Origin of the sequence: Mesorhizobium sp. M0018 (assembly GCF_040323955.1) — a bacterium.
In the GTDB taxonomy this organism is placed as follows: Bacteria; Pseudomonadota; Alphaproteobacteria; order Rhizobiales; family Rhizobiaceae; genus Mesorhizobium.
Map to the genome: position 1 here is coordinate 225,382 of NZ_JAMYVL010000001.1, position 57,671 is coordinate 283,052.

Genomic DNA, 57,671 nt, shown 5'->3' on the forward strand with positions numbered 1-57,671 from the left:
TCGGCGAGTTCAAGGTCGTGTTCGACGACAACGGCGTCGTCAAGGAGGCCAGCGGCGATCCCATCCATCTCGACAAATCGATCACGCCCGACCCCGCCGTGCTTGCCCGCATCAAGGAACTCGGCGCGCCGATCGAGGCCTTGAAGAACAAGGAAGTCGCCGAGACCACCAAGGCGATCGACGGCAGTCGCGAAAACTGCCGCGCCCGCGAATGCGAGATGGGCAATCTGGTCTCCGACGCCGTCCTCGACCGGGTCAAGGGCCAAGGTGTCGAGATCGTCATCTCGAATGGCGGCGGCTTGCGCGCCTCCATCGACCAGGGCACCGTCACCATGGGCGAGGTTCTCACCGTCCTGCCGTTTCAGAACACGCTGGCGACCTTCCAGATCTCCGGCAAGGATTTGCTTGCCGGCCTCGAAAGCGGCCTCAGCCAGGTCGAGGACGGCGCCGGGCGCTTCCCGCAGGTTGCCGGCCTGAAATATGCGTTCGACAAATCGGCGCCGCCTAACGGACGCGTCAAATCGGTCGAGGTCATGGAAGGCGGCGCCTGGACGCCAATTAAGCCGGACAAGGATTACCTGGTCGCCACCAACAACTATGTCCGCCAGGGCGGCGACGGCTACAAGGTGTTCGCCGAGAAGGCCAAGAACGCCTATGATTACGGCCCGGGGCTGGAACAGGTCGTCGCCGACTACCTAGGCGCGCACCGGCCCTATACGCCGAAGCTCGACGGCCGCATCACCGAGATCGCCGCGACCGTGGCCCCGGCCGCAGAACCTGCCAACCCTGCCGAACCGCCAAAACCTGCTGAGGCTGCGCCGGCAAAGCCCGTTGAGCCGGCAATGCCCGAAATGCCGGCCGGCTCCGGCGACATTTCCAAGACGCCGCCGGCCGTCCCGGCTGAAACAGCGCCGGCACCCGCACCCGCCGAGCCGGCCCAGCCGGCGGCACCTGCGGCTCCGGCCACACCGGCTCCGGCGACCCCTGCTCCGGCCGAGCCGGCACCGGCCGAAAGCAGCCATGTAATCGTCGCCGGCGATACCTATTGGGATCTCGCGGTGAAGGCTTATGGCGACGGCACCAAATGGAAAATAATCTCCGATGCCAACAAAGCCTACGAGCCACGCCGCCTTCCGGTCGGCGCAACCTTGACGATCCCGGCGGCCTCGAAGTAATCCGGCCGCAGGAACGCAATGCACCCGCCCGGCAGACCGGGCGGGTGTTGCATTTCTGGGATAAGGTGCGGCCAGACGCAGCATTTGAAAACCGGCGCGGCATCGCTACTTTCGCCGCGGCACCGTTGGTTCGCGGTGTTGGAGAACCTCATGACGCTTGCCAACCCTGCTGAAATCAAAGCCGAGAAGACTGCCGCCTCGCCGTCGGCAGGGCGCCCTCTGGTCAGGACCGGCAAGGTCGGTGTCATGCTGATCAATCTCGGCACCCCGGACGGCACCGGCTTCAAGCCGATGTGGCGCTACCTCCGGGAGTTCCTGTCCGATCCGCGCGTCATCGAGCTCAACAAGGCGATCTGGTATCCGATCCTCTACGGCGTGGTCCTCACCACCCGGCCGAAGAAATCAGGGGCCAACTATGCCAGGATATGGAACTGGGAGCGCAACGAGTCGCCGCTGCGAACCTACACCCGCGCCCAGGCCGAGAAGCTCGGGCTCGCGCTCGGCGAGCTACCCAATGTCGTCGTCGACTGGGCGATGCGCTACGGCAACCCTTCGACCGAGAGCGTGGCCGAGAGACTGGTCGAGCAAGGCTGCGACCGCATCCTGTCTTTCCCGCTCTATCCGCAATATTCGGCGACGACGACTGCGACTGCCAACGACCAGCTGTTTCGCGCGCTGATGAAGATGCGCCGCGCTCCGGCCATTCGCAGCGTGCCACCCTATTACAACGAGCCGGCCTATATCGAGGCGCTCGCCCGTTCGATCGAAAAGCATCTGGCGAGCCTCGGATTCGAACCGGAAATTGTCATTGCTTCCTATCACGGCATTCCGAAACCCTATTCCGACAAGGGCGACCCCTACCAGGCCCATTGCCTCGAGACGACCCGACTGCTGCGCGAAAAGCTCGGCTGGGATGAAAACAAGCTGATTACCACCTTCCAGTCGCGCTTCGGCGCGCAGGAGTGGCTGCAACCCTACACCGACAAGACGGTCGAAAGACTAGGGCGCGAAGGCGTGAAATCGGTCGCCGTCGTCAATCCAGGATTTTCCGTCGACTGCATCGAGACGCTGGACGAGATCGGCAGGGAAGCGTCCGAGACCTTCTATCATGCCGGCGGCGAAAAGTTCGCACATATCCCTTGCCTCAACGACAGTGCCGAGGGCATGGCGGTGATCGAGGCGATGGTGCGGCGCGAGCTGTCCGGCTGGGCCTGAACAGATCACCCGTCTATGCACCCGCAATCCGTGATCACCTGATTGTAACATTGCTGAAACACACTTAAGTGTTTGGTGGAATCGGTCGCGTGGAATATCCAACATAGCCGGCCTTTGAGGGGAGAGCCAAATGGGTTTCAGTGGTTTTGATATCGCGCTTCTAGTTCTTGTCGCCCTTGTCGTGCTGGTGCTTATCAAGGGCATCCGAACAATTCCGCAAGGCTATAATTATACCGTCGAACGTTTTGGCCGTTACACCAAGACATTGAACCCAGGCCTCAACCTGATCGTGCCTTTCGTCGACCGTGTCGGCGCCAAGATGAACATGATGGAGCAGGTGCTCGACGTACCGACGCAGGAGATCATCACCCGCGACAATGCCACCGTTGCCGTCGATGGCATCGCCTTCTATCAGGTGCTTAACGCGGCGCAGGCCGCCTACCAGGTCTCCGGCCTGCAGAATGCGATTCTCAATCTCACGATGACCAACATCCGCACCGTGATGGGCTCGATGGACCTCGACGAACTTTTGTCGAACCGCGACGCCATCAACGAGCGCCTGCTGCGCGTCGTTGACGAGGCGGCGCATCCCTGGGGCATCAAGATCACTCGTGTCGAGATCAAGGACATCAACCCGCCGGCCAATCTCGTCGAATCGATGGGCCGACAGATGATGGCCGAGCGCAATAAGCGCGCGCAGATCCTCGCCGCCGAAGGCCTCAAGCAATCGCAGATCCTGGAGGCCGAAGGCCGCAAGGAAGCCGCCTTCCGCGATGCCGAGGCGCGCGAGCGCTCGGCCGAGGCTGAAGCACGCGCCACGCAGGTGGTGTCGGAGGCGATTTCCAAAGGCGACGTGCAGGCGCTCAACTACTTCGTCGCGCTGAAATACACCGAAGCGCTGACCAGGATCGGCTCGGCGACAAACAGCAAGCTCGTGCTGATGCCGATGGAGGCCTCATCGCTGATCGGCACGCTCGGCGGTATTGGCGAAATCGCCAAGGAAGTTTTCCGAAGCGAAGGCACCGCCGGTGCCGCACGACAGGCCGCCCGCCCGCCGGTCGTTCGTCCGAGCGAAACCTGAGGCCACAGCCATGCTCGGCCGCATTGTTTCCGAACTCGGCCCGTGGAGCTGGATGGTCCTCGGCTTCGTCCTGCTGGTAATGGAGGTCATCGCGCCGGGCATTTTCATGCTGTGGATCGGCATTGCCGCGCTGTTGATCGGCGTCGTCTCACTGCTCGTCTGGGATGCCGGTTTCTGGACCTGGCAGATCCAGGTCCTCGCCTTCCTCGCGCTGTCGCTGGTCTCGGCCTATGTCGGAAAGCGGCTGGTGGGCGGGCGCCATGATGAAACCGACCAGCCCCTGCTCAACCGTCGCGGCGCACAGATGGTCGGCCGGACGGCGACCCTTGCCGAGCCGATCAAGGACGGGCGCGGCCGCATAAAGCTGGGCGACACGTTGTGGCGCGTCTCCGGCCCTGACCTGCCGGCCGGCACGCAAGTGCGCGTGACGGGCGCCGCTGATACCGACCTGGAACTGACGGTCGAGGCGGTCTAGGAACCCGCTAGGCAGCACCGATGCGCAGCAGGTCGTGTAGATGGACGAGCCCGATCGGCCGCCTGCCTTCGACCACCATCAGGCTGGTGATAGCCGAGTCGTTGATTGTCTGCAGCGCCGTCGCAACAAGCGTGTCGGGCGAAGCCATTTTCGGCTCTCTGGTCATCACCTGATCGACGCTCATTGCCAGGAGATCGCTGCCGATATGGCGCCTGATGTCGCCATCGGTGATGATGCCGATCAGCTTGCCGTCCGCGGCAGTCACGGCCACGCAGCCAAACCCCTTGCGCGACAATTCGAGGATTGCCTCGCGCATGCCGGTACCTGACGACACCAGCGGCAGCCTGTCGCCGACATGCATGATCTCGCGGATCTGCGTCAGGTTGGCTCCGAGCTGGCCGCCGGGATGGAACGTGCGGAAATGGTCCGGGGTGAAGCCGCGTGCCTCGAGGAGCGCGATGGCCAGCGCATCGCCCATCACCATTTGCAATAGTGTCGAGGTCGTCGGCGCAAGCCCGTGCGGGCAGGCTTCCGGTGCTCGCGGCAGCAGAAGCACAACGTCGGCCGCGCGCGCCAGAGCCGATTTTTCACCCGCGGTGACCGCGACCAGCGGGATCGAGAAGCGCCTCGAATAGGCGATGATGCCCTTGAGCTCAAGGCTTTCGCCCGACCACGAAAGCGCGATTATGGCGTCGTTTCTGGCGATCATGCCAAGGTCGCCGTGATTGGCTTCGGCAGGGTGGACGAAGAAGGCCGGCGTGCCGGTCGAGGCGAGCGTTGCGGCGATCTTCGAGCCGATATGGCCGCTTTTGCCGACCCCGGTGACGATGACGCGGCCATCGATCTGCGACACCATGCCGACGGCTCGTGCGAACGGCTCGGCCAGCCCGTTTTCGAGAGCGTCTGCCAGTGCCGCGACGCCGGCCTGCTCCGTCGCCACGGTTCTCAGCGCCGAGGCAATCGCGGCCTGCCCGTCATGCCGCTTCCTGTCTGGGGATTTCACGTCCATGGACGATGCGATTAGCGCTTCGGCGCGCGCCTGTCCAACGGAATTGCCGTCCCGAACCTCCTGACGGGCCATGCCTCAACGCTCCGTTAACCATCCCCATTTACGGTTTCGTAAGTATGGCGCGCGTGCGCCGCGCAAGCAGTGGTGCCGATGTCCGGGTTTCAGCCTCAAAACAAAATGGGACGAAAGGGCAAGGCGGTCTGCGCTTTGCTGCTGGCAACCAGTGTCTTTGCGTTGTCGCGGCCGGCACTGCTTTGCGCCCAGGAAACCGAGCTGCGCGGCGAGGTTTCGGAATCGACAATCCTGGACGAACAGCAGTACAAGATCAGGCAATCGAGCATAGCCGGAACCCAAGCCGCGCAGGCTGCTGCAACCGCCAACGACAATACGCCGCTGCCTACCTATCGCCCGGCCAGCCAAGGGGCGTTGCCTGACGACGGCACGGGCGAGGCGGCCACAACCGGCGGCACTTTCGATCAACCAGCGGCCAGCGGCGACCCATTTCCCGACAACCCTGCTCCGCCACCCCGACGGCGGCCAAGCGCGACGCCACGCGCCGCCAATGCGGCCAACGCCGAAGACGAGACCGCTGACAGCCAGAAGCGCATGAGAGCCGCGACTGCAGCCGCGGCGGCGACCGATGACACCGATACCGCCGCTATAGACGAGCAGGATACGGTCAACCGCCGTGCCGTCACCATCGATTCCGCCGAGAGGCTCAGGCTCGACCCCGGCGCCGAGCGCACCGAAGCCATCGACGGCCAGAACAAAAAGAACGAGGACGACCCGTTCGCCGCCACCGGCATCAAGCTCGGCTCTTTCGTAATCCGGCCGACGCTCGAGCAAGGCCTGACGTCTTCGACAAACGCCGATTCGAGCAGCCTCGGCAAGCCGGCCTTGCTGTCGGAAACGACTCTGCGCTTCAACGCCGTCTCCGACTGGCGGGAGAATTCGGCGACGGTTGAGGGCTATGGCATCTTCCGCGAAACCTTGTCCGGCTATGACATTCACGAGGCGCAAGGCCGCGTCGACGGCACACTCAACATCGATCTCGACAATGATCTGCGCGCCATCGCCAAGCTGGGCTATGAGGCCGTGCCCGAATCGGCCTCGGCGCCGGACGCGGTCGTCGGCGCCGTTGGCCAGCCGGTGCGCCAGACCATGAACGGCAGTCTCGCCGTCGAGAAGGATGCCGGCAAGATGCGCTTCGCGCTGACCGGCGCGATCGAGCACGACATCTTTGGCGACGCCAAGCTTTCGTCGGGCGGATCGCTGTCGCAGAAGGGCCGCGACTCGACGCTCTACACGGCCATTTTGCGTACCGGTTACGAGATCTCGCCTGCCATCACCCCGTTCACCGAAATCGAGATCGGCCGGCGCGCTTATGATTTGCGCGTCGATCCAAACGGCTTCCAGCGCTCCTCGACCAGGCTTGGCGCACGGGCCGGCGTCGAGCTCGATCTCCGCGAGAAGCTTACCGGCGAGTTCTCGGTCGGCTGGCTGCGCGAAGCTATCGACGACGATGCCCTGCCGGCTATTTCGGGCGCGACGGTCAATGCCGATCTCAAATGGTCGCCGGAACGCGGCACCACGATCGGGCTCACCGCACAGACGACCGCCGAGAACACGACGAATGCGGGCGAAAGCGGCGACATGCTCTATTCCGGCAGCCTCACCGGCGAGCGGCAGATCCGCGCCAACCTGACCGGAAATGCCGCTCTCGGCCTCGAATGGCGCGACTATACCGGCTCCGACGATCATGATTTGACGCTGAGCGCCGAGGCTGGGCTGACGTGGTGGCTGAACCGCTACACCGGGCTCACCACCCGCGCCAGGACTGAAAAACTGACCAGCAACCTGATTGGGCGCGACTACACGGCCAACAGTATCTTCGTCGGCTTGAAGTTGCAGCGCTAAATGCATGTCGCGCAAAAGTGTGCAGCGGTTTTGCGATAACGACTTGCCTAAAACAAGAACCTAAAGCGCGTCGCATGAGGCCGGTCGAACGCGGCGCGCTTTAGCCGATCAGCGCGGCAACCGGTGTTGAAACTACAAGGCTATGCCGCGGCGTTCTGACGGCGCGAGTTCGTCGAGAAGCGTGCGAATGACACCGGCCATGCTGGCATTCATGTCTCTGCGCCACAGTGCGAAGGCAACGTTGGCCTCGACGAAGCCTTCGGGCGAGCCGCAGTCGAACGTCCGCCCGCGGTAGTGGTAGCCGTAGAAGGGCTGTTGCTTCTGCAGCTTCAGCATTGCATCGGTGAGCTGGATCTCGTTGCCGGCGCCTTTTTCCTGACCTTCGAGTATCTTGAATATCTCCGGCTGCAGGATATAGCGCCCGTTGATGTAGAGGTTCGACGGCTCCGTGCCGGTCTTCGGCTTTTCCACCATGCCGGTGATGCGGAAACCGTGATGCGCGTCCTCGCCGCGGCCGACAATGCCGTATTTGTGCGCCTCGGCCGGATCGCATTCCTGCACGGCGACGATGTTGTTGCCGGTCTCGGCGTAAAGCTCGACCATGTCCTTCATGCAGCTTTTTTCCGACTGCATGATCATGTCGGGCAATAGCAGCGCAAAGGGCTCGTCGCCGACGAGCTCGCGCGCGCACCAGACGGCGTGGCCAAGGCCGAGCGGTACCTGCTGGCGGGTGAAGCTGGTCTGCCCCGGCGCCGGTTGCAGCCGCTGCAGGCGGGCGAGCTGGTCGTCCTTGCCGCGCTGCGCAAGCGTGTCGTAGAGCTCGAACTGGACATCGAAGTGATCCTCGATGACCGCCTTGTTGCGGCCGGTCACGAAGATGAAATGCTCGATCCCGGCATCGCGCGCCTCATCGACCACATACTGGATGACCGGCCTGTCGACGACCGTCAGCATTTCCTTGGGAATGGCCTTGGTAGCAGGGAGAAAGCGCGTGCCGAGACCGGCAACCGGGAACACTGCCTTGCGAACTCTCTTCATGTGCCAATTATCCATTTGCATGCCTGTTCGGCAATCCCGATTCGAGACATTTTCATGCCGAAATCGAGGATTACTGAACGGCGGGTCATAAATCTCAGCTGGTAAAGCATTGACGCATCTTTTCACCCCGCACGGCACCTATGGTAAACCAAATGCTAACCGGGTTCGGCGATGAATAGTCTTCCTGAGATGAAGAAGGAGGAAAAGATGTCCGTTCGCAACGCCGCAAGGCGCTTCACCAGCGTCCTGACGGCCGCCAGCCTCTCGCTTGCTTTGCTCATGCCCAGCGGGCCGGCTTTTGCCAATGCCGGCTTCCGCCAATGGGTCGCCAGCTTCCGTGCTACCGCCGTGGCGAGCGGCGTTTCCGGCTCCGTCTACGACCAGGCATTCAAGGGCATCAACGATGCTGACCCGGTGGTACTGGAAAAGGCCCGTACTCAACCCGAATTCACCGCACCCGCCTGGGATTATTTCGACAACCGCGTCCATGACCAGTCGGTCGCCGTCGGCCAGCAGATGGCAAGGAAATGGAAGCCTTGGCTGGACAGGATCGAGGCAAGATACGGCGTCGACCGCTACATCCTGCTGGCCATCTGGTCTATGGAATCGAACTACGGCGAAACCCTCAAGCGCGATGATATCATGCGCAATGTCGTGCGCTCGCTGGCGACGCTTGGTTATGCCGATCCGAAGCGAGCGAAATTTGCCCGCACCCAGCTGATCGCGGCGCTGAAGATCCTGCAGACCGGCGACATCGACGAAAGCCATCTCAGCGGCTCATGGGCCGGCGCGATGGGCCATACCCAGTTCATCCCCACCAGCTACCAGTCCTATGCGGTCGATATGGACGGCAACGGCAAGCGCGACATCTGGAATTCGATTCCCGACGCACTGGCGACAGCCGCCAATTTGCTGAGGAAGAACGGCTGGCAGGCAGGCAAGACCTGGGGTTATGAGGTCAGCCTTCCGGACGGCAAGAAGCTGCCCGGAGGCTCGAAGTCGCTGTCGCAATGGCAGGCGCTGGGGGTCAGCCGTGCCAACGGCAAGCCGTTCAAGAACGGTGCGGACAAAGCGACGTTGAAGCTGCCCGGCGGCAGCGGCGGGCCGGCTTTCCTGATGATCAAGAATTTCTCGGTCATCAAGCGTTACAACAATGCCGACAAATATGCGCTCGCCGTGGGCCTTCTTGCCGACGAAATTGCCGGCTATGGCGGGCTTGTGCAGGACTGGAAGCGACCGTTTACCAAGCTCTCCTTCGAGGAAAGGCAGGAGCTTCAGAAGCGACTTTCCGAGCACGGCTATTACGACGGCAAGTTCGACGGCAAGATCGGTGACGGATCGAAAACCGCCATCATGGCCTTCCAAGCAAAGGCTGGCTTGACCCAGGACGGGTATCCGAGCAAGGAAGTGCTCAAATGGCTCAGGCAGAACTAGAGCCGGTTGCGGGATGGAGAGGGTGATTGGTTTCGGCTGCGCGCATCCGGTTAATCGTTCGTCGCGTGCCGATCCTCGTTCTGGCGATCGCCGTTCTGGCGGTCGGCGGCGCCAGTGCCTTTCATACCGCGGCCATGGCGCAGGAGCCGGAAAGTCGTGGCTGGTCGCTGCGCGACCTGTTGTTTCCGCGCAGAAGCGAGCGGTTTGAGCAGCCGCCGCCCGAATTCCAGAGAGAATTCCAGAGAACAAAGCCCAGGCCCAAGCTGAGAAAGCCCCGGTCAGTTAGCCGGCCGCCGCCGGCCGAGCCGACAACCCCAGTAGTCGAGAAGGCGCCGGATGCACGCGTCGTTCTGGTGGTCGGCGATTTCATGGCGTCTGGGCTGGCTGAGGGGCTCGACGCCGCCTTTGCCGAAAACACTGGCGTCAGGATCGTCGTCCGTGCCAACGGATCGTCCGGCTTCGTGCGTGACGATGTCTACAACTGGCCAGAACAGGTCAAGTCGCTGATCGCTGCCGAAAAACCGGCAGCCGTCGTCGTCATGCTCGGATCCAACGACCGGCAGCAGATGCGCGTCGGCGATGTACGCGAGCAGCCGCGATCCGAAAACTGGACCAAGGAATACGAGCGCCGGACCGATGCGTTCGGCAAGGCCATCGCCGCAACCAAGGTGCCGTATCTGTGGGTCGGCATGCCGGCCTTCCGGGTCTCGAAAATGACCTCCGACATGCTGGCCTTCAACGACATCTTCCGCTCGTCCGCCGAAAGCCACGGCGGCGAATTCGTCGACGTCTGGGACGGGTTCGTCGACGAGAACGGCGCCTTCATCACCAGCGGACCGGACATCAACGGCCAATCGGTGCGCCTGCGCTCCGACGACGGCATCAACATGTCGAAGGCCGGCAAGCGCAAGCTCGCCTTCTATACCGAAAAGCAGCTGATGAAGATCCTGGGGCTGGCCGCGCCAGGAAGCGTGGTGACGGCTTCTGCCCCGGCCGGCGCTCCCGTCGAGGCGCCGGCACCTGCCGCGGCACCGATAGCTGTCGATCGCACCGTGCCGATGCTGCTCAGCGATCCGGCGCTGGACGGCGGCTCGGAACTTCTCGGCGCCGCCCCGCCGGCAAAAGCTGACAAGAATTTGCCGGGCGAAAGGCTGATCGTCGAGGGCAAGGCGCCCGACGCCTCACCGGGCCGCGCCGACGATTTCTCCTGGCCGCCCAAGACACAGCCTGCGACGGCGGCCGCATCCGATACGACGACGGCGATCCGCCAGTAAACAGAACCTCTTCGGAACGGGCTCAGCGCGGCAGCACGCTCGATCCCATCAGCGCCTCGTCGATGGCGCGCGCCGCCTGGCGACCCTCGCGGATCGCCCAGACGACCAGCGACTGGCCGCGCCGCACGTCGCCCGCCGCATAGAGCCTTTCGACGCTGGTCCTGTAGTCCCGGTCATTGGCCTCGACATTCTTCGAACGGCGGCTGTCGGTGACGATCTTCATCTGCCCGTCGAGTTCCGAGATCGGCCCGCGAGCGGCTGGCCCGGCAAAGCCGATGGCGATGAACGCGAGATCGGCGCGGATGACGAATTCCGTGCCCGCGATCGGCTTGCGCTTTTCGTCGACCTCGCAGCATTTGACCCCGGTCAGCTGGCCGTCTTCGCCGATGAATTCAAGCGTCGCCACCTGGAATTCGCGCTCGGCGCCTTCGGCCTGCGACGATGACGTGCGCATCTTGGTCGCCCAGTAGGGCCAGACCGACAGCTTGTCCTCCTTTTCCGGCGGCTGCGGCCGGATGTCGAGCTGGGTGACGCGTACCGCGCCCTGGCGGAAGGCGGTGCCGACGCAGTCTGAGGCAGTGTCGCCGCCGCCGACGACGACGACGTGCTGGCCGCCGGCGACGATCGGGCGCGACGGCCATGCCACCGACTGGATCGGCTCGCCGCCGATACGCTTGTTCTGCTGCACCAGATACGGCATGGCGTCGTGCACGCCGTCGAGATCGTCGCCCGGGATGTTGGCCGGGCGCGGCGTTTCGGAGCCGCCGCAATAGAGCACGGCGTCATATTCGGCGAGCAGTTCGGCGACCGGCTTGTCGACGCCGACATTGACGCCGCAATGGAAGCTGACACCTTCGCCCTGCATCTGCTCGATGCGCCGGTCGATATAATGCTTCTCGATCTTGAAATCGGGGATGCCGTAGCGCATCAGCCCGCCCGGCCGGCTCTCGCGCTCATAGACGTGAACGTCATGGCCGGCGCGGCCGAGTTGCTGGGCAGCCGCCATGCCTGCCGGCCCCGAGCCGATGATCGCGACGCGCTTGCCGGTCTTCCGTTCCGGCGGATAGGGCCGGATATGGCCGGTTTCATAGGCTTTGTCGGCAATGGCCTGCTCGATGGTCTTGATGGCGACCGGAATATCCTCGAGGTTCAGCGTGCAGGCTTCCTCGCAAGGTGCGGGGCAGATGCGGCCGGTAAATTCCGGAAAATTGTTGGTCGAATGCAGGTTGCGGATCGCGTTTTCCCAGTCGCCATTGTAGACGAGGTCGTTCCAGTCCGGGATCTGGTTGTGGATCGGGCAGCCGGTCGGTCCATGGCAATAAGGAATGCCGCAATCCATGCATCGCGCGGCCTGTTTCTCGACCTCCTTGTCCGACATCGGCAGCGTGAACTCGCGGAAATGCCGGATGCGGTCGGAAGCCGGCTGGTACTTGTGCACCTGCCGGTCGATCTCGAGAAACCCTGTTACCTTGCCCATAGTCCAGTCCCTGCTGTCCGGAAGGCACGCCTGGCGACGCACCCGTTAACCTCATAAGGCAGCTGTGGCAACCTTCAGTCCGAGGTCAGGATTGTTGATGAAGATGGTTGCCGGGACGCATGGCCTCCCGGCAATTTCCAAATCTATTCCGCCGCCACGTTCATGCGCATCCGCTCCATCTCGATCAGCGCGCGGCGGTATTCGACCGGCATGATCTTCCGGAATTTCGGCCGGAAAGTCGCCCAGTCGTCGAGGATTTCGCGACCTCGTACCGAGCCGGTGTAGTGGACGTGGTTGGAGATCAGCTGGTAGAGCCGCTCCTCGTCATGGCTGGTCATATCGCCGGATACGTCGACACGGCCCTTATGGTCGAGATCGCCGCCATGGTGGAGCAGCTTTTCCATCAGGTCGTCCTCTTCCGGAACCGGCTCCAGCTCGACCATCGCCATGTTGCAGCGTTCGGCGAAATCACCCGCCTCGTCGAGCACATAGGCGACGCCGCCCGACATGCCGGCGGCGAAGTTGCGGCCGGTCTGGCCGATGACGACGACGATACCGCCAGTCATGTATTCGCAACCATGGTCGCCGACGCCTTCAACGACGGCGGCGACACCCGAATTGCGCACGGCAAAACGCTCGCCGGCAACGCCGCAGAAATAGGCCTCGCCCTCGGTTGCGCCGTAGAGCACGGTATTGCCGACAATAATGGATTCGGCAGCAACGATTTTCGTGTTCTCCGGCGGGCGGATGACAATGCGGCCACCCGACAGGCCCTTGCCGACATAGTCGTTGGCGGCGCCCACCAGTTCGAACGAGACACCGCGCGCCAGGAAGGCGCCAAAGGACTGGCCGGCCGTGCCGGTGAGCTTGACCGAGATCGTGTCCTCGCGCAGGCCCTTGTGCTTGAAGCGCTTTGCCACCTCGCCCGACAGCATGGCGCCGGTCGAACGGTCGACGTTGCGGATCGGCAGTTCGATACTGACCGGCTGCCTGGCTTCGAGCGCCGGCTTTGCGAGTTCGATCAGCTTGCGGTCGAGCACGTCGTCGATCGGATGCTTCTGCCGCTCGGTCCAGTGCACCGCCTCGTGCGGCGCATCGGGCTTGTAGAACATCTTGCTGAAGTCGAGCCCGCGTGCCTTCCAGTGCTGGATCAGCTCGCGCTTTTCCAGAAGGTCGGTGTCGCCGATGATCTGGTCGAGATGGGTGTAGCCCATCTCGGCAAGCAGCGCCCGCACCTCTTCCGCCACATAGAAGAAGAAGTTGATGACGTGCTCGGGCGTGCCCTTGAAGCGCTTGCGCAGCACCGGGTCCTGTGTCGCGACGCCGACGGGGCAGGTGTTGAGATGGCACTTGCGCATCATGATGCAGCCGGCCGCGATCAACGGCGCGGTCGAAAAGCCGAACTCGTCGGCGCCGAGCAGTGCGCCGATAATGACGTCACGCCCGGTGCGCAGGCCGCCATCGACCTGCAGCGCGACGCGCGACCTGAGGCCGTTGAGCACCAGCGTCTGGTGCGTCTCGGCAAGGCCCATCTCCCACGGGCTGCCGGCATGCTTGAGCGAGGTCAGCGGCGAGGCACCGGTGCCGCCGTCATAGCCTGATATGGTGATGTGGTCGGCACGCGCCTTGGCGACGCCGGCCGCAACCGTGCCGACGCCGACTTCCGAGACCAGCTTGACCGATACGTCGGCCGCCGGATTGACGTTCTTCAGGTCGTAGATGAGCTGCGCCAGATCCTCGATCGAATAGATGTCGTGATGCGGCGGCGGCGAGATCAGGCCGACGCCCGGCGTCGAGTGCCTGACCTTTGCTATGGTCGCATCGACCTTGTGACCCGGCAGCTGGCCGCCCTCGCCTGGCTTCGCCCCTTGCGCGACCTTGATCTGCATCATGTCGGAATTGACAAGATACTCCGCCGTGACGCCAAAGCGTCCCGAGGCGACCTGCTTGATCGCCGAGCGTTCGGGGTTCTTGCCGCCGCCCGGCAGTGGCAGATAGCGATCGGCCTCTTCGCCGCCCTCGCCGGTGTTCGACTTGCCGCCGATGGCGTTCATGGCGCGCGCCAGCGTCGTGTGCGCTTCCCTTGAGATCGAGCCGAAGGACATCGCCCCGGTCGAGAAGCGCTTGACGATATCGGCCGCCGGCATCACCTCGTCGAGCTTGACCTTCTTGCGCCCGGTCTCTTGCGCAAGCTTGATCTTGAACAGGCCGCGAATGGTCTGCGCCTGTGCCGTCTCGCTGTCGATCTGGGCGGAATAGTCCTTGAACGTCTCCCACGAGCCTTGGCGCACGGCGTGCTGCAAGGTCGCCACTGCGTCGGGCGACCAGATATGGGCCTCGCCGCGCATGCGGAACATGTATTCGCCGCCGACCTCGAGGCTGTTGCGCAGCACCGGGTCGTTGCCGAAGCCGTCGGTGTGGCGGCTGACCGTTTCGGCGGCGATCTCGTCCAGCCCGACGCCTTCGATCAGCGTCGCCGTGCCGGTGAAGTACTTCTGCACGAAATCCGACTTGAGCCCGATGGCGTCGAAGATCTGCGCGCCGCAATAGGACTGGTAGGTCGAGATGCCCATCTTGGACATCACCTTGAGGATGCCCTTGCCGATCGACTTGATGTAGCGGGAGACGACCTCGTAGGCATCGACCTCCGCTGGCAATTCGCCACGCTTGTGCATGTCGAGCAGCGTGTCGAAAGCGAGATAGGGATTGATCGCCTCGGCGCCGTAGCCGGCGAGACAGCAGAAATGATGCACCTCGCGCGGCTCGCCGGATTCCACGACGAGCCCAACCGAGGTGCGCAATCCCTTGCGGATCAAATGATGGTGCACGGCCGCCGTTGCCAGCAGCGCCGGAATGGCAATGCGATCCGGCCCGAGCTGACGGTCCGAAAGGATGATGATGTTGTAGCCGCCGGCGACCGCCGCCTCGGCGCGCTCGCACAGCCGGTCGATGGCGCCCTGCATGCCGGCCGCGCCTTCATTCGAACCGTAAGTGATGTCGATCGTCTTGGTGTCGAAACGGTCTTCGGTGTGGCCGACGGAGCGCAGCTTCTCCAGATCGCCGTTCGTCAGGATCGGTTGGCGCACTTCGAGCCGCTTGCGGCGCGAATTGCCGACAAGATCGAAGATGTTGGGCCGCGGCCCGATGAAGGACACCAGGCTCATCACCAGCTCCTCGCGGATCGGGTCGATCGGCGGATTGGTGACCTGTGCGAAGTTCTGCTTAAAATAGGTGTAGAGCAGCTTCGATCTGTCCGACATTGCCGAAATCGGCGTGTCGGTACCCATCGAGCCGACGGCTTCCTGGCCGGTGGTCGCCATCGGCGACATCAACAGCTTGGTGTCCTCCTGGGTGTAGCCAAACGCCTGCTGGCGGTCGAGCAGTGAGACATCCCTGCGCAGGGCGCGCGGCTCGACCGGGTTCAGATCCTCGAGGATGAGCTGTGTGTTGGCGAGCCAGCTCTTGTAGGGATGCCTGGTCGCGATCTCCGACTTGATCTCCTCGTCGGAAACGATGCGGCCCTTGTCCAGGTCGATCAGCAGCATGCGGCCGGGCTGCAGCCGCCACTTCTTGACGATCCTTTCCTCCGGCACCGGCAGCACGCCGGCTTCCGAAGCCATGATGACGCGGTCGTCATCGGTGACGATGTAGCGCGCCGGCCGCAGCCCGTTGCGGTCGAGCGTGGCACCGATCTGGCGGCCGTCGGTGAAGGCAACCGCCGCTGGCCCGTCCCACGGCTCCATCAGCGCTGCGTGATACTCGTAGAAGGCCTTGCGGTCCTGACCCATCAGCTTGTTGCCGGCCCAGGCTTCCGGGATCAGCATCATCATGGCGTGGGCGAGCGAATAGCCGCCCTGCGTCAGGAATTCGAGCGCGTTGTCGAAGCAGGCGGTGTCGGACTGCCCTTCATAGGAGATCGGCCACAGCTTCGAGATGTCGTTGCCGAACAGTTCGGAATCGACCGAAGCCTGCCGCGCCGCCATCCAGTTGACGTTGCCGCGCAGCGTGTTGATCTCGCCATTGTGGGCGACCATGCGGTAGGGATGCGCCAGCTTCCACGACGGGAACGTGTTGGTCGAGAAGCGCTGGTGGACAAGGATCAGCGCCGTCTCGAAACGCGGGTCGGTGAGGTCCTTGTAGTAGGCGCCGACCTGATAGGCCAGGAACATGCCCTTGTAGACGATGGTCCGCGACGACATCGAGACGACATAGAAGCCGTTATCGACGCCTTTGGTCTCCTCATGGATGCGACCGGAGATGACCTTGCGCAGGATGTAGAGCCGCCGCTCGTAATCGTCGTCGTTCTCGATCTCGGCGCCGCGGCCCAGGAACACCTGCCGGTGCACCGGCTCGGAAGCGGCGATGTCGGGCGCCTTCGACAGCGATGAATTGTCGACTGGCACGTCGCGAAAGCCGAGCAGCGGCTGGCCCTCGAGCTGCGCCACCTCGGCGATGATGCCTTCGATATGCGCCTGCAGCTCCGGGTCGCGCGGCATGAACACGTGGCCGACGGCGTAGTGGCCGGGCTTCGGCAGTTCGACCCCTTGCTTGGCCATCTCCTCGCGGAAGAAGCGGTCCGGCAGCTGCACCAGCACGCCGGCGCCGTCACCCATCAGCGGATCGGCGCCGACCGCGCCGCGATGCGTCAGGTTTTCGAGCACGGCAAGGCCGTCCTCGACGATCTGGTGCGACTTCACGCCCTTCATGTTGACGATGAAGCCGACGCCGCAGGCATCATGCTCGTTGCGCGGATCATAGAGGCCGTGCGCAGCATAGCCGGTGCTGGTTCGCCGAATATTGGTCAGGGACGGATTTTTGACGGCTGCCGCTGTCGTCTGCGCGGCCTTCGTCGCAGATGGCGTCATGTCCGTCATCGTCCTGTCCTCCGTTCCGTCCCCTTCGGGCGCTGGTTTCCGTCGGGAAGCGCGTGGCTCCCCTTTCAATCTGCGGCACGTCTTGCGAAATTCTTGCCGACCGTGCGGCTTTCCGCATGGTTCGCATATGGTATTCGTACAGGCCGGAGCCAGACTGTCTAGCTGTCGCTCGCGGCAATGGCCGCAGAGGCGCAATCATATGCCAATGCGGCCAGTTTTGTGCGACAAAATAAGACAGCACTACTGTCCTAAATTTTTATGACAGAAATTTTGGATGCACACAAGACCGATTCACAAATTTCTTGAAGCTTTCGCGACAGAAAATTGCGCGGAACGCCGTGTCAGCGTAACCTTCCGTCGCTGCATCTACGCTCATGCGTTTCACTGGCTTTAGCGGATTTTCGGTATCTGCCCCTTGCGACCGGCATGCGAAAGCGGCCAAGCTCGCACCGATTTCCCCAGCATAGGCAGACGCATGATTTTCGCTTCCGACAATTGGGCAGGCGCCCATCCCCGTATCGCTGCCGGCCTGTCGGCCCATGCCGACGGCTTCTCCACCGCCTATGGCGACGGTGCCCTCGACAAGACCGTTTACCAGCGCTTCAATGAGATCTTCGAATGCGAAGTCGCGGTGTTTTTCGTCGCCACCGGCACCGCAGCCAATTCGCTGTCGCTGACTACCTATAACAAGCCAGGCGGCATTTCCTTCTGCCATCGCGAATCGCACATCATCGAGGACGAATGCGGTGCACCGGAATATTTCACCGGCGGTTCGCGGCTTTGTACAGTCGAAGGCGCACTCGGCAGGATCGATGCCGGCAATCTGGAACGGGCGGTGGACCGTTTCGCACCCGAAAACGTCCATTCCGGGCGGCCGGTTGCCGTTTCGATCACCCAGTCGACCGAAGTCGGCACCGTCTACACACTGAACGAAATCGCCAGGATTTCGGCGATCGCAAAGCAGCATGGACTGCCGCTGCACATGGATGGGGCCCGCTTTGCCAATGCGCTCGTCGCGCTGGAAACGACGCCGGCCGAAATGACCTGGAAGCATGGCGTTGACATCCTCTCCTTCGGCGGCACCAAGAATGGCTGTTGGTGCGCCGAGGCGATCGTGCTGTTCGACCTCGAGCGAGCCAAGGAATTGGCCTTTTTGCGTAAGCGCGCGGCCCAGCTGTTCTCGAAATCGCGCTTCATCGCCGCGCAATTCGATGCTTATTTCAGGGGTGGGCTGTGGCTCGACACAGCACGGCACGCCAATGCGATGGCGGCACGGCTTGCCGCGGCGATAGAAGATTCCCCTTCGGCCCGGCTGGCCTGGCTGCCGCAGGCGAACGAGGTCTTCGCAGTCATGAAAAAGGCCGAGGCCGAAAGAATGCAAGCGGCAGGGGCGGCCTTCCACGACTGGCACAGGCCGCTCGGCTACGACGGCTACATTGGCGAAGACGAAGCGCTCTATCGGTTTGTCACCAGCTTCGCGACCACGCCCGACGAGGTCGACCGTTTCGGCTACCTGCTCGCCGGATAGCAAGCCTTGCCCACCAGCAAAAAGAGCGGCGCATTGCTGCACCGCCCTTTCTTCCCGGGGAGTTGGCGTCCCGGAGTTTAGCTGCCTGGCTTAGGCGGCAGTCTTGGCCTCGATCTGCTTGGCCTTGGCCGGAGCCGAGGTGATCGCGATCTTGCGCGGCTTCAGCTCTTCGGGGATGTTGCGCTTGAGGTCGACGAAGAGCAGGCCGTTCTTCAGCGCGGCGCCGACAACCTCGACGTGATCGGCAAGCTGGAAGCGGCGCTCGAAGGCTCGGCTGGCGATACCGCGATAGAGCAGTTCGGAGCCTTCGCCATTGCCTTCCTCCTTGCGCTCACCCTTGACGGTCAGCACATTGCGGTGAGCTTCGATCGAAATCTCATCTTCCGAGAAGCCGGCCACAGCCATCGAGATGCGATAGGCATCCTCGCCCGTGCGCTCGATGTTGTAAGGCGGATACGTCTGGCCTTCCGGCTGCGCAAGCGAATCGAGCATGGTGAACAACCGGTCAAAACCGACGGTCGAACGGTAGAGCGGGGAAAAATCAACGTGACGCATGGTGTGTTCTCCTGTTGAGCAACAAGGTTGCGTATGGCCGGTGCGAAACCCGTGACGGCGTTCCGGATGGGCCAGCGGCCCCGACATTGGCGACCGCATGACAAATTTGGGAAGCCGGCGACGGCATTTCAAGATTTTCCCGCGTCCGAACGGGACCGGTCCCCGGCCCACGTCCCGATGCCGATGAACGGCAGATGAACCGTGGCTTCGGCGAGCGTTCAGCCAGGCGGCATTAAAACTGTTCTCGAGATAACGAACAGGTCGCGAAAAAGGCGACACGACGAGGCCGAACCGGGTGTAACGTCCCTTCCTCCCGGTCGACAGAGGCCGGAAGCACGCCAAGGCTGCTTCCGGCCTTACTTGTTCGCTGCCTGGCGGTCGACCTCCCCGGCGTCCCAAATTCCTTTGCTTTTGGCGCATGGGCGTTTATGCCTGACTTGCGCCCACGCCGGCACCGACACCAACCAAAAACCGCATGACCGATCTTCCCCACCAGCCCCCTCTCTTCCAGGAAACTCCGGGCAATCCGCTGCCGGAAAACGCGGCCGGCGGCTTCTTCACCACGCGCGACGGCAAGAAGATCCGCTATGGGCTGTTTGCCGCGGTTGCCCGCCCGATGAAGGGCACCGTCGTCGTCCTGACCGGCCGCAACGAGTGCATCGAGAAGTATTTCGAGACCATTCGCAACCTTGCCGACCGGGGCTTTGGCGTGGCAACCCTCGACTGGCGCGGACAGGGCGCTTCCGACCGGCTGATCGGCGACCGACAGCGCGGCTTCGTCCGGAGCTTCTTCGACTACACCGGCGATCTGGAGCAGTTCTTCGAGGAGATCGTGCTGCCCGATTGCCGAGGACCCTACTACATACTGGCCCACTCGGCCGGCGCGGTGATTGCGCTGCTCGCCGCGCCCTCGATGGCGAACCGCGTGCGCCGCATGGTGCTGATCGCACCGTTCTTCACCGTGCCGGACCTGCCGGTTTCGGTAAAAACCGTCCGCCGCCTCTGTTCGCTGTTCTGCCTTCTCGGCCTTGGCCGGCTCTATGCCGCATGGGGGCCGCGGCCCAAGGAATCGGTGCCCTTCGCCATAAACAAGCTGACCAGCGACCCGGAACGCTATCGGCGCAACACGCTGATCTACGAAACCTATCCGCAGCTGGCGCTCGGCGGACCGACGATCCGCTGGCTGAAGGCGGCCACCGAGGCATCCTTGATCGTCAGCGACCCGGATTTCATGGCCAAGATCCAGGTGCCCTTGCTGATGATCGCCGCCGGCGCCGACCAGGTCGTCTCGACCAGGGCAGTCGAAGCCTATGCGAGGCGTCTGCGCGTCGGCTCGCTAGTGATGATCGACGGCGCCCGCCATGAGATCCTCCAGGAAGCCGACCTCTATCGCGAGCAGTTGCTTGCGGCATTCGATGCCTTCATCCCCGGAACCGGCGACGCTGTTTGACCGCTTTGCCGGCGCCCGCCAACAAAGCCCGCACGGGTCGCTTGTCCGGCGCAGCCCCTTATTCCCGTTAAGGCATCGAGCGCTAGGTTGCTGCCAAAGAGAATGGAGGCCATTTGCCGGGAGAAAAACGACCATGAACGCATCGAACACGCTGTCACGTCAGGGGCATCGGCTACTGCAGATTGGCGTCGCGCTGCTGCTGTTTTCGTCATTCGAAGGGTTTGCAATACCGTATCTCGCCGCACCGCGGCTCGGACTGTCCGCGCACACGCTCAGCGCCCTGGAGGGCGTTCTCTTGCTGGCTCTAGGCCTCACATGGTCTAGGCTCAATCTCGGCGCGGCGACGTCGCGGATTGCTTTCTGGCTGCTGATCTATTCGGCTTTGGCGATCCTGGCCGCCTACGTGATCGCCAGCGCCTGGGCGGCCGGCAACGAGACTATGCCGTTGGCGGCCGGAGCCTTCCACGGAAGTGCCTTTCAGGAAGCTGTGATCAAAGGTGTGGCGTATTCGTCCGCGCCGACCGGCCTCATCTCTTTCGTGCTCATTTTGTGGGGCCTGCGTCTCTCGGACGCTTGGCCTGCCGACAGCTAATGCATGTCGCGCAGCGGTTTTGCGATAACATGCATAAAACAAGCGCGTCACATGAGTTCACTCAAACGCGACGCGCTTTGCTTTAGGACCGTACCGCGGTTCCGTCGGATTTGCGCAAAACAGACGCGTGGGTGCACCGGATGCTCAGCCGCGCAGCGCCGCCATCGCGGCTGCGTGCAGCTCCGGTGTCGCCGCCGCCAGGATGTCGCCGCCGTTTTCCGCCGGCCCGCCTTCGAAGGTGGTGACAACGCCGCCTGCCTTCTCGATGATCGGGATCAGCGCGACGATGTCGTACGGTTTCAATCCGGGATCGGCAACGATATCGACGCTGCCCGCCGCCACCATCGCGAAGGCATAGCAGTCGGTGCCGTAACGGGCGAGCTGGACCTGTTGCTCGAACAGGTCGTAGCGCAGGCGCGCGTCTCCCTTGAACAGCGCCGGCGTGGTGGTGAACAGCGTCGCCTCGGCGAGATTCGTCGTCTTGCGCGTAGCGAGTTTTCGGGAGCCACCGGGACCTTCATAATGCGAGCCGGAGGCATTGGCGTAGAACAACTCGCCGGTGAAGGGCTGCGACATCATGCCGGCGACGGCATCGCCGTCGACCGTCAGCCCGACCAGCGTGCCCCATACCGGCAGGCCGGAAATGAAGGCGCGCGTTCCATCGATCGGATCGATCACCCAGACATGCCGGCTGGAGATGTTTTCGCTGCCATGTTCCTCGCCGAGAATGCCGTGATCGGGGTATTGCGCTGATATCAGCGCCCGGATGGCGCGCTCGGCCTCGCGGTCGGCCTCGGTGACCGGGTCGAAGCTGCCGCGCTCCTTGTTGGTGACCGCGCCCTGGCTGCGGAAGCGCGGCAAGGTCTCGGCTGCGGCGGCACGCGCAATGCGCCGCATGAACTCGATGTTGATGTCCAACTGATTCTCCCGCTCCAGCATGTTTGGAGATACCCGTTTGCCTACGGATTTATGCCGAAACAAGGGCGTTCGGAGCCTTTCGCATGGTGCCAACTGTTGCTCGAATGCAACGCCGCCGTCATGGAAATGCAGTTTCCACTTCACAGTGAATTAAAAAAGCCGGAGCGCGCCTTGACATTTGTGCAGCGCACAATACGTTTGTTCTCGGACAGGGGTTCCTGTCCATGCCCTCCTTGGGCGTTTCCTCCCTAGACTTCGACCGTGTCGTGAAAACGATGCGGTCTTTTTTTACGCTGCCGCATGAGCGGCGGTACCGCGATTCCGCGGCTATTCGGCGGCCAGCGGCAGATCCATGAAATTGTGATCGGGCATCGCCATCAGTTCGGCCGAAAACCGCGCCAGATCGTCGGCCAGTGCGTCGAAACCAGCCGATCTCTGGAACGTCCGCTCATTCATGTAGAGCCCGCGATTGACCTCGATCTGCAGCGCATGCAGATGGCGCACGGGGCGGCCATAGTGCTCGGTAATGAAGCCTCCGGCATAGGGCTTGTTGTGGGCGACGCTGTAGCCCATGCCGGTGAGCAGGCCGATCGCCGTCTCGGTCAACGCCGCCGCGGCCGAGATGCCGAAACGGTCGCCGACGATGAAATCCGGCCGCAATCCGCTGTCGCCGACCCTTATGCTTGCCGGCATCGAGTGGCAGTCAATCAGCACGGCGTAGCCGAAGCGCGCATGGGTTCTGGTCAAAAGCCGTTTCAGCGTCTCGTGATAGGGCTTGTAGACCGCTTCGATGCGCGCCACGGCTTCCGCCAGCGGCAAGCGGCCGGAATAGATGTCGAGCCCCTCGCCGACCAGCTTGGGCACGGTGCCGAGCCCGCCGGCCACCCGCGCCGAGCGGATGTTGCAGAATGACGGCACCGGTTCGGCGAACATGCGCGGGTCGAGTTCCCACGGCTCCCGATTGACGTCGAGATAGGCGCGCGGGAAGTTTGCCGCCAGCATCGGCGCTCCGAGCGCGACGGCGCCGCCGAACAATTCCTCGACATAGCAGTCCTCGGAGCGGCGGATGGCGTTGCGGTCCAGCTTGGCCATAGCCATGAACCGGTCCGGATAGTAGCGGCCGCTATGCGGCGAGTTGAAGAGGAAGGGAACGCGCTGTTCGGCGCCCGATCGGATTTCGAAGGGTGGAACGACCGAAAAATCCTCGGCTGCCGTTTTCAATTTGGACGAACCCGGGAATACCAATGCATCATGATGGGAAAGTGCCACCTCGCCGCCCGCATGTCCAGCCGCCGAAGCGCCAGCCAAATCAGGATTGTGCGGCCAACGTTCACTTGATGTTTACCGTCACCTCCTCATATACAGCATGGTTAACGGGCTTGCCGAACGGCATTGTCGGTTGGGTGATTCGGACGGGACAACATGGCACGCATTCTGCTGGCGGAAGACGACGACGACATGCGCCGGTTCCTCGTCAAGGCGCTGGAGCGCGCCGGTTATCAGGTCAGCGATTTCGACAATGGCGCCAGCGCCTATGAGCGGCTGCGCGAGGAACCTTTTTCGCTGCTTTTGACCGACATCGTCATGCCCGAGATGGATGGCATCGAGCTCGCCCGACGCGCCACGGAGATCGATCCCGACCTCAAGGTGATGTTCATCACCGGCTTCGCCGCCGTCGCGCTGAACCCTGATTCCAAGGCGCCGAAAGACGCCAAGGTGCTATCGAAGCCGTTCCACCTGCGCGACCTCGTCAACGAAGTCGAAAAGATGCTGCAGGCCGCCTGACGCGTTTTTTCTCGCGTCTTGACCGACGCCGCAAGCCAGGCGTTCTTTCCCTTTCCCCGCTATTGACGTGCCGAACCAAAAATGGTGTATGCGCGGCTTCGGATGGGCGTGTAGCTCAGCGGGAGAGCACTGCATTGACATTGCAGGGGTCACAGGTTCAATCCCTGTCACGCCCACCATCCAAATAATCCCTCAATTGGCCGTCGGTATTTTTCGTCGACTGAGGTTCCCGGCCAATACCGGCCTCAGGCCGCACCGAGGCGCAGATCGCCGGTCTCGACGTGCTCCAGAAACCAGGCATAGGTCTGTTCCAACCCGCTGCGCAGCGAGTAGCGCGGGCGCCAGCCGGTGGCGAACAGACGCGACACGTCCATCAGCTTGCGCGGCGTGCCGTCCGGCTTCGTCGCATCGAATGTTATTGCGGCATCGGCGCCAGCGACCGACACGATGGTGCGGGCAAGATCGGCAATGGTGATGTCTTCCCCCGAGCCGACATTGATGTGGCTGTCGCCCGAATAATTCTTCAGCAACCAGACCAGCGCGTCGGCGGCGTCGTCGACATGCAGGAATTCGCGCATCGGCGTGCCTGATCCCCACACCTCCAGGCTCTTGCGGCCGGCGCGCCTGGCCTCGTGCGCCTTGCGCATCAGAGCGGGCACGACATGGCTGGAATTGAGGTCGAAATTGTCGCCCGGACCGTAGAGATTGGTCGGCATCGCCGAGATGTAGTCGACGCCGTACTGGCGCCGATAGGCCTGGCACAGTTTCAGCCCGGCGATCTTGGCGATCGCATACCATTCGTTGGTGGGCTCGAGCGGCCCGGTCAGCAAGGCGTCCTCGGAGATCGGCTGCGCCGCGAATTTGGGATAGATGCAGGATGAACCGAGAAACAGCAGCTTCTGCACCTCGTTGCGGAAGGCGCTGTCGATGACATTGTTCTGCATGACGAGATTGTCCTGCAGGAAATCGACGGGAAGCCTGTTGTTGGCCAGGATACCGCCAACCTTGGCCGCCGCCATCACCACTGCATCCGGCTTGCGGTCGGCCATCCAGCGCCGCACGCCGGCCTGGTCGAGAAGATCGAGTTCGGCGCGCGAGGCGGTCAGGACCTCGCAATCCTCGTCGGCCAATCGGCGCAGGATGGCCGAGCCGACCATGCCGCGATGTCCGGCCACGAAAACGCGCTTGCCCTGAAGGTCGAAGGTCATCAGCTTACCCCAATGCAGAACGGCAGCTATGCCAGTTGGCCGGCGGAGCGCCGGATCGGCTTCTCTGTTGCCGGACGCATACCGCATACAGATTTGCCCAGACAAGGCAAATCGCAAAGCCACCCGAAGCAACCTTTGGATCGGACGCTGTAGCGCTCGCGATCAGACGCCCGCTACCGTGCAGAGGCTTGTCATTCTGGCAATGGCAAGCTCGGGGTCGGCCAGCAACCCTGCCTGGTCGGCAAGGCGAAAGAGATCGGCATAGTGACGGATGCCGCGCGCCGATTGCATGCCGCCGACCATCGAAAAATGCTCCTGATGGCCGTTCAGCCATGCCATGAAGACGATGCCGGCCTTGTAGTATTCGGTCGGCGCCTCGAAGATCTTGCGCGACAGCGGCACTGTCGGGGCCATCAGCGCGTCGTAGCCCGCGCGGTCGCCGTCGGCCAGCTTTGCCAGCGCTGCATTGGCGACCGGCGCGATGGCATCGAAAATGCCGAGCAGCGCGTGCGAATGTCTGTCGCCGTCGCCGGCGATCAGCTCGGGGTAATTGAAATCGTCGCCGGTGAACATCAGCACGCCCTCGGGCAGCCGATCCCTGAGCGCAATCTCCTTGCCGGCATCGAGCAGCGATATCTTTATGCCTTCGACCTTGCCGGCATGGCGTTCGATGATCGCGACCACCGTCTCCAGCGCAGTTTCGAAGTCGCTGCTGCCCCAGTAGCCTTTCAGCGCCGGGTCGAACATGTCGCCCAGCCAGTGCAGGATGACCTTGCCGGAGGCCTGGGACAGGATGCGGTCGTAGACGCCGATATAGTCGTCGGGGCCTTTGGCGACCGCCGCCAGCGCCCGGCTGGCCATCATGATCGCCTTGCCGCCAAGCCCTTCGATGAAGCCGAGCTGTTCTTCATAGGCCGCGATGACATCATCTAGCCTGCTGGCGCCCCCCGGCGCCAGATGGTCGGTGCCGGCGCCCGACGCAAGATCGGCGCCTTCGACGCTGCGCGCCTCGGCGATCGAGCGGCGGATCAATTCCTTGGCATTCGCCCAGTCGAAACCCATGCCGCGCTGAGAGGTGTCCATCGCTTCGGCGACACGGAAGCCAAGCCGCCAGAGGTGACGGCGAAACGCCATCGTCTTGTCCCAGTCGACCGCGGGCCTCGACCACGGATCGGTCATGGCGAGGGGATCGGCAACGACATGGGCGGCGGCGTAGGCGATGCGCGAGAAGCGAGCGCCGGCCACCGGCTGCACCGGCTGGCCGACAAGCCGGTAGCGGACACGGCTGGCGCCTTCCCCGGGCAAGGTGATGTCCATGGCTCTCTCCCCTACCAATGCCTATTAAATGGAACGTTCCAACAAATCAAGATATTTTGCCCCCTGCCTCGTGCAGCGAAAATTGCTGCATCGCAGTAGCCGAAAGCCCTGCTTGCCGGAGGATTGCGCCGCCGAGCCGCATTTTTCCCGGCTTCGCAAAAACGCGATTGACTCAAATGCGCCGCAGGGATTAGATCGTTCCAATAAAATCGCACAAGAAACCACCGGGAGGACAGATCTGGATGGCCAGCCGGGCCAAGGCAACGATACTCGACATCGCCCGTGAGGCGGGCGTGTCCAAATCGACGGTATCGCTGGTGCTGCAAGGCAGCGGGCTGATCCGGCCCGAAACCGCGCTCAAGGTGCGCAAGGCGATCGAGGACGTCGGCTATGTCTACAACCGCGGCGCCGCCAATCTGCGCAAGGCCCATTCCAACGTCATCGGCATGGTCATCAACGATCTCACCAATCCGTTTTTCGCCGAGCTCGCGGTCGGCATGGAGCGCGTCTTCCAGTCGGCCGGCGTCGTGCCTTTCATCGCCAATACGGCCGAAAACCCGGTGCGCCAGGAAGAGGTTCTGAAATCGTTGATGGAGCAGGGTGTCGCCGGGCTCGTCGTGTCGCCGGCGCGCGGCACCACGCCTGGCGCGTTCCGTCGCCTTGAGACCGCAGGCGTTCCGGTCGTCTTCGTCATGCGCCGGCTTCCCGAAAGCCGCATCCCGGTGATCACGCCCGACAATCATCGCGGCGCTTATCTTGCCACCGCCCATCTGATCGGCAAGGGCCACAGCCGGCTGGCCTTCTTCGGCGGCTCGTCCGACCTTGTCGTCTATCACGAACGCCTGGGCGGCTTTCGCGAGGCCTGTGAAGCGCTCGGCATCGATCCGGCCGACAGGCTGGTCTTCGAGGGCGAAACCAGCCGCAAGGGCGGTATTGCCTGCCTGGAAACCGCACTTGCCATGGCCGCGCCGCCGACCGCGGCCCTTTGCTTCAACGATGCGGTCGCCTTCGGCGTCTTGCTGGCGCTGCGCAAGCGCGGCCTGGAACCCGGCGCGGACTTTGCCGTCGTCGGCTTCGACGACGTCGCCGAGGCCGAGCACTATATGCCGGCGCTGACCAGCGTCGCGGTGAACACCGCCGGCCTCGGCGAGCGCGCCGCCCATGTCGTGCTGAAGATGATCCAATCGCGCACCACGCGCGCCGAGGATCATATCGGCGCCGTCAACCTCGTGGTCAGGGAAAGCTGCGGCCCCGATCGCAAGGAGCATGGCTGCGCAGGAATGGGAGACGCGGCATGACCGTCAGTTGGGGGCTGATCGGCGCCAGCACGATCGCAAGACAGTTCATGATCGGCGCCATCCGCGCGCAGCCGGACGGCGAGATCGCCGCGGTGATGAGCTCCAGCCCGGAGCGGGCTACCGCCTATGCTCTGGAAAACCGCATTCCGGCGGCGGTCGCGACGATTGATGAATTGCTCGGCTCCGACATCGACGCCGTCTACATCTCGACCACCAACGAATTGCATCTCGAACAGGCACTCGCCGCCATCGAGGCGGGAAAGCATGTGCTTTGCGAAAAACCACTGGCGCTGACCAGCGCCGACGCGCGCAAGATGGTCGCGGCGGCCAGGGCCGCCGGCGTCGTGCTCGGCACCAATCACCACCTGCGCAATGCCGGCTCGCATCGGGCGATGCGCGAAGCGATCGCTGCCGGCCGCATCGGCAGGCCGATCGCCGCGCGCGTGTTCCACTCCGTCTATCTGCCGGAAAACCTGCAGGGCTGGCGCATCACCAGGCCGGACGCCGGCGGCGGCGTGGTGCTCGACATCACCGTCCACGATGCCGACACGCTGCGCTTCGTGCTCGGCGACGATCCCGTCGAGATCTCGGCATTCACGCAGTCGGCCGGCATGGCCGCCGGCGGGCTGGAAGACGGCGCCATGTGCCTCTGGCGCTTCGGATCGGGGATCATTGCCCAATCGCATGAGGGCTTCACCACCAAATTCGCCGGCACCGGCTTCGAGGTGCATGGCAGCGAAGGCTCGCTGATCGCCAAGGACGTGATGACGCAGAAGCCGCTCGGCTCTGTGTTGCTTCGCACGGCACAAGACGAAGAGGAATTGAGCTTCGACCGCGAAGACCTCTATGCCCGTTCGCTGCGCCAATACCACGCGGCGATCCGCGGCGAGGGCCAGCCTTCCGCCACCGGCGAGGACGGCGTCTGGTCGCTGACATCAGCCGAAGCGGCATTGCAGTCGGCCAGGTCCGGCAAGGCCGTTGCCATCGACCCGAAGCTCGGGAGCGCAGCGTGAGCAAACTCGTTTCCGCGGCTGAGGCTGCCGGCCTGATCAAAGATGGCGTGGTCGTTTCCGTGTCGTCGTCGAGCGGCCTCGGCTGCCCGGATGCGGTGCTTGCCGCGATCGGCGAGCGCTTCGACGCCGAAGGCCATCCTAGGGACATCACGACGCTGCACCCGATCGCCGCCGGTGACATGTACGGCATCAAGGGCATCGACCATCTAGCCAAGCCCGGCCTGTTGAAGCGCACGTTGTGCGGCTCCTATCCATCCGGGCCGTCATCTTCCGAACCGCCGCAGATCTGGAAGATGATCGGCGACAATATGGTCGCCGCCTACAACGTGCCGTCCGGCATCCTGTTCGACATGCACCGCGAAGCCGCCGCCAAGCGTCCCGGCGTGCTGACCAAGATCGGGCTCGATACCTTTGCCGACCCGCGCCATCAGGGTTGCGCCATGAACGCGGCCGCCAGCGAGCCGATCGTTTCGGTGCAGCAGTTCGATGGCGAGGAGTGGCTCTATTTCCGCTCGATCGTACCTCAGGTCGCGATCATTCGCGCCACCACGGCCGACGAGCGCGGCAACCTTACCTATGAGCATGAGGGTGCCTATCTCGGCGGCCTCGAACAGGCGCTGGCCGCCCGCAACAATGGCGGCATCGTCATCGCGCAGGTCAAGCGCATCGTCGAGAACGGCACGCTGAAGCCGCACGATGTGCGCGTGCCCGGCGTGCTGGTCGACCATATCGTGGTGGCGCCCGACCAGTTGCAGACGACGCTGACGCCCTATGATCCGGCCATCTCCGGCGAGATCTTCCGGCCGCTGTCGAGCTTTCGCAACGCCGAGATGAACGTCCAGAAGGTCATTGCGCGCCGCGTCGCCATGGAGCTTGCCGACGGCATGGCGGTCAATATCGGGTTCGGCATCTCGGCCAATGTGCCGCGCATCCTGCTCGAGGAAGGCCAGCACGGCAAGGTCACCTGGGTCATCGAACAGGGCGCGGTCGGCGGCGTGCCGCTGCTCGATTTCAAGTTCGGCTGCTCGTCGAACGCCGATGCCTTCATGCCTTCGCCGCACCAGTTCATCTATTTCCAGGCCGGCGGCTTCGACGCCTCGCTGCTGTCCTTCCTGCAGATCGACCGGCACGGCTCGGTCAATGTCTCGAAGCTTTCGGCGCGGCCCCATGTCACCGCCGGCGCCGGCGGCTTCGTCGACATCACCGCGCGGGCGAAGAAGATCGTCTTTTCCGGTTTCTTCAATGCCGGCGCCAAGTTGTCGCTTGCCGGTGGCGGCATCCGCATCGACCAGGAGGGCAAGGTCAAGAAGGTCGTCGGCGAGGTCGAGCATATCTCCTTCTCGGGCAAGCGTGCCGTCGCGCAGGGACAGGATATCACCTATGTCACCGAGCGCTGCGTGATGAAGCTGACGCCTGCGGGGCTGATGGTGACCGAGTTGGCGCCGGGCATCGACCTCGAGCGCGATGTGCTGGCGCAGGCCGAGATCCCGCTCGCCGTCGCCAACGACCTGAAAGTGACGCCGGATGCGCTCTACCGGGCCCGGCCGATCGGCCTATCGCTCAATGGCGGCGCGTCGCTTGGAGGCGCACATGGCTGAGCGTCTGGTAACCTTTGAAACCGACGGCGCCATAGGCATTGTCACGCTGCGCCGGCCGGAGAAATTCAACGCGCTCGATATTCCGATGCTGCGGGCGCTGGAAGCGGCATTCGACGAGGCCGAGACAGCAACCGGCGTCCGCGTCGTGCTGGTCTGCGGCGAAGGCAAGGGCTTTTGCGCTGGCGGCGACGTCGAGGCTTGGGCAGAAATGAGCGCTGCCGATTTCCAGGTGCAATGGGTGCGCTACGGCCACCGCGTCTTCGACCGGCTGGCGCGGCTGCGGCAGCCGACCATCGCCGTTCTTGCCGGCCATGCGCTGGGCGGCGGGCTGGAACTGGCGGCGGCTTGCGACTTTCGCGTGGCAGAAACGCAGGTGAAACTGGGGTTCCCCGAAACCTCGATCGGCGTCGTTCCCGGCTGGTCCGGCACCCAGCGCGCCGTGCGCCGCTTCGGTGCGCAGGCAGTGCGGCGGATGGCGCTCGGCGGCGAGGTGTTTCTGGCTACCGATGCGATGGCAGTGGGGATTGTCGACCGGGTGGTCGAGACCGGCAAGGCGTTCGCCGAAGCCAAGGCCTGGGCCGGCAAGATCGCCGAGCGCGGCCCGCTCGCGACCGAAGCCGCCAAGCTGATGATTGCCATCGCCGAGGGCGAAGAGAGTGCTGCCGCGACCGAAGCGCTGGCCAGCGGCTTCATCGCGCTGACAAGCGATCTCAGGACCGGCGTCGAGGCTTTCAAGGCCAAGCAGAAGCCGGCGTTCTCAAGATCTTAGGAACCTGGAAATCACATGAACGCACCCCTCAACATCGCCATACCCGCCGAGGCAGCCGCAGCGCCGAAAAGCTACCGGCTGCTGATCGGCGGCAGGTTCGTCGACGCCCAGGACGGCCGCACGCTGGAGCGCAGCAGCCCTGGCCACGGCTTCACCGTCTCGCGCTATGCACAAGCCGGCGCGGCGGACGTGGAGGCTGCGGTACAGGCCGCGCACAGGGCCTTCGAGACCGGCCCGTGGCCGCGCATGAAGGCCGCCGAGCGCGCCGCGATCCTGCTCAAGGCTGCTGACCTGATCGAGGCGCGGCTGGACGAGATTGCCCGGCTCGACGCACTGGAATCCGGCAAACCGATTGCGCAGGCGCGCGGCGAGATCGGCGGCGCCGTCGATATCTGGCGTTATGCCGCGGCACTTGCCCGCACGCTTCACGGCGAAAGCTACGCCAATCTCGGCGATGCCATGCTCGGCGTCGTGTTGCGCGAACCGATCGGCGTCGTCTCCATCATCACGCCGTGGAATTTCCCGTTCCTTATCGTCAGCCAGAAGCTGCCCTTCGCGCTCGCCGCCGGCTGCACGGCGGTGGTCAAGCCGAGCGAGATGACCTCGGCCTCGACCTTTGTGCTCGGCGAGATCCTGATGCAGGCCGGCCTGCCGAATGGCGTCGTCAACATCCTTGCCGGGTTGGGCGCCGATGTCGGCGCACCGATGGTCAGCCATCCGCTGGTCGAGATGGTGTCGTTCACCGGCTCCACCCGCGTCGGCAAGATGACCATGGCGTCTGCCGCCAACTCGCTGAAGAAAGTCGCGATGGAGCTCGGCGGCAAGAACGGCCAGATCGTCTTTCCCGATGCCGACCTCGAGGCCGCCGCCGACGCGGCGGTGTTCGGCGGCTTTTTCAATGCCGGCGAATGCTGCAATGCCGGCAGCCGGCTGATCGTCCATGAGGCGATCGCCGACGAGTTCCTCGGCGCCGTCAATGCCCTCACCGCCAAGGTGGTTGTCGGCGACCCGCTCGACGACCGCACCAAGGTCGGCGCGATGATCTCCGCCGACCATATGGCCAAGGTCACCGGCTACGTGACGGCAGCGGAAAACGGCGGCGGCCGGATCTGTAGCGGCGGCAATCAGCTTGCTTCGAGCGCCGGCCAGTATCTTGATCCGACCATCGTTCGCGATGTCACCGAAGACATGGCCATTGCACGCGAGGAAGTGTTCGGTCCGGTGCTCTCGGTGCTGACTTTTGAATCGATTGAAAGGGCGTTGCACATCGCCAACAACACGCCCTATGGTCTGTCGGCGGGCGTGTGGAGCGCCAGCATCGATACCTGCATGTCGGTGGCGCGGAATGTGCGTTCGGGAACCGTTTGGGTGAACACGTTCATGGAGGGTTACCCCGAGCTGCCTTTCGGCGGCTACAAGCAGTCCGGTCTCGGACGCGAACTCGGCAAGCGCGCCGTCGAGGATTATACCGAGGAAAAGACAATCCAGTTTCATCGCGGCCAGCGCACCGGATGGTGGGTCGGCTGAGTTGGGAAGAACCCGGCGGGCATCCGCCGGTCGTGTAAGTTCAACAAGGGAGGAAGTACATGTTGCGCAAACTGCTTATCGGGACGGCTCTCGCATCGGGCGTTGCGTTCGCGGCCCATGCCGAGGACGTCAAGGAAGTCCAGATGCTGCATTGGTGGACGTCGGGCGGCGAAGCTGCCGCTCTGAACGTGCTCAAGCAGGATCTGGCCAAGGAAGGCTTTGCCTGGAAGGACGTGCCGGTGGCCGGCGGCGGCGGCGACGCTGCCATGACCGCGCTGAAGGCGATGGTGGCAGCGGGCAACTACCCGACCGCCTCGCAGATGCTTGGCTATACCGTGCTCGATTACGCCGCAGCCGGCGTTATGGGCGACCTGACCGAGACGGCGATAAAGGAAGGCTGGGACAAGTCCGTTCCCGCGGCCCTGCAGAAATTCTCCGTCTATGACGGCAAGTGGGTCGCGGCTCCGGTCAATGTCCACTCGGTCAACTGGCTATGGATCAACAAGGCGGTGATGGACAAGATCGGCGGCACCGAGCCCAAGACCTTCGACGACTTCATTGCGTTGCTGGACAAAGCCAAGGCGGCGGGCGTCATCCCGCTCGCGCTGGGCGGCCAGAACTGGCAGGAAGCGACAATGTTCGACTCAGTCGTGCTGTCGACCGGCGGGCCTGAGTTCTACAAGAAGGCCTTCAACGACCTCGACGAGGAGTCGCTGAAGTCCGACACGATGAAGAAGTCGTTCGACAATCTCGCCAAGCTCGTCACCTATGTCGACCCGAACTTCTCGGGCCGGGACTGGAACCTCGCCACCGCCATGGTCATCAAGGGCGATGCGCTGGTGCAGGTGATGGGTGACTGGGCCAAGGGCGAATTCAACGCCGCCAAGAAGGTCCCGGGCACCGACTTCCTGTGCTACCGCTTCCCGGGCACCGACGGCAGCGTCGTCTACAACTCCGACATGTTCGGCATGTTCAACGTTCCGGAGGACCGCAAGGCCGCCCAGATCGCCCTGGCCACCGCCACGCTGTCGAAGAGCTTCCAGTCGGCCTTCAACGTCGTCAAGGGCTCTGTCCCGGCCCGCACCGACGTGCCGGACACCGACTTCGACGCTTGCGGCAAGAAGGGCATGGCCGACCTGAAGGCCGCCAATGAAGGCGGCACGCTGTTCGGTTCGCTGGCGCAGGGCTATGGCGCGCCTCCCGCGGTTGCCAACGCCTACAAGGATGTCGTCTCGAAATTCGTGCACGGCCAGATCAAGACCTCGGACGAGGCCGTGACCCAACTGGTCAGCGCGATCGAAGACGCCAAGTAAGGCACCCGCCCATGTGAATGATCTCCCCGGCGCAAGCCGGGGAGATCCCCTGCGGCGAGGTTTTGCGGTTGCGCCGACCGGCACGCTTTCGTGCCGCAGAGCCCGAGACAGCAGAATTCCGGACCCGCCATACGGAATGGACAGATGAGCACAGTTGCTGAAACCAGTATCACGCTGACGCCGGAGCACGATGCCCGTCCGGGCGCCACGGTGCGCTCGCGCCTTCAGGACGCGCTGCCGAAGCTCGTGCTGGCGCCGAGCTTCGCCGCCACAATCGTCTTCGTCTACGGCTTCATCCTGTGGACGATCTATCTGTCCTTCACCAATTCCAAGACCTTTCCCTCCTATGCGATCACCGGGCCACGCGCCTATCAGCGGCTATGGCGCTGGACTTTCGAAAGCGATCCGCCGTCCTCCTGGTACACGTCGATCACCAATATGGGGATTTTCGGCTTCCTCTACATTTCCATTTGCCTGGCGCTCGGCCTGTTCCTGGCGATCCTGCTCGACCAGAAGATCCGCGGCGAAGGTGTGCTGCGGCCGATCTACCTCTACCCGATGGCACTGTCGTTCATCGTCACCGGCGTTGCCTGGAAATGGTTTCTGGACCCCGGCCTCGGCCTCGAGCAGACACTGCACCAATGGGGCTGGACGAGCTTCCATTTCGACTGGATCAAGAACAAGGATTTCGTCATCTACACGGTGGTCATCGCCGGCGTCTGGCAGGCGTCGGGCTTCATCATGGCGATGTTCCTGGCCGGCCTGCGCGGCATCGACGGCGAGATCCTGAAGGCGGCGCAGATCGACGGCGCCACCACCTTCCAGCTCTACCGTCGCATCGTCATCCCGCTGCTGCGGCCGATCTTCCTGTCCGCCTTGATCGTCCTCGCGCATCTCGCCATCAAATCCTACGATCTGGTGGTCGCGCTGACCAGCGGCGGGCCGGGCGGTTCGGCCTGGCTGCCGTCCAACTTCATGTATGAGTACACCTTCAAGCGCAACGAGATGGCCGTCGGCTCGGCCAGCGCCGTGATCATGCTGATGACCATCACCGCGATCATCGTTCCCTATCTCTATTCCGAGCTTCGGGAGAAGCCGCGATGAGCGCCGTGGCCACTCCTGCTCGCCAGAGCACTGGCGGTATCAGCGCCAGGACGGTCAACCGTATTGTCATCTACGGGCTGCTGGCGCTGTTCGCGCTGTTCTATCTGATGCCGCTGTTCGTCATGCTTGTGACCTCGTTCAAGACCATGGACGAAATCCAGAACGGCAACATGCTGGCGCTGCCGCAGGAGCCGACCTTCGCACCTTGGATAAGGGCGTGGAGCGAGGTTTGCTCGGGTCTCACCTGCGTCGGCATGAAGGGTTATTTCTGGAACTCGATCAAGATGGTGGTTCCGGCCGTCATCATCTCGACCCTGCTCGGCGCGCTCAACGGCTATGTGCTGACGAAGTGGCGCTTTCGCGGGGCGACGCTGGTGTTCGGGCTGATGCTGTTTGCCTGCTTCATTCCGTTCCAGTCCGTCCTCTTGCCGATGGCAACGATCCTCGGCAGCCTCGGCCGGTTCGGCGTCAAGCTGCAGAACGCGACCGGCCTCACCTTCGGCTTCGGCAATCCGACCGTGAACCTGGTGTTCGTTCACGTCGTCTACGGCATCGGCTTCACCACCCTGTTCTTCCGCAATTATTACGAAGCGTTTCCGAACGAGCTGGTGAAGGCGGCGCAGATCGACGGCGCCAGCTTCTTCCAGATCTTCCGGCGCATAATGCTGCCCAACTCGCTGCCGATCATCGTGGTGACGGTGATCTACCAGTTCACCAACATCTGGAACGACTTCCTCTTCGCTTCCGCCTATGCCGGCTCAGGCGACGTGATGCCGATGACGGTGGCGCTGAACAATGTCGTCAACACCTCGACCGGCGTCGTCGAATACAACGTCAACATGGCGGCGGCGATGATCGCCGCGCTGCCGACGCTCCTCGTCTACGTGCTCGCCGGCCGCTATTTCGTGCGCGGCCTGATGGCCGGCGCCGTCAAAGGATAATCGCATGGCTTTTCTGGAAATTGACGGGCTGAAGAAGCGTTTCGGAGCGGTCGAGATCCTGAAAGGCATCGACCTCGACCTGGAAAAGGGCGGCTTCCTCGTGCTGGTCGGGCCTTCCGGTTGCGGCAAGTCCACGCTGCTCAACACTATTGCCGGCCTGGAAACCATCACCGAAGGGGAAATCCGCGTCGACGGACGCACGATCAACGATCTCCACCCCTCCAAGCGCGACATCGCCATGGTCTTCCAGAGCTACGCGCTCTATCCGAACATGACGGTTGCCGGCAATATCGCCTTCGGCATGGAGATGCGCGGCGTGCCGGCCGGCGAGCGCCAGAAGGCGATCGACAAGGTGGCGAAGGTCCTGCAGATCGGCCATCTGCTGAAGCGCAAGCCAAGCCAGCTCTCCGGCGGCCAGCGCCAGCGCGTCGCCATGGGCCGGGCGCTGGTGCGCGATCCAAAGCTGTTCCTGTTCGACGAGCCTTTGTCCAATCTCGACGCCAAGCTGCGTGTCGACATGCGCATCGAGATCAAGCGCCTGCACGCCACCACCGGCACCACCATCGTCTACGTCACCCACGACCAGATCGAGGCGATGACGCTGGCCACCAAGATCGCGGTGATGCGCGACGGCGAGGTGCAGCAGTTCGGCACGCCAGCCGAAATCTATAACAATCCGGTCAACCTGTTTGTTGCCGACTTCATGGGCTCGCCGGCGATGAACCTGATCCCGGCGACGATCGGCAGCAACGGCAGCGGCTTCTCCGTCGTCATGGAGCGCGAGGCGCGCCAGCCGATCTCGCTGCCGCTGGGCAATGCGCCGGCCGGCCTGTCGGCATTCCAGGGAAAACCGATCATCTTCGGCGTCCGCCCGGAAGCACTGACCGATCCCGAGGGTGCCGAACGCAACGCCTCGAACATCGCCCGCGCCGACTGTCACATCGAGGTCATCGAGCCGGCCGGCTCGGATACGTTCGCGGTCACCAATCTCGGCGGCAAGGCGGTGGTGGCGCGGCTGCGCGCCGATGCCAAAATCCAGCCCGGCACGGTCACGCCGCTCGCCTTCAACCTGACCAAGGCGGTGTTCTTCGATCCGGCGACCGAGAAACGCATCGTCTAACGGCCATGACAAATCCCGACATCGTCATCATCGGCTCCGGTATGGGCGGCGCCACGATCGCCTCCGGCCTTGCCGGCAGTGGCGCCTCGATCCTGATGCTGGAGCGCGGCGAAGCCCTGCCGGCAACGCCGCACACACGCGACACCCGCGCGATCTTCGTCGACGGCCATTATCGGCCGAAGGAGATGTGGCTCGAGGCCGGCGGAGCGCCTTTCAACCCGGGCAATTACTACTATGTCGGCGGCAATTCGAAATTCTACGGCGCTGTGCTGATCCGCTACCGCAGGGAAGACTTTTCGGAGATGGAGCACTATGGCGGCATCTCGCCGGCCTGGCCGTTTTCCTATGAGGAATTCGAGCCCTGGTATTCCAAGGCCGAGCAGCTTTTTCACGTGCGCGGTGCACTCGGCGAAGACCCGACCGAGCCGTTCCACTCTACGCCCTACCCTTTCGGGCCGGTACCAGACGAGCCGTCGATCGCGCGTGCGCGCGCCGAGTTGAAGAGCCTAGGCCTGCATCCGGCATCGCTGCCGCTCGGCGTCGACATCGAAGCCTGGCTGAAAGATGGCAGCACGCCGTGGGACGCGTTTCCCAACACCGGGACCGGCAAGATCGACGCGCAATCCGGGCCGTTGGCAGCAGCCCTTGCCGATCAGAATATCCGGCTTGAGACCGGCGCCCATGTCGAATATCTCGAGGCATCGCCGGACGCCAGGACGATCGAGACCGTCCATTACCGCCAGAACGGTGCGCTGAAGAAAGTCGCGCCGAAGCTGGTGATCCTGTCGGCCGGCGCGGTCAATTCAGCCGCCGTCCTGCTGCGTTCGCCTTCCCCTTCTTCCAAGGGCAAGGGAGGTGGCAAAGGCCTGGCCAACCGTTCCGACCAGGTCGGCCGCAACTTCATGAACCACAATTCGAGCGCCATGCTGGCGATCGATCCACGCCGCCGGAACAAATCCGTCTACCAGAAGACGCTGATGCTGAACGATTATTATCTGTCCGACGGCAAGGGCGGCAAGCCGCTCGGCAATGTCCAGCTCCTCGGCAAGATCGACGGCAACATCCTCAAGGCCAATGTCAGGCGCGCGCCCAAATTCGCGCTCGATTTCATGGCCGGCCACGCCGTCGACTGGTATCTGATGTGCGAGGACCTGCCCGATCCCGAGAGCCGCATCACGGTCGACGGCAAGGACATCGTCATGCAGTGGCGGCGCTCTAACATGCAGTCGCTCGACGGACTGACCAAGGTGATGCGCGAGAATTTCCGCGCCTGCGGCTATCCGATCGTCCTGTCGCGTCCGTTTGACAAGCGCACGCCCTCGCACCAATGCGGCACTGTGAAGATGGGCAACGATCCAGCGACCTCGCCGCTCGATCCGTTCTGCCGCTCCTTCGACCACAGCAATTTATTCGTCGTCGATGCCGGCTTCCTGCCGAATTCGGCCGCCGTGAATCCGGCGCTGTCGATCGCCGCACAGGCGCTGCGCGTCGCCGACCATATCCGCAAGACGGAGCTCGCAACATGAGCCGCCCGGCAGCGATCGTCACCGGCGGCGCGCGCGGCATCGGCCTTGCCTGTGCCGAGGCGCTGGCCAGCGCCGGCTTCGATATTCTGGTCGCCGACCTTGCTGACGAAGCCGCAGACGGGCTCGCCGCCGACATCACCGGGCGCGGCGCGAAATTCGCCTATGTCAGCTGCGACATCGCCGACCTCGACGGCCACGCAGCGCTGATTGATGCCGCGACAAGCGCCTTCGGCCGCATCGACTGCCTGGTCAACAATGCCGGCATCGGCACTGTCCTGCGCGGCGATCTGCTCGAGCTCAAGCCGGAAAATTTCGACCGGGTGCTCGGCATCAATCTGCGCGGCACCGTATTCCTCAGCCAGGCCGTCGCCAAAGCGATGCTCGGCCTGCCAAGCGATGGTGCGAGATCGATCATCACCATCACTTCGGTCAGCGCCGCCATGGCCTCGCCGGAACGTTCCGATTACTGCATCTCCAAGGCTGGGCTTTCGATGTGGGTGAAGAACCTGGCACTGCGGCTCGCCGCCGAAAATATCGCCGTGTTCGAGGTGCGCCCGGGCATCATCCGCACCGACATGACCGCCGGTGTGACCGCCAAATATGACGGGCTGATCGACGGCGGGCTGGTGCCGGCGATGCGCTGGGGCGAGAGCGAAGATATCGGTGCCGCCGTGGCGGCGCTCGCCGGCGGCAAGTTCGGCTTTTCGACCGGCTCGGTCATCAATATCGACGGCGCGCTGTCGGTGCCGAGGCTATGAACAGGTGATGCCATGACCGACTACATAATCGTCGGCGCCGGCCCGGCCGGGTGCGTACTCGCCAACCGGCTGAGCGAAGATCCGTCGCATCAGGTGCTGCTGCTCGAAGCCGGCGGCAAGGACTGGCATCCGTTGATCCACATGCCGGCCGGTTTTGCCAAGATGACCAAGGGCATCGCCGCCTGGGGCTGGTCGACAGTGCCGCAAAAGCATATGAAAGACCGCGTCTTCCGATACACTCAGGCCAAGGTGATCGGTGGCGGCTCTTCGATCAACGCCCAGATCTACACGCGCGGCAACGCCCGCGACTACGACGCCTGGGAGAAGGAAGAAGGCCTTGCTGGCTGGGGCTATCGCGACGTGCTGCCCTATTTCAAGCGCGCGGAGAACAACCAGCGTTATGCCAACGATTTCCACGGCGACCAAGGCCCGCTCGGCGTATCGAACCCGATCGCGCCGCTGCCGATCTGCGAGGCCTATTTCCGTGCCGGACAGGAGATGGGCATCCCCTTCAATCCCGACTTCAACGGGGTAGCCCAGGAGGGCGTCGGTTATTATCAGCTGACGCAGAAGGACGCGAAGCGCTCCTCCGCCTCTGTCGCCTATCTCCGGCCGATCCGCGAGCGAAAGAATCTCACCGTCAGGACCGGCGTTCTGGTGACGCGCATCGTCGTCGACAAGGGCCGCGCCGTCGGCGTCGAGATCGTCGACAGGCCGGGCGGCCAGCCAACGATCCTGCGCGCCGAGCGCGAGGTGATCGTCTCGTCCGGCGCCATCGGCTCGCCGAAGCTTTTGCTGCAGTCGGGCATCGGCCCGGCCGACCATCTGAAGGCGGTCGGCGTGACACCGGTGCACGATCTGCCCGGCGTCGGCTCCAACCTGCAGGATCATCTCGACCTGTTCGTCATCGCCGAATGCACCGGCGATCACACCTACGACAACTACGCCAAGCTGCACTGGACGGCGTCGGGCCGGGCTGCAGTATCTGCTCCTGAAGAAAGGCCCGGTAGCCTCCAGCCTGTTCGAGACCGGCGGCTTCTGGTACGCCGATCCGACCGCCGCCTCTCCCGATATCCAGCTGCATCTCGGCCTCGGCTCCGGCATCGAGGCCGGCGTCGAGAAGCTGAACAATCCGGGCGTGACACTGAACTCGGCGTTCCTGCGCCCGCGCTCGCGCGGCACCGTGCGGCTGAACAGTGCCGATCCGGCCGACCGCCCGCTGATCGATCCGAATTATTGGTCCGATTCCTATGACCGCGACATGTCGATCAAAGGGTTGAGGCTGGCGCGCGAGATCATGCGGCAGAAGGCGCTGGCCCCCTTTGTGCTGCGCGAGGTACTGCCGGGACCCGACCTGCAGAGCGGCGACGAGTTGTTCGACTACGCTTGCCGCAGTTCCAAGACCGACCACCACCCGGTCGGCACCTGCCGCATGGGCCACGATGCGATGAGTGTGGTGACCCCAGATCTCAGGCTGCGCGGTATCGAGGGCCTGCGCGTCTGCGACGCCTCGGTGATGCCGCGCATCCCCTCCTCCAACACCAATGCCCCGACGATCATGGTTGGCGAAAAAGGCGCCGATCTGATCCTTGGCCGCGAGCCGCTGCCGCCGGCGGTGTTTTCCACCAACCAAGCGGCATGAGGGACAAGGAATGATCAGGCACTGTGTCTTCGTCAGATTTCGCAACGATGTCGCCGACGCCGAGCGCGCGGCAATCCATGCCGATCTCGAAGCGTTGCGGGCCGTGATCGACGGCATGGGCAAGGTCGAATTCAGCGCTAATACCAGCCCGGAACCCTTCGCCCGCGGCTTCACGCACGGCTTCACCATCGACTTTCGCGACGCTGCGGCACGCGATGCCTATCTGGAGCATGAAGCGCATCAGCGAGCCGGCGCAAAACTGGTCGCGGCGCTCGAAGGCGGCACCGACGGGCTGATGGTGTTTGATCTGGAGATCGCGTGACTATCCCATTCTCAGCGCAACGACGCCGGCAACGATGCTAAGCACCGCGGCACCTCGCCATGCCGTCATCTTCTCGCCGAGCGCGAAGACCGAGATCATCATGGCGAACAGGATCGATGTTTCGCGCAGCGACGCCACCGAGGCGATCGGCGCCTTGGTCATCGCCCACATCACGATCCAGTAGGCGCCGCCGCTGAGCACGCCGGTATAGATTCCGGCCTTCCAGTCGCGCGCCAGCACCGGCAGCGCCTGTGGGCCGCGAGAGACGACGCATAGCACCAGCGCCCACAGCGCATCGCAGACGAACAGCCAGGCGGCATAACTCGACGCGGTGGCGGCCAGCCGCGCGCCGCTGCCGTCCGACAGCGTGTAGCTGGCGATGAAGATCGATGTGCCCAACGCGAAACCGACGGCGCGCAGGTTCAATTTCTCCAGATGCGCGCCGCCGCGAAACGACAGCACCAGCGTGCCCGCCGACAACAAGAGGATGCCGAGAATGGCGAGCGGCGCCGGCATCTCGGCAACCACCACAACGCCCCCCAAAGCGGCCAGCAATGGCGCGGTGCCGCGCGCCAGCGGATAGGTCTGGGCGAAATCGCCGGCCTTGTAGGCGCCGATCAGGAACGTCCTGTAGCCCATGTGGAAGACAACCGAGGCGAGGATGTATGGCCACACTTCCGGCTTCGGCACCTCGACGAAAGGCAACGTCACCAGCGCAGCGGCACCCATGCCGAGCGTCATCAGTGTGATCGACAGGAAACGGTCGAGATGGACCTTGACCAGCGCGTTCCAGATCGCATGCATGGAAGCGGCGGCGAGCACCGCGAAAAAGACAAACAGGCTCATCGGCGGTTCATCCGCCGCCCGTCCCGATGACGATCGGCGTCTCCAGGTCGATATCGACCCAGAGCGGAAAATGGTCGGAAGCGATTTGGCCGATATCGGCGCTGACCGAGCGCACGCGCCCGGCAAACATGCCGCCGACGAAGCAATGGTCGAGCCGGCGCTTTGCCAGCCTGCCATCGATAGTCTTCACATGGGTGTGGAAATCCGCTGTCGGTTCCATTGCGACGGCGGCGGCATCGACAAAACCGTCGAGATAGGCGGCACCGCGATGATAGGGCGCGCTGCCGATAAGGCGCCGGTACTCGGCGCTGTCCGGCTCCATGTTGAAGTCGCCCAACCAGATCGCCGCTACGGGGTTTTCTGGCTCCTGTTCGCCATTGCTCCAGTTGCGCGCCGGCTCGTCGTCAGCGCCGCTCCATGGACCGCCCTCGGACGGCGCACGGCGATGCTCGGCGAGCAAATAGTCGATCTGCTCCAGCCGCTCCTCGGCCGCGATATGCGCCAGATGCAACGACAGCACCCGCACCGGACCGGCAGGGGTGCGGATCATGCATTCGAGTGCGGCATTGCGGGTGTTGAGCGGCCGCAGCGTGCGCCTGAGCGGCAGCGTATGCAGCCGCGACCAGACGATCGGAAGCTTCGACAGAACCATGGTGCCGAATTGCCGCCGCCGGTTGACGATGCGGCCTACACGCCGGTGGCTGGCATCCATGTCGAAGGCCGGCCCGTAGACCCAATGGTAGTCGGGCAGAAATTGCGAAAGAAGTTCCGGCTGGTCGTCCTCGTTGCTGCGCAACCAGTGCCGTTCCACCTCCTGCAAGGCGATGATGTCGGCGCCGGCCACGACCTTGGCGCAACGCGCCAGGTCGTAGCGGCCATCGCTGCCGAAGCCATACTGGATGTTATAGCTGACCAGCTTCATTGCTTATCCGGCTCAGTTTCCTGCTGGCAGTAGCCGTTCGCTGACAGCCTTGCAATGTGCAGCCGGGCGGAGGGAGCTTGGGCCAGATGCTAAGTGGTCAGCGGCTGGAACCGACCGGGCGGGGATGCTGCCAGTTCCGACCAGTCGATTTCTTCCTCAAGGCGGTGGTAGGCTTCGTCGCCGATCGTTCCGTCGATGCGCAAACGCTCCAGCGCATCGCGCTGGCTCTTGATGGCGTAGAGACGCAATCTGTCATACTCGGTCGCCGCCTGGGCATCCTCGGGGTTTTCGGCGATGGCGCGCTGGGCGGCATATTGCTCTCGCACCGCCCCGGCCGCGCTCGATGTCTTGCCGCTGAGCACGTCCAGCGCCGCCTGCATGATGGCGACGCGCGCCTGCGCCACCTCCCGGTCGACCGTCCGGTCGAGGTCGAGATTGAGCAGAAGCAGCAACGGTTTCAGGCTGACGCCTTGCAGCACCAATGTGCCGAGCACGACCGTGAAAGCGGCGAGCACGATCGGATCACGGCCCGGAAAGTCGGCCGGCAAGGCGAAGGCTGCCGCAAGCGTCACCAGGCCGCGCATGCCGCACCAGCCGATGAGCACGCCGCCGCGGAATGTCGGTGCATCCTTCCGCCTGTCTTCGTCGCCCAGACGTGCCAGCGCTCTGAGGATCGCGCCGCAGCCCAGAACCCAGACGAGCCGCGATACGATGACGACGGCCAGCACAGCCAGGGCAAAGACGAACGCCTCGCTTTGTCCTTGCTCGGCAAGTCGACCGACGATGGACCGCGCTTGCAGGCCCATCAGAACGAAGGCCAGCACGTTGAGCACGAACACCGCCGTCTCCCAGACCGAGTAGGAACTGACACGATTCCTTGCCGGCATGCGGCGCGGCGATGTACGTGCGATCGTCATGGCATAGACGACGATTGTGATGATGGCGGAAAGCCCTATCCTGTCGGCCAGGATCCAGACGCCGAAGGTTGAGGCGAATTGCACCACGGTGCCGCTCGCCGGGTCGTCGATGCGGCCGAGTATGGCGAGAGACAACCGGCCGAGCACATAGCCTGCGGCAAGGCTGCCGACCGTCGACAGCAGGATCATTGGAACGGCACTGCTCAACAGGATGGTGCCGGCGGCTGCGGAAACCGACATCCTGTAGATCAGCAGCGCCGTGGCGTCGTTGAGAAGGCTCTCGCCTTCCAGGATGGCGGTGATGCGGTGCGGCACCTTGAACTGTCCGAGCACGGCCGCCGCCGCCACCGCATCGGGCGGCGCTACGATCGCGCCGAGCGCTATGGCGGCGGCGATGGGCAAGCCTGCCATCGTCCAGCCGACCAGCGCGACCGTCACGGTGGTGAAGATGACGGCGCCAAGCGCCAGCAGGATGAGCGAAACCTTGTAGCGGTTGAGATCGCGCAGCGACGTGTCATAGGCCGCGTCGAGCAGAACCGGCGCGATGAACAGAGCGAGCGCCAGCCCCGGGTCGATCTCGATGGTCGGGGCAAACGGCAGGAAGGCGATGCCGGCGCCGGCCAGCGCCAGCAATGACGGATAGGGAATCTGCAGACGCCGCGACAGCGCGGTCAGGGCGACCGCGATGAGAAGCAGGACAAGGGTGAGTTCAAAAAGCGCCATGCCTTATCGTAGCGGTGAAGCCGGGCGATTGGCACTGCAAAAACGACGACGGCTTTGGCTGCTGGTGAATGGTGAATGGTGAATGGTGAATGGCTGCGTGCAGAGGAATTTCGGCGCGTAAAGCGCATTCTTACTATTCACTGTTCACTATTCACTCTTCTCCTAATGCAGCACCAGCATGTCGCCCGACGAGAACGAAATCTCGGCCTTTTCGCCGACGGCCGGCGGCGGTGTGGCCGGACTGTTGAACGTGTCGAGCGAGACCGTGCTGCCGCCGATGCCGACGCGAACCCGGATGACCGAGCCGAGGAAATGCACCTCGGCGATTTCGCCCCAAAGGCTGGAATCGCGGCCGGGGTGTCGGCCGAGCGAGATCGCCTCGGGCCGCAACGCCAGCGACAGCCTGTCGCCGGATTTCGAGCCGTTGAGCTTGCCCTTGAGCGAGACCTCTTGCGAGTTGACGCGCACCTTGCCCGAAGCGGCGTCGGTGACCGTGCCTTCGAGCACGTTCAGCGTGCCGACGAAATTGGCGACGAATTTGGTTGCCGGCCGGTTGTAGATCTCGAACGGCGTGCCGACCTGCTCGGCCTTGCCGCCATACATGACGGCGATGCGGTCGGAGATCGACAGCGCCTCTTCCTGGTCGTGGGTGACGAAGATGGTGGTGATGCCGAGCTTCTTCTGGATCGAGCGGATTTCCTCGCGCAGCGACACGCGCACCTTGGCATCGAGCGCCGACAGCGGCTCGTCGAGCAGCAGCAGTTTCGGCTTGGGCGCAATCGCCCGCGCCAGCGCGATGCGCTGCTGCTGGCCGCCGGACAGTTGGTAGGGATAGCGGTCGCCCATCTGCGGCAGCTTGATGATGTCGAGCATCTCGGCAACGCGCCTGTCGGCATCGGCCTTCGGCATACCGGCGACCTTCAGCCCGAAGCCGATATTCTGCGCCACGGTGAGGTTCGGAAACAGCGCATAGGCCTGGAACACCATGCCGATGTTGCGCTGGTTGGGCTTGAGCCGGGTGACGTCCTTGCCGGCCACGACAATCTTGCCGGCGGATGGCTCCTCGAAACCGGCGACCATGCGCAGCACCGTCGTCTTGCCGCAGCCCGACGGGCCAAGGAAGGAGACGAATTCGCCCGGCTCGACGTCGAGGTTGAAATCCTGCACCACAATGGCGGCGCCGAAGGATTTTCGCACCTGCTGGATTGAGAGGAATGGCTCGGCCATGGCTTTTTCTTTCGGCTTTTCGATCAGTTCGGGCTGTTCGCCGATCGCGGAGCGAAGCGCGACAGGATCTGGATCAGCGACATGCAGCCCCAGGTAATGGCAAAGGCGATGATGGCAAGCGCCGCCGGCTCATAGGCGCGATTGGCGCCGACGTTCTGCAGATAGGGTCCGAAAGCAGGCCGGTTGAGCAGGCTGGCCATGGTGAATTCGCCGATGACGATGGCGAAGGTCAGGAAGGCGCCCGACAGCACCGCGATCAGCACGTTGGGCAGGATGACCCGAGTGATGATCGTGCCCCAGCCGGCGCCGAGGATCTGCGCCGCCTCGGTCAGTGTCCGTACGTCGATTGTGCGAAGCCCGGTGTCGACGGCACGATACATATAGGGCAGCGCCAGTGTCGCATAACCGATGACCAGCAAGGCATTGGCTCCTGTCTCGCTGGCCAGGAACGGCAGCGGTGAGTTCGACCCGTACATTCTGATGTAGCCGAAGACGATAACGATGGCCGGAATGACCAGCGGCAGCAGCGTGATGAACTCGACGACGGGCCTGATCTGCGGCAGCCGCAGACGAATCCAGTACGCCGCCGGCACCACCACCAGCACGCCAAGGACGATGGTGAAGATGGCGGCGACCACCGAATAGATGAAGGTCGCCTGGAAGCGGGGATCGCCGAGCACGACCTGATAGGCATCGAAGGAATACGCGCCGCGCCGCATGCGCATGGAGAATTCCACGGTCGCGATCAGCGGAATGAAGAAATAGGCCGCGCCCAGCGCGAAGACGATCCAGGCCCAGAATCTGCCGGACTTCATTTGAGCCACCTCTCAGAGCGCGTCCGGAACCAGATGTAGAAGACATTGGCCAGCCCAGTGATGACGATCATGCCAAAGGCGATGGCGTAGCCGAGATGGGCATTGTGCAGCACGTCACCGCGGATCTGCGCGTAGAGCAGGATAGGGACGATGTTAAGCGAGGAGCCGGTCAGAGCGTAAGCGGTGGCGATGGCACCGAAGGCGTTGGCGAACAAGAGGATGACGGTGCCGAGGAAACTTGGCCAGATCACCGGAATGACGACCATGCGCCAGAACTGCGCCTGGGTCGCGCCAAGCGTTGCCGCCGCTTCGCCCCATTCCTTCTTCAGCCCATCGATCGCCGGCACGATGATCACCACCATCAGCGGGATCTGGAAATAGACATAGGTCAGCGTCAGGCCCCAGAACGACAGGATGTTGAAACCATGGGCATAAATGTTGAAGCCGACCAAGACGTTGAGCAGCACCGTGGCGAGCCCGAGCCGGCCGAGCGTCGCGAGAAAGGCGAAGGCCAGCGGCACGCCGGCAAAATTGGAGGCCACGCCGGAAAAGGTCAGTGTCGCCGAGCGTATCCACTCCGGCAGCCCGCCGCGCACGATGGCGATGGCAATGGCAAGTCCCGCGAAAGCACCGATCAGCGACGAGGCGAGGCTGACCTTGATTGAGATCCAGTAGGCGGCAACGATCGACGGCTGCGCCAAGGCCGCTATGTTTTCGAAAGTGAATTCGCCGGCATCGTTCCGGAATGCGCCCAGCATCAGATAGAGCGTCGGCAGGATCAGGAACATGATGGCGAAGATGAAGAAAGGCGCAACGCCAAGCCATTGCGTCGGCAGCCGCATGCTGCGGGCGTCGGCAGGAGGCGCGGTCTTCCCGGCAACAGCGTGATCGGACAACGAGATATCGGTCATGCGCCGGCTACCGTCCTGGAGGTATGCCGGGCGGCCATCTAAGCCGCCCGGCTGATCTCAAGTCTTACTTGACGTTGGCGCCGACGACGGCATCCCAGTTCTTGGTGATGGCTTCCTTGGCCTTGCCCTGCTCGTCGAGCGTCGGGAACACCGCGGCTGCATAGGACTCGGCCGGCGGCAGCTTGGCCATCACGTCAGCCGGGAGCTTGCCATTCTTGGCGAGGTCGTTGAAGCGGATCGGGTGACAATAGCCCTTCAGCCAGCCGACCTGGCCTTCGTCGGAATAGAGATATTCCAGCCACAGCTTGGCAGCATTCGGGTGCGGCGCATAGGCGCTGATCGCCTGAACATAGACGCCGGCGACGACACCGGTCTTCGGCACGACGACGTCGACCGGCGGATTGCCCTTCAGCGTATCACGGCCGGCAAGCGCGTTGTAATCCCAGGTTACCAGGATTGGCGTCTGGCCTTGAGCAAGCGTCGCGGGCTTGCCGATGACCGGCACGAAATTGCCGGCGGCGTTGAGCTTCTTGAAGAAGTCGAGACCAGCCGTGCCGGCGGCTTCGCCGGCAGCCGCACCGCCGGAAAGCCCGGCGGCATAGACTGCCTGGATGGCCTGGTTCGAAGCACGCGGGTCGCCGGCGAGCGCCACGGTATTGGCGAATTCCGGCTTCAGCAAGTCGGCCCAGTCGGCCGGCGCTTCCTTGACCAGGTCCTTGTTCACCAGAAACGAAAGCACGCCGTAATAGTCGCCGGTCCAAAAGCCTTCGGCATCCTTGGCGCTGTCCGGGATCGAGTCCCAGGTTGATACTTTATAAGCCTGGATCAGGCCATCCTTCTTGGCGGTCGGGCCGAAGCTCAGGCCGACGTCGATGACGTCGGGCGCTTGCGGGCCCTTGTTGTCCTTGTTGGCCTTGATCGCCTCGACCTCGTCGCCGGAGCCGGCATCGGGGTTGAGCTCGTTGACGGTGATCCCCGGATATTTTGCCTTGAAGCCGTCGATGACCGCGCCGTAGCCGCACCAGTCATGCGGCAGCGCGATGGTGGTGAGCTGGCCTTCAGCTTTGGCTGCGGCGACCAGTTCATCCATGGACTGGGCCGACGAGATGGCAGAGGTCGCCATCAGGGCGACGGCCGAAAGGGAAAGCAGTTTTCCCGTGAATTTGAACATGTGTTCTCTCCGTTGAACTGACGCCGTTGGACGCCTGCGATGCGGTATCGTTTTCGTGTGACAGCCAGATGAAAGCTTTGTGAAAGCGATGCCCCGCAGTATGAAAAAGTAAACTCTTTTTAACCGGCTGTAGCAATCGCTTCGCGATTCTTTTTCCGGCTAACTAGTTTCGATCTTGCCTTTCATCTTTCCCCCTTTCCTTTGCCTCTTTTCTCAAGTCGATTTCCGATGCGAAAATTGTCTCAGACGGTGCCGGCGATGGCGTTTTCGAGCAGCGTCAGCGCCGCCTTCTTGGTCAGCTTGACCGGGTTGCCGCCGGCGGTCGGATCGACCACCGCCATGTCGGCAATCAGGCCCTTGCGCTTCTTGTCCATGTCGAGCCCCTTGATCAGGCCGGGCAGCGCATGCGGCACCTTGAGCTCCTTGCGCAGCTTGATGATCGCCTTGGCAAAACCGTCGAAGCCGCCCTTGATGCCGCAATAGGCGGCAAGCCGGGCGATGCGCGGCTCGATCGCCTCGCGGTTGAAGGCCAGCACGTAGGGCATGAACACGGCGTTGGTCATGCCGTGGTGGCTATCGTAGAGCGCGCCGATCGGATGCGACAGCGAATGAATCGCTCCAAGCCCTTTCTGGAAGGCGGCCGCTCCCATGGCAGCGGCGCTCATCATGTTGGCGCGGGCGACCAGATCTTTGCCGTTGGCATAGGCTTTCGGCAGGTTTTCGAAGACCAGCCTTATGCCTTCCACGGCGATGCCGTCGGCCATCGGGTGATAGCCCGGCGCGCAATAGGCTTCGAGACAGTGAGCGAGCGCATCCATGCCGGTGCCGGCGGTGATGAAGCCCGGCATACCGACCGACAGCTCCGGATCGGCAATGACGATCGCCGGCAAAAGCTTTGGATGGAAGATGACCTTCTTGGTATGGGTCGCTTCATTAGTGATGACGCCGGCGCGGCCGACTTCCGAGCCGGTGCCGGCCGTGGTCGGCACGGCGATGATCGGCGCGATCGCATCGGCATCGGCGCGTGTCCACCAGTCGCCGACATCCTCGAAATCCCAGACCGGCCGGGTCTGCCCGGCCTGGAAGGCGATCAGCTTGCCGAGGTCGAGCGCCGAGCCGCCGCCAAAGGCAATGACGCCGTCATGCTTGCCCTTCTTGAACACGGCAATGCCGGCGGTCAGGTTGGAATCCACCGGGTTCGGCTTGACCTCGGAAAATACGCCATATGGCACCTTGGCGTCGTCGAGGATCTTCAGCGTCGAGGCCACCACCGGCAGCCTGGCCAGTCCCGGATCGGTGACGAACAGCGGCCGCTTGATGCCGGTCGCCGCCAGCACCTCCGGCAGCTCCTTGATGCGTCCGGCGCCGAAGCGGACGGTCGTCGGGTAATTCCATTTGGAAACGAGTTTTGTCATTTCGACCTTCTTGACTGCTTTCGTGCTCTCGGATGTCGTCAATTCACAAAGGTATTGGCCACACGGTCTGACCGTATCATGTACGGAATCCAGATGGCTGCGGCCCAGACGGAACGGTAAATTCCGCGCATCGTTTCGCTGTCGAACGCATCAGCCAAGGTTGGAAAGCTCTCGCGAAAAACCAGATGCGCAGCCCATGGGTCGAGGATGGCATATACCGGCATCGCGACTGCCCAAATCATGTACCAGCCCGGGAATATCTCCCAGCGCTTGAACATGAAGAACAATAACAGGACCGGGGCTGTAAGGCTTAGAACGCCTGCTGTCACCAGTTCGGCAACGAGCAGCGCACCTTGAGAAAAACTGAAGGCCTGCCAGTCGAAGCCGAGATAGTCGGTATTGTGCAGTTGTACCAACCCCAGTATCGGCGTGAGCATCAACCCGAGCATCGGCAGGACAAGCCATCCGCCGATACCCTCGGGACCCTCACCATCTGGCAGCGCCGATTGTTGTGTATCCGCCATTACTCCCCCTCAACAGCGATCGCATGCCTGTCGATCGCCACCTTAGATCACCTCGCGCAGATGGTATGATTTCGGCCTGGTCAGATTGTCGTAGCCGATGGCCGACAGTGCCGCGCCCTTGCCGGTGTCCTTGACGCCGGTCCAGACCAGCGCCGGGTCGAGATAGTCGCAGCGGTTCATGAACACGGTGCCGGTCTCGACACGATCGCCGATCGCCGCCGCATGCTCAATGTCGTGCGTCCAGATCGAGGCCGTCAGCCCATAGGGGCTGTCGTTCATCAGCGCGATCGCCTCCTCGTCGTTGCGCACCTTCATGATGCCGACGATCGGGCCAAAGCTTTCCTCGCGCATGACGCTCATCTGGTGGTCGACCTGGGTCAGCACTTCCGGCGTCAGATAGGGGGAACCTTGCCTGTCGTTGGCCACCTTCATATCGATGTGCGCCCTGGCGCCCTTGCGCAACGCCTCGGCCTTCTGCTCGCGGATCAGGTCGGCGAAGCGCGCCTGCGCCATCGGCCCCATGGTGGTCGCCTGGTCGAGCGGATTGCCGACGACGTAGTTCCTGGTCTCGGCAATGAAGCCCTCGACGAATTCATCGTAGACCGTCTCATGCACATAGACGCGCTCGATGCCGCAGCAGCACTGGCCGGAATTGTAGAAAGCGCCGTCGACCAGATTGGCAACGGCATGGTCCATCTTTGCGTCCGGCAGCACATAGGCCGGATCCTTGCCGCCGAGTTCGAGGCCGAGCGTCATGAAGGTGCCCGCCGCCGCCTTCTCGATGGCGCGGCCGCCGGCGACCGAGCCGGTGAAGTTGACATGGTCGATCTTGCCGGAGCCGAGCAGCCTTTCGGTCTGCGCGTGGTTCAGGACGAGGTTCTGGAACAGGCCCTTGGGCAGGCCTGCTCTGTCGAACGCCTGCTGAAAACGTTCGCCGACCAACAATGTCTGTGCCGCATGCTTGAGGATGACAGCGCTGCCCGCCATCAGCGCCGGCACGATGGTGTTGACGGCGGTGAGATAGGGATAGTTCCACGGCGCGATCACCATGACCACGCCGAGTGGCACCTTCTTCACATAGCGGCGAAAGCCGTCCTTCGGATTGGAGGCCATGACCGGCTTCAGGGCCGCCTCGGCGATCTCGACCATGTAGCTGACGCGTTCCCTGACGCCGCCGAACTCGCCGCCATAGCGCACCGGCCGGCCCATCTGCCAGGCGATCTCCGGCACGATCTCGTCGGTCATGGCGACCAGCGCTTCCAGCATGGCAAGCATGTATTTGCCGCGCTCGATGACCGGCGTCTCAGCCCACTTCTCCTGCGCCGCCTTGGCACGTTCGACCGCGGCACCGATCGCCTGGTCGGTGGCAAGAGGCCGTTCGGCATAGATCGAACCGTCGACGGGGGATTTTATCTTGACCGTTTCGGTCATGCCTTGGGTCCTCGCATTCTACAATAATGTCGTTGGTTAGCGCCGCCCCTCATCCGCCTGCCGGCACCTTTTCCCGTATACTGACGGGGAGAAGGGACAAGCTCAGCGCCGGGCCCCCTCTCCCCCGTTCTTCACGGGAGAGGCTGAGGGTGAGGAGCGGCGCCAACGTTGCCAGATTATTCAATACCGCTCGAACCCCCTGTGCAGTTCCCAGTCCGTAATCCGGCGGTCGTACTCGAACTGTTCCCAGTGTGCCGTGTGGACGTAATGTTCCAGCACATCGTCGCCGAGCGCTTGCCTCAGCATTTTCGATTCCGCCAGCGTCGCGGTGGCGTCGCGCAATGTCTTTGGAATTTCAGGCAGCTGCGAGGCCTGGTAGGCATCACCGACGAAGGGCTTCTGCAGCTCAAGCTTTTCATCGATGCCGGCAAGCCCGGCCGCGATCAGCGCGGCGAAAGCCAGATAGGGGTTCAAATCGGCGCCGCCGATGCGGCATTCCATGCGGATGCCCTTGGTGCCCTCGCCGCAAAGACGGAAACCGGCGGTGCGGTTGTCCTCGCTCCACATGATCTTGGTCGGCGCAAAGGTGCCGGCCTGGAAGCGCTTGTAGGAGTTGATGTAGGGCGCCAGGAACCAGGTGAATTCCTTGGCATATTTGAGCTGCCCGGCCGCCCATTGCTGGCCGAGTGTCGACAGCGTCCACTCGGCATTTTTGTCGTAGAACAACGGCGTCTTGCCGTCGGCGCTCCACAGCGAATTATGGATGTGGCTGGAATTGCCGGCGAGCCCGTAATTGTACTTGGCCATGAACGAGATCGCCTTGCCTTCGGACTCGGCGATTTCCTTGGCGCCGTTCTTCAGGATGACGTGGCGGTCGGCCATGTCGAGCGCCTCGGCGTAGCGGACATTGATCTCTTCCTGGCCTGGCCCCCACTCGCCCTTCGAATTCTCGATCGGGATGCCGGCCGCCTCCATCTCGTTGCGCAGCCGGCGCATGACGCCTTCTTCCTTGGTGGTGATGCCGATCTGGTAGTCGCCGATGTAGGGCGATGCCGTCTCGAGGCCCTGCCAGTGCTTCTTGCGGGCGGAATCGTAGGTTTCGCTGAACAGATAGAATTCGAGCTCGGAAGCGAAATAGCCGATATAGCCGCGATCCTGCAGCCGCTTGACCTGCTTCTTCAGCATGGCGCGCGGCGAATGCGCCAGGTCGTCATGGGTATGGTGGTCGAGCACGTCGCAGATCACCAGCGCCGTCTTCTCCAGCCACGGAACGAGCCGCAGCGTCGCAAGGTCCGGCTTCATGACGAAATCGCCATAACCCTTCGACCAGCTCGCCGCCTTGTAGCCGGGCACCGGTTCCATATCGATGTCTGCCGCCAAGAGATAGTTACAGCCATGCGTCTCGTCATGCGCGGAATCGACGAAATAACGGGCCAGGAACCGCTTTCCCGCGAGCCGCCCCTGCATATCGACGATGCAGGCCAGCACCGTGTCGACCTCGCCGCTGGAGACCGCTTGCTTCAACTGATCGAACGAGAAATTTCCGGCCATTCCTTTGGCACTCCAGCGCTTGTCGTTTCGGGCTTGTCACTTTGAAAAGGAAACGGAAACCCATGGCCGGCACGATGCCGGCCATGCTCATCAGAGAGCGTCAGGCGCCGGCCTCGCCGACAGCTATCTCGGCTGCCTTGATCGCCGCCTGGCGCTTCGCGATCTGGTCGCCGATGGGCGGACCCTGGAAGCGGCGGTTCTCGAAACCGAACCAAAGCACCGCGGTCAGCACGATGAAGCCCAGGGTGATATAGAGCACCTTGTCGTTCGGGGGCTGGATGGCGATGTAGAAGATGATCGCCATGCCGATGATCGACAGGATGCAAAACAGCTTGAACAGGCCGGCGCCGAGATTCCATGGGCCGGGATTCGGCCATTTCGCCGTTCCGAAAGCCGTCATGCCGAGCGCGATCGGAATGGTGAAGGACAGGAACAGGAACACCAGCGTCGAATTGACAACGATGGTGTAGATGTTGGTGCCGCCGATCGAAATGAACTGGGCAAGAAAGACATAGATGATCTCGAGGATCGCAGCGGTCCAGATGGCATTGACCGGCGTGCGCCAGGTTGGGCTGACTTTGGCGAGCCCGGCCGAACCGACCGGCATGCCGCCGTCGCGAGAGAACGCAAACAGCATGCGCGAGGCCGAGGTCACCGTGGCGAGGCCGCAGAGGAACTGCGAGATCAGGATTGCCAGATAGAGCAGTTCTTTCAGCCAGCCCGGTAGGATTGCATCCATTGTCGAGAAGAATACGCTCCAGCCCTGCTTGGCGCCTGCCGCCAAGTCCGGAATTGCCAGAACGATCGCGCAGACCATCGCCCAGCCGATAAGCGACGACCAGAGCACGGACGAAATGATCGCCCGCGGAACGGAATGCGCTGCCTTCAGCGTTTCTTCCGAAGTATGCGCCGACGCATCATATCCGGTGATGGTGTAGACCGGCAGCAGCAGGCAGAGCAGGAACAGGTAGCTCATGGAATCCGACTGTGGGAAGACACCGCCGCCGGCATCACCCGAATAGTTGGTGAAGGTCCACAGCCGCGTGATGTCGATTGCGGGCGCAAACACCAGGCAGGCAATGATCAGCACAGCTGTTGCGCCAAGGATCAGGAAGCCGGAAGCGTCAGTCAGCATGGCGGTCAGCTTGATGCCGAAGTGATTACAGAGCGCCTGGATTGCGGTGATGACGGCAACAAATCCGACAATCTCGCCCGGAGTACCGGTAATGCCGAACCAGCTCCCGAACGTTCCGACGAAGAAGAAAGCAGTGCCGATGTTGATGGCGCCGAGCACGGTGATCAGGCCGAGCAGATTGAGCCATGCGGTGAGCCAGCCAGTGAAACGGTTCCCTAGGATGGATGCCCAGTGATAGAGGCCGCCGGCGGTCGGAAATGCAGAGGCGATCTGGGCCATGGCGAGCGCGAAAAATCCCGAAACCATGCACCCGACGATCCAGCCGATGCCAGCGCCGGCGCCACCGATGGACGACGTCGCTTGCGCGAAGGAATTGATGCCGCCTGAGAGGATGCAGATGATCGAGAACGAGATCGCGAAATTCGAGAAGCGGCTCATGCTTCGCGACAGTTCCTGAGCATAGCCCATTCCGTGGAGAACTTTCAGGTCCTCCTTCTTGTCAACTTCGCTGTAACCCGGTGCTACCATTTTAAAGTCCCCTTTTGGTTTCTTAGCTGGCCGATTGAACTGACTTTCCGACTGCGCTTGGTCTGGAGGCCTTGGCCGCTTCGGGCTCCAGATTGAGAAAAATACCTGCGAGCAGATCCGCCCATTTCCGCTGCCCGGCTGCGCCGGCGATCTCGTCGTTGCGGATTTCAATCATTGCGCAGGCCAGCCCGCGCGAGCGGGCATGGCGTTCCAGTGTGAAATAGACGCGGTCGGCCGGCGAATAGGGTTCATTGACGCCGACCGTGACGCCGGCGAGCCGCTTCAGCGCCGCGATCAGCGGCGCCGCCAACCGACCATCCTCGTCATGGATGATGCCTATGTGCCAGGGCCGGCTCTTGCCCTTGTATACCGGCGTGAAGGAATGGATCGAGACCAGTCTGGTTTCTCGCTCGGCCGCCTGGCGTTCGTCGATGATTGCAGCGATCCTCTCGTGAAACGGCCGCCACGCCAGAGCGATGCGCGCCTGCCGCTGGTCGGCGGAAAGCCCCTGGTTGGCCGGGACCACGGTTTTTTCGCTGGCGCTGACCGTCACTATCAGGTCCGGCGCGTCGATCGGCCGGTTGCAGTCGATGACGAGCCGCGAGACGCAGGTCTCGACCAGCGTCGCATCAAGCACCTCGGCCATCCGGCGCGCCACCGGCAAGGCGCCGGGATCCCAGGCGATGTGGCGGGAAAGTTCCTCGGCGGCAAGGCCGAGCGTTCCGAATTCCGGTGGCAGGAAATTGGAGGCGTGGTCGCAGGTCAGCACGAAAGGGCTTGATCCGCCGGGGTTCGTCACCCTTACGGTTTCAGGCGATGCAAGGCTGGCGGGCCGTGCTGTCTCCATTGTCTGCTGTCCCCGGGGAGCGCTGTATCGTATGTTACGTATTTTGCCTCATTGCGTCCCTGCGGATGATTTCATACAGTTTGGCCGGCTTTGTCAAACGCGATTTCGATAATGCGCTAACGGCACGGCCAGGGTGGGGAAAAAGCATGGTTTCGAGCATTGCCGAACTGATCTCCGACCGCATCGGCACCATGCCGGCCGGCGAGCGGCGCGCAGCGCAAGCGCTGATCGCCAGCTATCCGCTGATCGGGCTGAAGACGGTCGCCGAATTCTCGGCTACGGCCGGCGTATCATCGCCCACGATCCTGCGTTTCGTCGCCCGGCTCGGCTTCCAGAACTATCCGGAATTCCAGTCGGCGCTGCAAGACGAACTGGCGGCGCAATTGCAGTCGCCGGCTTCGCGCACGCTCAATCCCCCCTCCCAGGGCAGCAGCGCCGTGTCGCCGATGCTGGAGGCGACCCTCGACAACATGCGCGAGACATTCCGGCACCTCTCGGACAAGCAGCTTGCCGACATCGTCGCCAAGCTAGCCGACCGGCGCGGCAAGACATTCCTGATCGGTGGCCGCTTCACCGACCCGCTGGCGCGCTACATGGCCGCCCACCTCGCCATCATCCAGCCCAACGTTTTTCACCTCGGCGGGCAGGAAAGCGTCTGGCGCGACCGACTGATCGACATGGGCAAGCGCGACGTGCTGGTGATCTTCGACATCAGGCGCTACCAGGACAGCTTGGTCCGTTTCGCCGAGACGGCCAACCAGCGCGGCGTGCAGATCGTGCTGTTTACCGACCAGTGGCTGTCGCCGATCGCCCGCTTCGCCCGCCATGTCATCGCCGGGCGCACCGCCGTGCCTTCGGCCTGGGACTCATCCGCCGCGCTTTTCGTCGTTGCCGAAGCCCTGATCGGCGCGGTCACAAGGCAGCTCGAAGCCGACGGCGCCAAACGCATCCGCGAACTGGAAAGCCTGCGGTAGAGCTCCTCCGGAAAGGCACGCCTTTCGCTTCGGTCTAGTCCACTAGAAAACTGATCATCTGCAGGATCAGGATCAGCAAAAGGACGCCAAAGACAGTCGCAACCACCGCTGCCAGCAGGACGGTGCGTTGTTTCTTACCCATGGCTTTCCCCCCGACAGCATAGTCCCCGTCCACGACTGCGAATATCAGTCCCGCCCCACTGCTCGGCCACCTCCCAACTCCTCAAGACCCGCCTGCGGCTTGGGCGGAGGAGTAATGACGACTGGTTCACGTGCGAAATGAACCGCTTACCAAGGTGCTCGCTAACGGGCACGGCCGCATCATTCATCCGACCCATGTCACGGCCGAATGACCACCTTGCATTTCGGGCTTAACCATTCAGCCGCTAAGCGTGCCCCACTCCAGCTACTTTACCCATGGCAAGCATGATCGAAGTTCGGCTAACCTTGTCGACGTGAAGCCGCTTCCTTGAACCAAAGC

Annotated in this window: 46 protein-coding genes, 1 tRNA gene and 1 pseudogene (1 of these 48 running past the window's edge); 26 read left to right on the top strand and 22 right to left on the bottom strand. The window is 63.2% G+C overall.

Features of this window, described 5'->3' with window-relative positions; genetic code table 11:
• The 4 genes from NKJ81_RS01075 to NKJ81_RS01090 all read left to right on the top strand — a co-directional run.
• Positions 1–1,175 carry the 3' portion of a 5'-nucleotidase C-terminal domain-containing protein gene (locus NKJ81_RS01075; RefSeq protein WP_352539355.1) on the top strand. The gene continues 853 nt to the left of window position 1, outside the view, so only the last 1,175 of its 2,028 coding nucleotides appear in the window; its start codon lies beyond the left edge, outside the window; the stop codon is at positions 1,173–1,175.
• Between the two features lie 150 nt (positions 1,176–1,325).
• Positions 1,326–2,390 (top strand): ferrochelatase, encoded by a 1,065-nt coding sequence (gene hemH / locus NKJ81_RS01080; protein ID WP_352539356.1) that lies wholly within the window; start codon positions 1,326–1,328, stop codon positions 2,388–2,390.
• Between the two features lie 130 nt (positions 2,391–2,520).
• Positions 2,521–3,471 (top strand): SPFH domain-containing protein, encoded by a 951-nt coding sequence (locus NKJ81_RS01085; RefSeq protein ID WP_352539357.1) that lies wholly within the window; start codon positions 2,521–2,523, stop codon positions 3,469–3,471.
• Between the two features lie 10 nt (positions 3,472–3,481).
• Complete coding sequence (locus tag NKJ81_RS01090; RefSeq protein WP_352539358.1) at positions 3,482–3,946, top strand: NfeD family protein; 465 nt, start codon at positions 3,482–3,484, stop codon at positions 3,944–3,946.
• Positions 3,947–3,953: 7 nt separating this feature from the next.
• Here NKJ81_RS01090 and NKJ81_RS01095 read toward each other — a convergent pair whose 3' ends face one another.
• On the bottom strand, positions 3,954–4,955 hold the full coding sequence (locus NKJ81_RS01095) for a KpsF/GutQ family sugar-phosphate isomerase (protein WP_352539488.1): 1,002 nt from the start codon (positions 4,953–4,955) through the stop codon (positions 3,954–3,956).
• Between the two features lie 177 nt (positions 4,956–5,132).
• Here NKJ81_RS01095 and NKJ81_RS01100 point away from each other — a divergent pair, with 177 nt between their 5' ends.
• The gene (locus NKJ81_RS01100; RefSeq protein ID WP_502904265.1) at positions 5,133–6,872 is read left to right on the top strand and encodes an outer membrane beta-barrel protein; all 1,740 of its coding nucleotides are present in this window, start codon (positions 5,133–5,135) and stop codon (positions 6,870–6,872) included.
• Between the two features lie 132 nt (positions 6,873–7,004).
• Here the strand turns inward: NKJ81_RS01100 and galU are convergent, their stop codons facing one another.
• Positions 7,005–7,910: a UTP--glucose-1-phosphate uridylyltransferase GalU gene (galU, locus tag NKJ81_RS01105; RefSeq protein WP_352469528.1), complete on the bottom strand. Its 906-nt coding sequence runs from the start codon at positions 7,908–7,910 to the stop codon at positions 7,005–7,007.
• A 207-nt stretch (positions 7,911–8,117) separates the two neighbouring features.
• Between galU and NKJ81_RS01110 the strand changes: the two genes are divergently transcribed.
• A complete protein-coding gene (locus tag NKJ81_RS01110; protein WP_352539360.1) occupies positions 8,118–9,344 on the top strand; it encodes a lytic murein transglycosylase in 1,227 nt (408 codons plus the stop codon).
• 26 nt (positions 9,345–9,370) lie between these two features.
• Entirely contained in the window at positions 9,371–10,618 is a 1,248-nt protein-coding gene (locus NKJ81_RS01115; protein WP_352539361.1) for an SGNH/GDSL hydrolase family protein, read from the top strand.
• Positions 10,619–10,640: 22 nt separating this feature from the next.
• On the opposite strand, the gene NKJ81_RS01120 is transcribed toward NKJ81_RS01115, so the two are convergent.
• Together NKJ81_RS01120 and gltB are read right to left on the bottom strand one after the other, a co-directional pair.
• A complete protein-coding gene (locus NKJ81_RS01120; protein WP_352469525.1) occupies positions 10,641–12,095 on the bottom strand; it encodes a glutamate synthase subunit beta in 1,455 nt (484 codons plus the stop codon).
• A gap of 143 nt (positions 12,096–12,238) precedes the next feature.
• Positions 12,239–16,969: a glutamate synthase large subunit gene (gltB, locus tag NKJ81_RS01125; RefSeq protein ID WP_352469523.1), complete on the bottom strand. Its 4,731-nt coding sequence runs from the start codon at positions 16,967–16,969 to the stop codon at positions 12,239–12,241.
• Positions 16,970–17,444: 475 nt separating this feature from the next.
• Here gltB and NKJ81_RS01130 point away from each other — a divergent pair, with 475 nt between their 5' ends.
• The gene (locus NKJ81_RS01130; protein ID WP_352501928.1) at positions 17,445–18,497 is read left to right on the top strand and encodes a threonine aldolase family protein; all 1,053 of its coding nucleotides are present in this window, start codon (positions 17,445–17,447) and stop codon (positions 18,495–18,497) included.
• A 90-nt stretch (positions 18,498–18,587) separates the two neighbouring features.
• Here NKJ81_RS01130 and NKJ81_RS01135 read toward each other — a convergent pair whose 3' ends face one another.
• Positions 18,588–19,052, bottom strand: a complete 465-nt coding sequence (locus NKJ81_RS01135; protein ID WP_023675381.1) for an Hsp20 family protein — start codon at positions 19,050–19,052, stop codon at positions 18,588–18,590.
• 475 nt (positions 19,053–19,527) lie between these two features.
• On the opposite strand from NKJ81_RS01135, the gene NKJ81_RS01140 reads away from it, so the two are divergent.
• Entirely contained in the window at positions 19,528–20,502 is a 975-nt protein-coding gene (locus tag NKJ81_RS01140) for an alpha/beta fold hydrolase (RefSeq protein ID WP_352539362.1), read from the top strand.
• A 133-nt stretch (positions 20,503–20,635) separates the two neighbouring features.
• Positions 20,636–21,094, top strand: a complete 459-nt coding sequence (locus NKJ81_RS01145) for a styrene oxide isomerase (protein ID WP_352469520.1) — start codon at positions 20,636–20,638, stop codon at positions 21,092–21,094.
• Positions 21,095–21,238: 144 nt separating this feature from the next.
• Here NKJ81_RS01145 and hisN read toward each other — a convergent pair whose 3' ends face one another.
• Both hisN and NKJ81_RS01155 read right to left on the bottom strand, forming a co-directional pair.
• Positions 21,239–22,012, bottom strand: coding sequence for a histidinol-phosphatase (gene hisN / locus NKJ81_RS01150; protein WP_352539363.1), 774 nt, complete (start codon positions 22,010–22,012; stop codon positions 21,239–21,241).
• A 327-nt stretch (positions 22,013–22,339) separates the two neighbouring features.
• A complete protein-coding gene (locus NKJ81_RS01155; protein ID WP_352539364.1) occupies positions 22,340–23,281 on the bottom strand; it encodes an N-formylglutamate amidohydrolase in 942 nt (313 codons plus the stop codon).
• A gap of 153 nt (positions 23,282–23,434) precedes the next feature.
• Here NKJ81_RS01155 and cpdR point away from each other — a divergent pair, with 153 nt between their 5' ends.
• Positions 23,435–23,797: a cell cycle two-component system response regulator CpdR gene (gene cpdR / locus NKJ81_RS01160; protein ID WP_006199474.1), complete on the top strand. Its 363-nt coding sequence runs from the start codon at positions 23,435–23,437 to the stop codon at positions 23,795–23,797.
• Between the two features lie 104 nt (positions 23,798–23,901).
• Positions 23,902–23,976 (top strand) — tRNA-Val (locus tag NKJ81_RS01165).
• A gap of 66 nt (positions 23,977–24,042) precedes the next feature.
• On the opposite strand, the gene fcl is transcribed toward NKJ81_RS01165, so the two are convergent.
• Both fcl and NKJ81_RS01175 read right to left on the bottom strand, forming a co-directional pair.
• Positions 24,043–25,005, bottom strand: a complete 963-nt coding sequence (gene fcl / locus NKJ81_RS01170; protein ID WP_023675376.1) for a GDP-L-fucose synthase — start codon at positions 25,003–25,005, stop codon at positions 24,043–24,045.
• A gap of 162 nt (positions 25,006–25,167) precedes the next feature.
• Positions 25,168–26,322: a dihydrodipicolinate synthase family protein gene (locus tag NKJ81_RS01175; RefSeq protein WP_352539365.1), complete on the bottom strand. Its 1,155-nt coding sequence runs from the start codon at positions 26,320–26,322 to the stop codon at positions 25,168–25,170.
• Between the two features lie 242 nt (positions 26,323–26,564).
• Between NKJ81_RS01175 and NKJ81_RS01180 the strand changes: the two genes are divergently transcribed.
• The 13 genes and pseudogenes from NKJ81_RS01180 (at position 26,565) to NKJ81_RS01240 (ending at position 41,253) form a co-directional block, all read left to right on the top strand.
• A complete protein-coding gene (locus tag NKJ81_RS01180; RefSeq protein WP_352469516.1) occupies positions 26,565–27,620 on the top strand; it encodes a LacI family DNA-binding transcriptional regulator in 1,056 nt (351 codons plus the stop codon).
• The gene (locus NKJ81_RS01185; protein WP_352539366.1) at positions 27,617–28,633 is read left to right on the top strand and encodes a Gfo/Idh/MocA family protein; all 1,017 of its coding nucleotides are present in this window, start codon (positions 27,617–27,619) and stop codon (positions 28,631–28,633) included. Before NKJ81_RS01180 ends, NKJ81_RS01185 begins: the two co-directional genes overlap by 4 nt.
• Positions 28,630–30,231, top strand: coding sequence for an acyl CoA:acetate/3-ketoacid CoA transferase (locus NKJ81_RS01190; protein ID WP_352539367.1), 1,602 nt, complete (start codon positions 28,630–28,632; stop codon positions 30,229–30,231). The genes NKJ81_RS01185 and NKJ81_RS01190 overlap by 4 nt, the downstream gene beginning before the upstream one ends.
• Positions 30,224–31,000, top strand: coding sequence for an enoyl-CoA hydratase/isomerase family protein (locus NKJ81_RS01195; RefSeq protein ID WP_352539368.1), 777 nt, complete (start codon positions 30,224–30,226; stop codon positions 30,998–31,000). Before NKJ81_RS01190 ends, NKJ81_RS01195 begins: the two co-directional genes overlap by 8 nt.
• A 15-nt stretch (positions 31,001–31,015) precedes the next feature.
• Positions 31,016–32,527 carry an aldehyde dehydrogenase family protein gene (locus NKJ81_RS01200; RefSeq protein WP_352539369.1) on the top strand — a complete coding sequence of 504 codons (1,512 nt, stop codon included), beginning with the start codon at positions 31,016–31,018 and terminating at the stop codon, positions 32,525–32,527.
• Positions 32,528–32,586: 59 nt separating this feature from the next.
• Positions 32,587–33,840, top strand: a complete 1,254-nt coding sequence (locus NKJ81_RS01205; protein WP_031194023.1) for an ABC transporter substrate-binding protein — start codon at positions 32,587–32,589, stop codon at positions 33,838–33,840.
• Between the two features lie 144 nt (positions 33,841–33,984).
• Positions 33,985–34,944, top strand: a complete 960-nt coding sequence (locus NKJ81_RS01210; RefSeq protein WP_023675368.1) for a carbohydrate ABC transporter permease — start codon at positions 33,985–33,987, stop codon at positions 34,942–34,944.
• A complete protein-coding gene (locus tag NKJ81_RS01215; RefSeq protein ID WP_023675367.1) occupies positions 34,941–35,885 on the top strand; it encodes a carbohydrate ABC transporter permease in 945 nt (314 codons plus the stop codon). The genes NKJ81_RS01210 and NKJ81_RS01215 overlap by 4 nt, the downstream gene beginning before the upstream one ends.
• Before the next feature lie 4 nt (positions 35,886–35,889).
• Positions 35,890–37,005 carry an ABC transporter ATP-binding protein gene (locus tag NKJ81_RS01220; RefSeq protein ID WP_023675366.1) on the top strand — a complete coding sequence of 372 codons (1,116 nt, stop codon included), beginning with the start codon at positions 35,890–35,892 and terminating at the stop codon, positions 37,003–37,005.
• Positions 37,006–37,010: 5 nt separating this feature from the next.
• Positions 37,011–38,531, top strand: a complete 1,521-nt coding sequence (locus tag NKJ81_RS01225) for a GMC oxidoreductase (protein ID WP_352539370.1) — start codon at positions 37,011–37,013, stop codon at positions 38,529–38,531.
• Positions 38,528–39,289, top strand: a complete 762-nt coding sequence (locus NKJ81_RS01230) for a 3-ketoacyl-ACP reductase (RefSeq protein WP_352469507.1) — start codon at positions 38,528–38,530, stop codon at positions 39,287–39,289. The genes NKJ81_RS01225 and NKJ81_RS01230 overlap by 4 nt, the downstream gene beginning before the upstream one ends.
• Positions 39,290–39,301: 12 nt before the next feature.
• A pseudogene (locus NKJ81_RS01235) lies at positions 39,302–40,931 on the top strand (GMC family oxidoreductase).
• 10 nt (positions 40,932–40,941) lie between these two features.
• Positions 40,942–41,253: a Dabb family protein gene (locus NKJ81_RS01240; protein ID WP_352448247.1), complete on the top strand. Its 312-nt coding sequence runs from the start codon at positions 40,942–40,944 to the stop codon at positions 41,251–41,253.
• Here the strand turns inward: NKJ81_RS01240 and NKJ81_RS01245 are convergent, their stop codons facing one another.
• The 13 genes from NKJ81_RS01245 to NKJ81_RS01305 form a co-directional block, all read right to left on the bottom strand.
• Complete coding sequence (locus NKJ81_RS01245) at positions 41,254–42,099, bottom strand: EamA family transporter (protein WP_352539371.1); 846 nt, start codon at positions 42,097–42,099, stop codon at positions 41,254–41,256.
• A 7-nt stretch (positions 42,100–42,106) separates the two neighbouring features.
• Positions 42,107–43,021: an endonuclease/exonuclease/phosphatase family protein gene (locus tag NKJ81_RS01250; RefSeq protein ID WP_352539372.1), complete on the bottom strand. Its 915-nt coding sequence runs from the start codon at positions 43,019–43,021 to the stop codon at positions 42,107–42,109.
• An 89-nt stretch (positions 43,022–43,110) separates the two neighbouring features.
• Positions 43,111–44,661, bottom strand: a complete 1,551-nt coding sequence (locus tag NKJ81_RS01255) for a cation:proton antiporter (protein ID WP_352539373.1) — start codon at positions 44,659–44,661, stop codon at positions 43,111–43,113.
• A gap of 162 nt (positions 44,662–44,823) precedes the next feature.
• Complete coding sequence (locus NKJ81_RS01260) at positions 44,824–45,888, bottom strand: ABC transporter ATP-binding protein (protein ID WP_352539374.1); 1,065 nt, start codon at positions 45,886–45,888, stop codon at positions 44,824–44,826.
• Positions 45,889–45,911: 23 nt separating this feature from the next.
• Positions 45,912–46,703, bottom strand: coding sequence for an ABC transporter permease (locus NKJ81_RS01265; RefSeq protein WP_352539375.1), 792 nt, complete (start codon positions 46,701–46,703; stop codon positions 45,912–45,914).
• Positions 46,700–47,614: an ABC transporter permease gene (locus NKJ81_RS01270; RefSeq protein WP_023675356.1), complete on the bottom strand. Its 915-nt coding sequence runs from the start codon at positions 47,612–47,614 to the stop codon at positions 46,700–46,702. The genes NKJ81_RS01265 and NKJ81_RS01270 overlap by 4 nt, the downstream gene beginning before the upstream one ends.
• A 64-nt stretch (positions 47,615–47,678) precedes the next feature.
• Positions 47,679–48,785 (bottom strand): ABC transporter substrate-binding protein, encoded by a 1,107-nt coding sequence (locus NKJ81_RS01275; RefSeq protein WP_352539376.1) that lies wholly within the window; start codon positions 48,783–48,785, stop codon positions 47,679–47,681.
• Positions 48,786–49,027: 242 nt separating this feature from the next.
• The gene (locus NKJ81_RS01280) at positions 49,028–50,200 is read right to left on the bottom strand and encodes an iron-containing alcohol dehydrogenase (protein WP_352469501.1); all 1,173 of its coding nucleotides are present in this window, start codon (positions 50,198–50,200) and stop codon (positions 49,028–49,030) included.
• A gap of 38 nt (positions 50,201–50,238) precedes the next feature.
• Positions 50,239–50,724 (bottom strand): DUF2569 domain-containing protein, encoded by a 486-nt coding sequence (locus NKJ81_RS01285; RefSeq protein ID WP_352539377.1) that lies wholly within the window; start codon positions 50,722–50,724, stop codon positions 50,239–50,241.
• A gap of 42 nt (positions 50,725–50,766) precedes the next feature.
• Positions 50,767–52,155 (bottom strand): aldehyde dehydrogenase family protein, encoded by a 1,389-nt coding sequence (locus NKJ81_RS01290; protein ID WP_352539378.1) that lies wholly within the window; start codon positions 52,153–52,155, stop codon positions 50,767–50,769.
• A 180-nt stretch (positions 52,156–52,335) separates the two neighbouring features.
• Positions 52,336–53,706 carry a glutamine synthetase family protein gene (locus NKJ81_RS01295; protein WP_352469498.1) on the bottom strand — a complete coding sequence of 457 codons (1,371 nt, stop codon included), beginning with the start codon at positions 53,704–53,706 and terminating at the stop codon, positions 52,336–52,338.
• A 100-nt stretch (positions 53,707–53,806) separates the two neighbouring features.
• Positions 53,807–55,369 (bottom strand): amino acid permease, encoded by a 1,563-nt coding sequence (locus NKJ81_RS01300; protein WP_352539379.1) that lies wholly within the window; start codon positions 55,367–55,369, stop codon positions 53,807–53,809.
• Positions 55,370–55,391: 22 nt separating this feature from the next.
• Entirely contained in the window at positions 55,392–56,216 is an 825-nt protein-coding gene (locus tag NKJ81_RS01305; protein ID WP_352539380.1) for an N-formylglutamate amidohydrolase, read from the bottom strand.
• 146 nt (positions 56,217–56,362) lie between these two features.
• Between NKJ81_RS01305 and NKJ81_RS01310 the strand changes: the two genes are divergently transcribed.
• Positions 56,363–57,190: a MurR/RpiR family transcriptional regulator gene (locus tag NKJ81_RS01310; protein WP_352469495.1), complete on the top strand. Its 828-nt coding sequence runs from the start codon at positions 56,363–56,365 to the stop codon at positions 57,188–57,190.
• Positions 57,191–57,671 lie beyond the last annotated feature (481 nt).

Coding starts and splice junctions, on each gene's coding strand:
- hemH (WP_352539356.1), top strand. CDS start 1,326: ATGACGCTTGCCAACCCTGCTGAAATCAAAGCCGAGAAGACTGCCGCC.
- NKJ81_RS01085 (WP_352539357.1), top strand. CDS start 2,521: ATGGGTTTCAGTGGTTTTGATATCGCGCTTCTAGTTCTTGTCGCCCTT.
- NKJ81_RS01090 (WP_352539358.1), top strand. CDS start 3,482: ATGCTCGGCCGCATTGTTTCCGAACTCGGCCCGTGGAGCTGGATGGTC.
- NKJ81_RS01095 (WP_352539488.1), bottom strand. CDS start 4,955: ATGGACGTGAAATCCCCAGACAGGAAGCGGCATGACGGGCAGGCCGCG.
- NKJ81_RS01100 (WP_502904265.1), top strand. CDS start 5,133: ATGGGACGAAAGGGCAAGGCGGTCTGCGCTTTGCTGCTGGCAACCAGT.
- galU (WP_352469528.1), bottom strand. CDS start 7,910: ATGAAGAGAGTTCGCAAGGCAGTGTTCCCGGTTGCCGGTCTCGGCACG.
- NKJ81_RS01110 (WP_352539360.1), top strand. CDS start 8,118: ATGTCCGTTCGCAACGCCGCAAGGCGCTTCACCAGCGTCCTGACGGCC.
- NKJ81_RS01120 (WP_352469525.1), bottom strand. CDS start 12,095: ATGGGCAAGGTAACAGGGTTTCTCGAGATCGACCGGCAGGTGCACAAG.
- gltB (WP_352469523.1), bottom strand. CDS start 16,969: ATGACGGACATGACGCCATCTGCGACGAAGGCCGCGCAGACGACAGCG.
- NKJ81_RS01130 (WP_352501928.1), top strand. CDS start 17,445: ATGATTTTCGCTTCCGACAATTGGGCAGGCGCCCATCCCCGTATCGCT.
- NKJ81_RS01135 (WP_023675381.1), bottom strand. CDS start 19,052: ATGCGTCACGTTGATTTTTCCCCGCTCTACCGTTCGACCGTCGGTTTT.
- NKJ81_RS01140 (WP_352539362.1), top strand. CDS start 19,528: ATGACCGATCTTCCCCACCAGCCCCCTCTCTTCCAGGAAACTCCGGGC.
- NKJ81_RS01145 (WP_352469520.1), top strand. CDS start 20,636: ATGAACGCATCGAACACGCTGTCACGTCAGGGGCATCGGCTACTGCAG.
- cpdR (WP_006199474.1), top strand. CDS start 23,435: ATGGCACGCATTCTGCTGGCGGAAGACGACGACGACATGCGCCGGTTC.
- fcl (WP_023675376.1), bottom strand. CDS start 25,005: ATGACCTTCGACCTTCAGGGCAAGCGCGTTTTCGTGGCCGGACATCGC.
- NKJ81_RS01175 (WP_352539365.1), bottom strand. CDS start 26,322: ATGGACATCACCTTGCCCGGGGAAGGCGCCAGCCGTGTCCGCTACCGG.
- NKJ81_RS01180 (WP_352469516.1), top strand. CDS start 26,565: ATGGCCAGCCGGGCCAAGGCAACGATACTCGACATCGCCCGTGAGGCG.
- NKJ81_RS01185 (WP_352539366.1), top strand. CDS start 27,617: ATGACCGTCAGTTGGGGGCTGATCGGCGCCAGCACGATCGCAAGACAG.
- NKJ81_RS01195 (WP_352539368.1), top strand. CDS start 30,224: ATGGCTGAGCGTCTGGTAACCTTTGAAACCGACGGCGCCATAGGCATT.
- NKJ81_RS01200 (WP_352539369.1), top strand. CDS start 31,016: ATGAACGCACCCCTCAACATCGCCATACCCGCCGAGGCAGCCGCAGCG.
- NKJ81_RS01205 (WP_031194023.1), top strand. CDS start 32,587: ATGTTGCGCAAACTGCTTATCGGGACGGCTCTCGCATCGGGCGTTGCG.
- NKJ81_RS01210 (WP_023675368.1), top strand. CDS start 33,985: ATGAGCACAGTTGCTGAAACCAGTATCACGCTGACGCCGGAGCACGAT.
- NKJ81_RS01215 (WP_023675367.1), top strand. CDS start 34,941: ATGAGCGCCGTGGCCACTCCTGCTCGCCAGAGCACTGGCGGTATCAGC.
- NKJ81_RS01220 (WP_023675366.1), top strand. CDS start 35,890: ATGGCTTTTCTGGAAATTGACGGGCTGAAGAAGCGTTTCGGAGCGGTC.
- NKJ81_RS01225 (WP_352539370.1), top strand. CDS start 37,011: ATGACAAATCCCGACATCGTCATCATCGGCTCCGGTATGGGCGGCGCC.
- NKJ81_RS01230 (WP_352469507.1), top strand. CDS start 38,528: ATGAGCCGCCCGGCAGCGATCGTCACCGGCGGCGCGCGCGGCATCGGC.
- NKJ81_RS01240 (WP_352448247.1), top strand. CDS start 40,942: ATGATCAGGCACTGTGTCTTCGTCAGATTTCGCAACGATGTCGCCGAC.
- NKJ81_RS01245 (WP_352539371.1), bottom strand. CDS start 42,099: ATGAGCCTGTTTGTCTTTTTCGCGGTGCTCGCCGCCGCTTCCATGCAT.
- NKJ81_RS01250 (WP_352539372.1), bottom strand. CDS start 43,021: ATGAAGCTGGTCAGCTATAACATCCAGTATGGCTTCGGCAGCGATGGC.
- NKJ81_RS01255 (WP_352539373.1), bottom strand. CDS start 44,661: ATGGCGCTTTTTGAACTCACCCTTGTCCTGCTTCTCATCGCGGTCGCC.
- NKJ81_RS01260 (WP_352539374.1), bottom strand. CDS start 45,888: ATGGCCGAGCCATTCCTCTCAATCCAGCAGGTGCGAAAATCCTTCGGC.
- NKJ81_RS01265 (WP_352539375.1), bottom strand. CDS start 46,703: ATGAAGTCCGGCAGATTCTGGGCCTGGATCGTCTTCGCGCTGGGCGCG.
- NKJ81_RS01270 (WP_023675356.1), bottom strand. CDS start 47,614: ATGACCGATATCTCGTTGTCCGATCACGCTGTTGCCGGGAAGACCGCG.
- NKJ81_RS01275 (WP_352539376.1), bottom strand. CDS start 48,785: ATGTTCAAATTCACGGGAAAACTGCTTTCCCTTTCGGCCGTCGCCCTG.
- NKJ81_RS01280 (WP_352469501.1), bottom strand. CDS start 50,200: ATGACAAAACTCGTTTCCAAATGGAATTACCCGACGACCGTCCGCTTC.
- NKJ81_RS01285 (WP_352539377.1), bottom strand. CDS start 50,724: ATGGCGGATACACAACAATCGGCGCTGCCAGATGGTGAGGGTCCCGAG.
- NKJ81_RS01290 (WP_352539378.1), bottom strand. CDS start 52,155: ATGACCGAAACGGTCAAGATAAAATCCCCCGTCGACGGTTCGATCTAT.
- NKJ81_RS01295 (WP_352469498.1), bottom strand. CDS start 53,706: ATGGCCGGAAATTTCTCGTTCGATCAGTTGAAGCAAGCGGTCTCCAGC.
- NKJ81_RS01300 (WP_352539379.1), bottom strand. CDS start 55,369: ATGGTAGCACCGGGTTACAGCGAAGTTGACAAGAAGGAGGACCTGAAA.
- NKJ81_RS01305 (WP_352539380.1), bottom strand. CDS start 56,216: ATGGAGACAGCACGGCCCGCCAGCCTTGCATCGCCTGAAACCGTAAGG.
- NKJ81_RS01310 (WP_352469495.1), top strand. CDS start 56,363: ATGGTTTCGAGCATTGCCGAACTGATCTCCGACCGCATCGGCACCATG.